We start from the raw sequence: 57,671 nt of genomic DNA on the forward strand, positions 1-57,671 counted from the left end.
AAACCGCCAGTCGGGGTCGTAGGCGGCGATCGGCAGCCCGGTGAACGCCGAGCGGTCGTCGGGCAGCAACGGCGACGACGGATGCCCGGCGAACAGTTCGTCCCGCCCGGAACGCCACAGCTCGTGCCCGCTCTGCGGACTACTCGCGCTCAACTGGCGCACTCCCGCATACAGTCCGATCACGCGACGACGCCAGTCGGCGATCTGCAAGGCTCCGAGCGAAGAACTCATGATCGCTACGCTACCGCCGGCGGCGATGGTGTGCACCGAGTTGGTCGTCGCCGGTCAGATCCGCACTGGCGCAGGTGCACGCTGCCGTGACGTACGGTCTATCGAGCGACGGGCGTGCACAGCGTTCCATCGGTGAGGAATTGATCCAGGTTGGCGAGGGTCAGCTCGGCCATCGCCTGTCGGGTCTCGACGGTCCCACTGGCGAGGTGCGGCAGAAGTACGACGTTGTCGAGCTCAAGGAGCGACTCAGGAACATTGGGCTCGTCCGCGAAGACATCGAGGCCGGCCCCACCAAGCGCGCCGCTAACCAGCGCGGCAACGAGTGCGGTTTCATCGATGACTGTGCCGCGCGCAATGTTCACGAGGTAACCCTGCGGTCCCAGCGCCGCGAGAACTTCGGCTGAGATGAGCTTGACCGAGTCGGCACCGCCGGCCGCCGCGACGATCAGGGCGTCCGAGCCCGCGGCGAGCTCGGTGAGCGAGCCCACGTACCTGTAGTCAACCCCGACCACAGGCTTTCGGTTGTGGTAGGAAATGACACAGTTGAAACCTTCGAGCCGCTGGGCGATAGCCGTACCAATGCGGCCAAGGCCAACGATGCCTACCCGCTTGCCGGATAGTTTGCTGGCGAGCGGAAAATTCCCTGCCTTCCACGCGCCGCGGCGCACGAACCGATCGGCCTCGCTAGTGCGTCGAAAGACGTCCAGGAGCAGCGCCAGGGCGGTGTCGGCGACACAGTCGTTGAGGACGTCGGGGGTATTGCTGATCAGGATGCCGCGGGCCTGGGCCTGGGCGACATCCGTTGTGTCATAGCCGACACCGAAGTTCACGACCGCCCGCAGGTTCGGAAGCCCCGCCATGAGCGCACTGTCGACACCGATTTTTCCCGAGGTCACGGCAATGGTGAATTTGGAGCCGTGGTCGGAGAGAAATGCTTGCCGATCCGAGCCGTCCGGCACCCGCACCGCGTTGTGATCGGCCACAATTGCGTTCTGCACCATGGGCATGAGCGGCCCCACCTGCAGCACTCCGCCGCGAAGGTCGGCGAGGTCGGTCGGTGCCGGAGTATTCGCGGCTTGATGCTCTGCGTTTATGGTCACATTCTGCAGGCTAGGTTGCGCGACCGATACCCGTCCAACACGTAATTCGTATAGATCGATACCCGCCCTGCATGAAACTGGCGCAGGGCGGTCAGTTCCGCGGAATTCCGCGGAACTTCCGGACCTTGCCCGGGCAACATGATGGCGCAAGACCGCCATCCGCCGGTCCCGGACGTTCGCCGCAACGAATTCGTGTCTTGACGATCCACGCGACGCCGCACAAGCTAAGTCCTGTCTACCAGCACAGACCTCATCTTCATCTGTAGACGAGCGCTCAGCACAAGCGCGTGGGCCGGTACCGCACCATGAGGTTGCGGCAAGCTCTGTGCCATATCAACCGGAGGAACCAATGTTGTTTTCTTTTACCCGTAACTCGAGGACACCCCGTGCTGTCGTCACGGGCGCCGCGGTCGCCGCGAGTGCCGTCCTGCTGCTCAGCTCCTGCTCCGTCGCCAACTCCGAATCCACGGACGAAGGCGGGGCTGCCGATACCATTCGCATCGTCCTCACCCAGGAGCCGCCGACCCTGGAGGCCTGCGAGTCCAACCTCACCTCGACCGGAGTCGTCATGCGCTCTAACGTGACCGAACCCCTCGTGGAACGCAACCCCACCACCGGCGACCTCGACCCGCTTCTGGCAACCTCCTGGGAACAGACCAGCGATACCGAGTGGACCTTCACCCTGCGCGACGACGTGACCTTCTCCGACGGCACCCCCTTCAACGCCGAAGCCGCAGCCTTCACCATCGACCGGGCCGTCAACTCCGACCTGGCCTGCAACGTCGAGGGATACGTCTTCGGCGACGACGACCTCGTCGTCAACGCGGTCGACGACACGACCCTCACCGTCACCACCGTCTCACCCGACCCCATCCTCCCGCTGCGACTGTCGTTCATCGAGATCGTCCCCACTTCAACGGATGCCACGGCCAAGGTTCGCGAACCGATCGGTACCGGCCCGTACGCCATCGCCTCATGGGATGCCGGCACCAAGCTCACCCTCGAGCGCAACGACACCTATTGGGGTGACGCCCCCGCCTACGCGAGCGCCGAGTACCAGTGGCGTTCAGAGGGAACCGTTCGCGCGGCCATGATCACGAGCGGCGAGGCCGACCTCGCCATGGGCCTCGGCCCGGACGACGGCGCCGGCGACCTCGGTCTCGACTACCCGAACAACGAGACCGTCGCCCTGCGCATGACGGCCGAGATTGCCCCGCTCAACGACGTCCGTGTTCGTGAGGCTGTCAACTACGCCATCGACAAGTCGGGCATCATCGACTCGCTCTACCAGGGCGCGCACATCGCTGCCGCACAGCTCGTTCCCGAGGGCATCGTCGGCCACAACGCCGACCTCGAGGCGTGGGACTTCGACGTGGAGAAGGCCGCGGCGCTCGTCGCCGAGGCCAAGGCCGACGGCGTACCCGTTGACGAGACGATCACCATCGTCGCCCGCAACGCCCAATTCCCGAAGGTGTCGGAGATGGCCCAGGTGCTGCAGGAGCAGCTCACGCAGGCCGGCCTCACCGTCGAACTCAAGATGGTCGACACCACGCAGCACCTGCAGTACCAGTTGCGTCCGTTCGTCGAGAACGAGGGTGCCATTGCCCTGCTGATCCAGCACGGCAACCAAGCCGGAGACGCCCAGTTCAGCGCCGACCAGTACATGACGACGACCGGTGCGCAGAGCGTGTATGGCACAGCCGAATTCGATGCCCTACTCGAAGCAGCGTCGACCAAGACGGGTGCGGAACGACAGGCCGCATACGAGGACATCTTCGAGTACCAGAACGATGAAATCGTGCAATTCGCCTTCATCTCGCACCAGACCGGAATCATCGGCAAAGCGGCTAATGTCGACTACACGCCGAACTCCTCCTCCGGTGACGAACTCCGCATCGCGGAGATCACGCCCGCGAGCTGACGCATCCGCTGACCGGCAGAAATAGGTAGAAGTCACTCATGCTGACATTCCTCAGGCGCAGAATCCTCTCTAGCGCACTCCCCTTGCTCGTCGTGATCCTGGGCGTCTTCGCCCTGGCCCGGCTGACCGGAAACCCGGCGAGCCTGTACCTACCGCTAAACGCCACCGAGCAGATGCGGGCGGACTTCACGGAGAAGAACGGGCTTGACAACCCGATCTGGGTGCAGATGGCCGAATATTTCGGTGGGGTGCTCCGGCTGGATTTCGGTGAGTCGCTTCGCACGGGAGAGTCCGCAGCCGCCATGGCGCTGCGGGCCTTCCCGGCCACCCTGCAGCTGGCTGGCACGACGATGCTCCTCGCCGTCGTGCTGGCCGTCATCGTCGGCAGTTGGGCCGCCCTCAAGCCCAACGGAATTGCCGACCGTATCTCAAGCTTCATCTCGATGGCCGCCGCGAGTGTTCCCGATTTCTGGCTCGCCATCATGGGTATCTGGGTCTTTGCGATCACTCTCGGCTGGCTGCCCACCTCGGGCGTCGGCGGGCTCGACGCCTGGGTGCTGCCCATTCTCACGTTGCTGCTGCGCCCATTCGGGGTGCTGGTGCAGATCGTGCGCGGCGCCATGGTGTCCTCGCTCTCGGAACCGTACATCAAGCTGGCTCGCAGCAAGGGAGCGAGTGAGTTTCGGGTCGTCACCCGCCATGCCCTGCGCAACGCAGCGGCCCCCGCACTGACCGTCGCCGGCGACCTGGCCGTCGGCCTCGTCAACGGAGCGGTCGTGGTCGAGTCGATCTTCGGCTGGCCCGGCATCGGCAAGCTCATGATCGACTCCATCCTGCAGCGCGACTTCGCGGTGCTCCAGGCGGCCGTTCTGCTCACCGCCATCTCGATCTTCATCCTGAATATTCTGATCGACCTCGGCTACGCCGGGCTCGATGCTCGAGTGCGTCCCACCGGCAAACCGAGGAAGGCGTCCAAAACGGGCAAGGCCACTGCTGCCCCGGCGAAGGAACGGAAACTTCATGTCCAAACCACCCCGTAACGTCACGCAGCTGCCCACGGGCGGCCGCGCCGTCGCCCCTCCCGGCACCGAAGCGATCGCCCTCCCCCGGCCAGACGTCGCCGACAAGAGGATCCGCCTCTTCCACCTCCTGCTCAAAGACCGCTTCGCCTCGGTCGCCGCGCTGATCCTCGTTGTCGTTGGGCTGACCGCCCTCTTCGGGCCGACCCTGATGGGCGACCTCGCAACGCGCCAGGACCTGAGTGCCACGAACCGACCACCCTTCAGCTTTGCGGACGGCTGGGCGTTCATCCTCGGCAGCGATTCACTCGGCCGCAGCATGGTGGCGCGCCTCGTGGTTGCCACTCAAACCACGCTCTCGGTCGCTCTCCCCGCCGTCGGTATCTCTCTCGTCATCGGCTCGCTGTGGGGCGTCTGGGCCGGCTACCACCGCGGCATCCGCGAGACCATCTCGATGCGCATCGCCGATGTCGTCATGAGCTTCCCGTCACTGTTGCTCGCCGTCGTCATCCTTTACGTGTTCTCGCCGAGCGCCGCCAACATCGTGCTGATCCTCGCGGTGACCCGCATCCCGATCTACCTGCGCACCGCCAGGGCCGAATCGGCCGAGCTGCAGAGCCGCACCTTCGTCGACGCCGCCCGAACCTTCGGCACCAAGCCGAACGCGATTATCCGTCGCCACGTGATTCCGGTGGTCCTGCCCACGCTGCTCACCTTGGCCACGCTGGAATTCTGCTACGTGATGCTCGCCGAAAGCTCGCTGAGCTTTCTCGGCATCGGAATCCAGCCGCCGGACGTCAGTTGGGGCCTCATGGTCGCACAGGGCCGTCAATACCTGCAGACGGCCTGGTGGCTATCGTTCTTCCCCGGACTGGCCATCGTGGTGACGACGGTCGCGGCCAACGTGCTCGCCGCCTGGCTGCGCATCGCGACCGACCCGGCCCAGCGCTGGCGGCTCACGCTGCCCCGCAAGCGGATGATTATGCGTATTCCCGCAAAGGAGATTCAGTGATGAGCACCCACACCCAGAGCGTGTCCACGGCGCGCGAGGACCTCACCGAAAATGAGGTCGTGCTCAGGGTTACCGGCCTCGACGTAGATATCCGCACCCCCAAGGGCGTGCTGCGGGCCGTCAACAACGTGAGTTTCGAAGCGCGCGCCGGGCGCACCCTCGCCCTGCTGGGCGAGTCCGGCTGCGGCAAATCGATGACGGCCAAGGCCGTCGCCGGACTGCTCGACCCGGTCGCCGACGTCACCGGCGGCACGGTCGTACTGAATGGCACCGACCTTGCGGCGCTCAGCCCGAAGCAGCGGCTGAAATACGCCGGCCCGGAACTCGGCATCGTCTTTCAGGATGCCCTGACCGCCCTCAACCCGGTCTATACCGTTGGTACGCAGCTCAGCGAGGCATTCCGCATCCACCAGAAACTTTCGGCGAAGGCAGCCAAGGTCAAGGCGATCGAACTCATGCGCCACGTCGGTATTCCCGAACCCGAGTCGCGGGTGGATTCGTTTCCGCACCAGTTCTCTGGCGGCATGCGCCAACGCATCCTGATCGCTATGGCCGTCGCCCTGAACCCCCGGCTCCTGATCGCTGACGAGCCCACGACCGCACTCGACGTAACCGTGCAGGCGCAGATCATGAAGCTGTTGCGCGACCTTCGCACCGAGAGCCACCTGGCCGTCGTGCTGATCACCCACGACCTGGCCCTGGTTGCCGAAGAGGCCGACACCGTGGCCGTCATGTACGCGGGCAATGTCGTGGAGACCGGCCCCGTTCGGGAGGTCTTTGGTTCGCCGAAACACCCATACACGCGCGGACTGCTCGATTCTGTGCCGGCCGATGTTGGTCGCGGTGCCGACCTTAATTCCATTGCCGGGTCGCCGCCCGAGCTGCACCGTATCCCCGAAGGATGCGTCTACCAATCCCGCTGCCCAGTCGTGCAAGATGTGTGCCGCGCCATCCGCCCGGCTCTTGAAGCCGAGGGTGCCGGTCGCACCGTAGCCTGCCACTTCGCACTGACAACCGCGAGCAAGGAGCTGGACCATGTCTGACGCCATTTCAACACCTTCCGCTGTCGCGCCGACCGTGCCACTGCTCGACGTGCGCGGCTTGACCAAAAACTTTCACGTTCCGGGGCGCGGCAACAACGTGCTGTGCGCGCTCGACAGAATCGACCTGCACGTGGGCCGTGGTGAAACACTCGGACTCGTCGGAGAATCGGGTTGCGGAAAGTCGACCCTCGCCCGCACCCTGCTGATGCTCGAGCAGCCCGATGAGGGCACCATCCGGTTCGAGGGAACAGACCCCTTTGGCCTCAAGGGCAAGCAGCTGCTGGCCTGGCGCCGCCGGGTGCAGATGGTCTTCCAGGACCCGTTCGCGTCCCTCAACGCACGCATGACCGCCGGGGAGATCATCTCGGAACCGTGGGCCACCCACACCGATCTGTACCCGACCAAGAAGGCCCGCGCCGCCCGCCTGAACGAACTCATGGAGATCGTGGGACTCCGCGCGAGCGACGCCGGCAAGTCCCCCCAGGAATTCTCCGGCGGCCAGCGCCAACGCATCGGCATCGCCCGCGCTCTGGCCCTCAATCCGGATGTCATCGTGCTCGACGAGCCCGTGTCCGCGCTCGATCTCTCGGTTCAGGCGCAGGTGCTCAACCTGCTCAACGACCTGCAGAAGCGCCTCGGCGTTGCGTACATCTTTATTTCCCACGACCTCTCGGTGGTGCGGCACGTCGCCGACCGGGTCGCCGTCATGTATCTCGGCCGAATCGTGGAGACGGGCACGACCGAGCAGGTCTTTGACCGACCGAGACACCCGTACACCGCCGCACTCATGTCGGCGTCGCCGCACCTCGACGTGACCGGTGCCACGCCGCGGAATCGCATTGTGCTCGAGGGTGAAATGCCGTCGCCGCTTGACCCGCCGTCTGGCTGCCGGTTTCGCACGCGGTGCTGGAAGGCGGAGGATGTCTGCGCCACGACTGCACCGTCTGGCTCGAGCTCCGCAGCCGAGCCCCTGCACGCGGCCGAATGCCATTTTCCGATGACGACGGAAGACCTGAAATCGGCTGGCAGCCCGATCAAGCCCAAGAACGCGGTGAACCTGCTCGCACCGCTGCAGTGAGCGGAATGGAGATCGCGATCATTGCGATCGTGATTGTGGCAGCATCCGCTTTGCAAGCGTCGATCGGTTTTGGCATGGGTATGCTCGCCGCGCCCGTGATCGGTCTCATCGACCCCGCTCTGCTGCCCGGCACGGTGATCATCCTCGCGGTACTCCTCACCGGGATTGTCGCCGTGAAGGAGCGCTCCCACCTCGATCTGAAGGGCGCAGGCTGGGCCCTCGTCGGCCGCATCCCCGGCAGCCTTCTTGGAGCCTGGCTGGTCTTTGTGCTCCCCGCGAGCGGGCTCGCCTGGGCCGTGGCGGTGGTCGTGCTCGGGGGTGTGGTGATGGCCGTGTCCGGCTGGGCGCCGATGCCTGGACGGGGGTCCCTCATCACTGCGGGGGCGGCTTCTGGTGTGATGGGCACCGCGACGTCGATCGGCGGCGCACCCATGGCTCTGATCTGGCAGCGTTCGCGCGGGCCGCAGCTGCGCGGCACGATGAGCGCGTTCTTTCTCGTCGGCTCGTCGATCTCCCTCATCGCGCTGGCCGCGCTCGGCACGGTGACCGGAGCGACCGTCCAGCTTGCCGTGTGGATGATCCCCGCGGTGCTGCTGGGCTACCTGCTGTCCCGGTTTGTGAACCGGTATCTCAATCACGGTCGGTTGCGACTGACCGCGCTGGCGGCATCCGCTCTCGGCGCGGTACTGCTGATCGCGGCGCAGCTGCTATAGCCTCGAACGCGGTCAGTGCACCACGTGAGCGAGCGGCCGACCGTGCGCGAGGCTGTCAACGTTCGCCGCGATGTCGGCCGCGCGCAGCTGAAAGGTACGCAGAGCATGCCCGGAGTAGTGCGGGGTGAGGACGACCGTATCGAAGTCGGCGAAACGGGCAGCGGATGCCGGTGCCGCGCCATCGGCGCTCGGCGCTCCCCACCAGACGTCGAGCGCGGCGCCTCCGATGCGCTTCTCTGTGAGGGCCTCAACGAGTGCGTCTTCGTCGATCAGCGGGCCGCGGGCGACGTTGATGAGGATGCCGGTGGCTCGCATCTGGTGCAGGGCGCGAGCGTCGATGACGCCGCGGGTGGCATCGCTCAGGGGCAGGGTCACGACGACGATATCGGAGCTGCCGAGCAGCTCGGGCAGCTCGTCGAGGCTGCCGACCCAGTCGAGTGTCAGGTCTTCGGGTACAAAGCCGGCGGGATTGTGCCGAACGGCCCGCACGCGCATGCCCAGGCCGGAGGCCAGACGGGCCACCTCCTGCCCGATCCCGCCGAATCCGAGCAACCCCAGGGTGCGGCCGCGCAGGGTGCCGTGGAACGGCTCGGACAAGTCATTGGCGACCGTCCGCCAGGTGCCCACCCGCATTTCCCGGTCGACCGGGATGACCCGCCGGGAGAGCATGAGCGCGGTCATGATGACGTGCTCCGCGATCGCCTCACCGTGGTGGAACGTGTTGGCAACCCGGATTTCCGGCGCGAGCTCGGCCAGGGGAATCTTGTCGAAGCCCGCTCCGGTGACGTGCACGAGCCGCAGTCGGGATGCCGCAGCGGCCATGGTCGACGACATTGAGGAGCAGACCAGCACGTCGGTATCTGGCAGGGCCGCGATGACCTGCTGCTCGCTCCACGTATTCGCGATCGTCCACTCGTTGCCAGCGTCTGCCTGGGTCAGCTCGGCCACAAAGCGGCTCATGATGTTGTCCGTCACGAGCACTCGCAGCGGAGTGAACGATTCGGCGGGGAAGGCGCTCACCAGCGCGGGCTGAGCAGCTCGTAGTCCGGCTGGATGCTCTTCATGTATCCGGTGTCGTCACGATTGAGCAGACCGCACTTCAGATACTGTTCGTGCAGGCGGGCCAGAGCGTCACGATCGAGTTCAACGCCGAGACCTGGCGTCGTGGGCACGGTGACGGCCCCCTTATGGAACGACAGCACGCCGGGCACGATCACGTCCTGGTCGGTGTCCTTCCATGGCCAGTGCGTGTCGCAGGCGTAGTCCAGGTTGGGTGTTGCGGCAGCGAGGTGAACCATGGCCGCGAGACTGATGCCGAGGTGCGAGTTGGAGTGCATCGACAGCCCAAGCCCAAAGGTCTCCGTGATGCCCGCGAGCGCCTGGGACCGCCGCAAGCCACCCCAGAAATGGTGATCAGAAAGGATGACGTCGACGGCGCCTTCGCGCACGGCCGGGGCCACATCGTCGAAACTTACGACGCACATGTTCGTGGCGAGGGGCATCGGTACTCCGCGACGCACCGCGGCCATGCCGGTGATGCTGGGCGTGGGGTCCTCGAGGTATTCCAATACTCCCTCAAGTGCCTGCCCGACCTTGATGGATGACTCAACCGACCAGGCGCCGTTCGGGTCGAGGCGCAGGGGGTGATTCGGGAATGCCTGTCGCAGTCCCCGAACGGCGTCGATCTCCTCCTCGGGGGTGAACACTCCCCCCTTGAGCTTGAGCGCGGTGAAGCCGAAATCGGTGATCATGCGTGCGGCCTGGGCAACGATGCCGGCCGTGTCCAGTGCCGCACCCCACGAATCCTCGTTCTGGCCCGGGTGGCCGGCCCACTTGTAGAACAAGTACCCGCTGAACGCGATTTCGCTGCGTACCGCACCGCCGAGCAGATCGCTCACCGGGCGACCGACAACCTTGCCCTGGATATCCAGGGCGGCGACGTCGAAAGGTGACAGCACCCGGTCCGGCGTGCTGGAGCCAGTGACCATGCCGCTCATGCCGTGGCCGCCGACGGTCGTGTCGGCGTGGAGACCGAGGATGATGCGACGGCGCATCTCGCTGATGTTGAAGATGTCGACGCCGATGAGATCACGGGCGACCAGCTTGAGTCGGGCGATATGCGGGGCGTCTCCGTAGGTCTCGCCGAGCCCGGTGAAACCGGAATCTGTTTCGATCTCGACGATCGCGCGCAGGGCAAACGTTTCATGCACGCCAACCGTGTTCAGCAGGGGCAGGTCGCGAAACGCGATCGGGGTGATCGTGATCTTGGTCACGAGGTGGCGTTCGGATACTTCGATGGGGCTGGTCACTGCGGGGTGCTCCTTCTGGTGGCATTGAACTGGGACCTGGGGATCACGGCCAGGCGGCGTCCTTGATCGGACGAATGATCTTGCAGATCTTCTGAGCGGCCGAGCGCAACGCGGCCACGATGTCGCTCTCGAGTTGCGGGGTGAGTCTCGCGAGGGGAAGCGAAACGCTGATCGCGTCCGAGGTCGGGTGGGCATACGGGAGGGCGACGGCAAAACATTTCAGCCCGAGGGTGTTTTCCTCGTTGTCGATGGCGTAGCCGCGCTGCCGCGTCTGGTCGAGGTCGGTATCGAGCAGAGCTCGCAGGGTGAGGGTGTGCGGAGTCAGGGGTCGGGCATCCGTTGGAATATGAGGGTCGAGATCTGCTCCACTACGCTCGGCCAGCACGGCCTTGCCGAGTGAGGTTGAGTAGGCGGGTAGGCGCCGCCCGATCCGACTGACATGACGTGAGTACCGGCTCGATGCGCGCGTGGCCAGATAGACGATGTCGAAACCGTCGAGCCTCCCGAAGTGGAACGTCTCATCGAACTGTTCGTGGAGCTCGTCGAGATACGTTTGCACGATCGGCAGGTAAGGGTCGGCGTCGAGGTAGCTGGTTCCGGCCAACAGCGCCCGAATCCCGATCATGTACATCGACCCCGAGCTGTCGCTGCGCACCCATCCGTGCTTGGAGAGGGTGCGCAGCAGGGCGTGCAGGCTGCTGCGGGGCACGTTCATCGCCTCGCTGAGTTCACGGATGCTGGTGGGTCGGTTCTGGCGGGCGGCCAGCCGCTCGAGCAGCTCAACCGTGCGTGCCGCAGACTTCACGTCGCGCATCCCCGACTCCGGGGTGAGGTTCGGAGTCAGGGTGGGAGTTGAATCGGCCGGCTCGGTCACATTCGGAACGGCTGAAATCGGCATCGTCAACTCCTTCGTGAGACGCCCTTCCTTGGACGCAATCTGCTGGTGAGCCTAGTCGAGCGGCTGGGTCGCGTCCACGTATATGGATGACGACTTCATCCGTGACATTCAGTCGACCGGTACCGCGCGTTCGGCAAGAACGCGGCGGCCCGCAGCGAGAATGCTGGCGAGTTCGGTGACGTGAACTGCCGAGGCATTGCGCAGTGGCGGGCGCACGCTTCCGGTATCGATGCCGCCCAGCGCAGCACCCGCCTTGACGAGCGCCACGGCGTAGCCGGGACCCTGATCACGCAAAGCAACGAGTGGGTGGAAGAATTCGCGGTTGAGGGCATTCGTCAGCTCGGTGTCACCCGAGATGAGCGAGTCGTAGAACGCGACCGAGAGCTCAGGGGCGAAGGCGAAGGTCGCCGAGGAATACAGCTCAACGCCAATGGCCCGGTAGGCGGCCTGAGATGACTCGGCGGTGGGCAGCCCGTTGAAGAACTGAAATTCCTTGCCGGCGGCCGTGGTCGAATCCTCGACAGCGCGCACGATGCGGGACATGAGATCGAGGTCGCCGACGCCGTCCTTAAAACCGATGACGGTCGGAAAGGTGGAGACTTCCACGGCAGCCGCCACGGTGAACTGGGCGTTTCCGCGATGGTAGACGATGATGGGAAGGTCGGTGGAGTCAGCGACGGCTCGCACGTAGTCGAGGATTCCGGCCATTGGGCTGCCCACGAGGTAGGGCGGCAGCAGCAGCAGGCCGTCGGCGCCGGCATCCTCTGCCCGACGTGCCATGAGCTTGGCCGAGGCGATCGGGCCGCCAGCTCCGGCAAAGACGGGGACGCGGCCTGCCGTGACGGTCACCGTGGTGGCGACGATCTCGGCGAACTCGTCGACGGCGAGGGTGTGGAATTCGCCCGTGCCGCAGGCCACAAAGATTCCGCCAGGACCGTAGCTGATTCCGTGCTCGAGGTGAGCGGTGAGCGCCTCGTGGTTGACGGTGTCATCCTCATGGAATGGCGTAATCGGGAAAAACAATATTCCGTCGAGCACGGCAAGACTCCTTTGGTCGGCTGCACACTGCAGCGGCTATGTCGAAAACGATAAAGAGAAATCGATTCAAGTCCAAGCTAAAATATGCACAGCTTGATACAAGGAGTAGATCGATGTTTTCGCTGGTGCAGTTGGAGTGTTTTATCGCCGTGGCCGAGGAACTGCATTTCGGCGCCGCTGCCGAACGCCTGCGTATCACGCAGCCACCGTTGAGCCGCCAAATTCAGCTGCTCGAGCGTGAGCTCGGCGCGCTGTTGTTCAATCGCACCAGCAGGCGCGTGGAGATGACGGCGGCGGGCGCGTCGCTGTTACCGAGCGCGCGGCGGGTGCTCGACCTGGCAGCCAAGATGGCCGTCGATGTGCGCCGGGTCGCGTCGGGAGCGGCGGGTACCCTCACCGTGGCCTACACGGCCATGGCGGCTCAGAGCGCACTGCCCCTGTTCATTCGGCGCGCCGCCGCGGACATGCCTGACGTAAGCCTCGTGCTGCGCGAGCTCGTGACGACCGATCAGATGGACCAACTCGTGAAGGGAACCGTTGACCTCGGGCTCTTGCGGCCCCTGGTGGCGCGGCCGGGCATCCAGACTCGCGAGATCATGTCTGAGCGGATGGTTGCGGCCATTCCCGCTCCCAGCCGGCTCGCGCAACCGACCGATCCAATCTCGCTGCTCGACTTCGAGCACGAACGTTTGCTGATGTACTCGCCCACCGAGGCTCGGTATTTCCACGACCTGCTGCTGCGCCTGTTCGCCGCGAGCGGCAGCCAGCCGGTTGTGATCCAGTACGCGAGCCAGGTTCCGGCGCTGCTCGCGCTCGTGCAGGCAGGCCTCGGGCTGACTCTCGTGCCAGCATCCGCGCAACGCTTCGCGCCGGAAGGTGTGGTCTTCCGCGACCTCGACTCGAACTCGCCCGCTGACCGGCTCAACATCGTGCACCTCGACGTGGCCTGGAGTGAGGAGAGCACCAACCCGGCCGTGGCAAAAGCTGTTGAAATGCTGACGCGCCCGGAGGCGTCCGCCGTGGTTGCGCTGGGCGACCCTCAGGCCGACGCCGCGGAAGAAACTCCGGGAACCGCCCCGGCACCGTGATCGATGCTTTGCGCGCATCAGTGCATGCAGATTTCAAGTTGAAGCGGCATCGGTTCATTCCTAGGCTTGGTGGCAGTCCGCGTGACCCGCCGCCCGAAGGAGTGCTTACATGACCGTGCCGACCGCAACCACGCAGCCCACCGTTCTCACCGGGTCTTCCCTGATTGGCGGGGTTTCCGTGCGCGGAACCCGCGGCGAAGTCTGCGCGGTAAACCCGGTCACCGGCCACACTCTCACCCCGGCGTACGGCCTTGTCGGCGTTGAGGAGGTCGACCAGGCTGCGGAACTCGCCTGGACGGCGTTTGCCAGCTATCGCAAGACCTCGCCCCATGCGCGGGCGGCCTTTCTCGAGACCATTGCCGACAACATCGCGGCCCTCGGGGCGGCCCTGACCGACCGGGTCATTGCTGAGACCGGCCTTCCCGTTCCCCGCGTGATCGGCGAAACGGGCCGCACCGTCGGCCAGCTGCGCCTCTTCGCCGCGGTGCTGCGCGAAGGCAACTTTCACGGCGCCCGAATCGACCCGGCGCAGCCCGACCGTGCCCCACTGCCGCGCCCAGACATCCGCTTGCGGTCAATCGCCCTCGGACCGGTCGCCGTCTTCGGCGCGAGCAACTTTCCGCTGGCTTTCTCGGTCGCCGGCGGCGATACCGCCTCGGCGCTTGCTGCCGGATGCCCCGTGATCGTCAAGGCGCACAGCGCCCATCCGGGCACGTCCGAACTCATCGGCCGGGCGATCAGCGCGGCGGTCGCGCACCATGAGCTGCCGATCGGGGTGTTCTCGCTGCTGTTCGGTGGCGGGGCTTCGGTCGGCACCGCCCTCGTGACCCACCCGCGCATCAAAGCCGTCGGCTTCACCGGATCCCGCCGTGGCGGGCTAGCGCTCGTGGCAGCGGCCGCCAGCCGCCCCGAACCGATTCCCGTATACGCGGAGATGAGCAGCATCAACCCGGTCTTCGTTCTGCCGGGCGCCCTCGCTCGCAACGCGGCTGGCCTCGGCGAGCAGTGGATCGCATCCGTTGTAACCGGAACCGGCCAGCTCTGTACGAGCCCCGGATTGGTCTTCGTGCCCGAAGGCGCCGACGGGCTTGCGTTCACGGCCGCCGCAGTCGCCGCTGCGGCAAAGGTCAGCGCCGCGCCGATGCTCACTGCGGGCATCAAGGACGCCTTCGATCGCGGCGCCGCGGCGTTCCACGACCATGCCGGCGTTCAGAACCTCGCCGCCGGTACCCCCAACGCCGCTGTGGTCGTGGGCGCCGCGCCGCAGATCTTCGCGACCGACGCCGCGACGTTTCTCGCTGACCCCGCGCTGCAGGAAGAGGTGTTCGGCCCCGCGAGCCTCGTCGTGACCGTGCGCGACACCATCCAGATGGCGCAGATTCTGGCCGGGCTCGAAGGGCAGCTGACCGTGACGCTGCACACCGACGCTGACGAGCCCGGTTCCGCTGATCTGTTGGAGGCGGCCGAGTTGCGCTCCGGACGAGTGCTCTTCAACGGTTGGCCGACCGGCGTCGAGGTCGTCTCCGCGATGGTGCACGGCGGGCCCTTCCCCGCGACGTCGAACGCGCAGGGCACCTCCGTTGGCACCCTGGCGATCGATCGGTTCCTGCGCCCGGTGAGCTACCAAAACGTGCCAGCGGCGCTGCTGCCGGAGGCGTTGCGGGACGACAACCCGCTCGGCATCTTTCGTCAACACAATGGCCAACTCGCGCGCGACTAGAACGGTATCCCTGATGACTTCCAGCCCAACGATCGAGTCGATGCGGGTAGTGCCGGTCGCCGGCCACGACAGTATGTTGCTCAATCTCAGCGGCGCCCACGGCCCCTTCTTCACCCGCAACATCGTGCTTCTGACCGACTCGAACGGTAATACCGGAGTGGGGGAAGTCCCCGGCGGCGAGCCGATTCGACGTACCCTGGAAGACGCGCGGGTGTTCGTGGTCGGATCGCGCCTCGGTGATTATCTGAACACCCTGCGCCGCGTGCGCCTGCAGTTCAAGGACCGCGATTCCGGTGGCCGCGGGGCGCAAACTTTTGACCTCCGCACGACCATCCACGTAGTCACCGCACTCGAAGCGGCCCACCTCGATCTTCTGGGCCAGCACCTCGGCGTGCCCGTTGCGGCTCTGCTCGGCGAGGGCCAGCAACGTGACGCCGTAGACACCCTCGGTTATCTGTTTTTTGTCGGCGACAAAAACCGAACCGACTTGCCGTACGTGCAGACAGACCCGGGAACGGATGCCTGGTCGCAGGTTCGCCACGAGGCCGCCCTCGACCCGGAAGGCATCGTGGGGCAGGCCGAGGCCGCCTTCGAGCGCTACGGATTTCGCGATTTTAAGCTCAAGGGCGGGGTGCTTCCCGCCTGGGACGAAGCCGAGGCGATCAAGGCTCTGGCGACCCGGTTTCCCGAAGCGCGCGTCACCCTGGACCCGAATGGTGGCTGGCTGCTCGAGCAGGCTGTGGCCGTGGGTCGGTCCCTGCGCGACGTGCTCGCCTACGCCGAAGACCCGGTCGGTGCGGAGGGCGTCTATTCCGGACGGGAGATCATGGCGGAGTTCAAACGGGCCACCGGGCTGCCAACGGCGACCAACATGATCGCGACCGACTGGCGTGAACTGGGTCACACCATCCGTTCGAATGCCGTTGATATTCCGCTTGCAGATCCGCATTTCTGGACGATGGCCGGATCCGTGCGCGTTGCGCAGCTGTGCAACGACTGGGGATTGCAGTGGGGATCGCACTCGAACAACCACTTTGACGTGTCGCTGGCCATGTTCACCCACGTCGCTGCCGCGGCGCCCGGCACGCCGACCGCGATCGACACACACTGGATCTGGCAGGACGGGCAGAACCTCACGGCGAATCCTCCGCAGATTCGGGGCGGTCAGATCGCTGTTCCAACCGAGCCTGGACTCGGCGTGACCATCGATGAGGAGCGCCTCTTCGCCGCGCACGAACTTTATCTGAGTCGCGGACTCGGCGGTCGCGACGACTCGGTTGCGATGCAGTACCTCGTCGATGGCTGGGCGTTCGATCCTAAGCGGCCAGCCCTCGACCGGTGAAGTCGCTCACGCGCGCTAGTCAGTTTCAGTAGGGGCTGCACGCTGCGACAGCGGTACAAAGCTGGGGTCGTCGATGCCGACGTCGTGCTGCCAGGTGGGAGCGAGGCGACGGAGCCGCAGCATGCGCCACTGCCAGAACGCCCAGAACGTCGGCCAGAGCGCGAGCGTAGCCGGTCGACCTCGAAAAATGAGCTGGTCGCGGTAGAGCGTCTTGCCGGTGCCAGCCGGATCGGGGGCGATCGCCATGCGGTGGTCCCACAGCGTCACCGCGCTCAGCGCACCGGACACACCACGCCCGGTATCGCGCAGGATGCGCACCCCGTCGGGGCGGTGCGTGGAATTGGCGAGCCGAATGATCTGGGTGCCCATCGGCACGAGGCCGAGCATGGAGAACACGGCGGGGTGTTCACCGGGCTCCCAGCGGGTGGGAAACCCGTCGGCTTCGAGCGATTGAACCGCCATGAACGGGCTGCTCACCTCGCGAAATACGGCGGGGCTGTGGATGGCGTGCCAGGCGGCATCCGGTGTGCAGTTCAGGATCTCTTTGAGCAGTACGCGCATCTGCCCAGTCTGGTTGACGGTGGTCTGCAGTACAACTGAATGCAGTACAAATGAAGGGTGGCAATTCGGTTCTGGCTCGTTGTGGTGCACCGCGAGCACGTGCTCCGCGGTGTCGATCTGGGCATCGCCCGCGCCAACCGCGGCGCCGGTGACCTGATCGCCCAGATGGGTGAAGCCGACGGCATCGTCTATTACTCGCCGAAAACGGCGATCGAAGGGGATCCGCTCAAGGAATTCACCGCGATCGGCCGCATAGCGGATGCCCACGCCTACCAGGTGGGCGACCCCGGCAGCGAGCGTCGGCCGTGGCGACGCCGTGCCGACTACGATCTGGATGCCTGGCCCACGAGCATCCGCCCGCTGCTGTCGGTGTTGCAACTGACCCGCGGCAACCCGGACTGGGGTTTTCAACTGCGCCGCGGCGTGCTCGAGATCTCGCGGCACGACTTTGAGATGATTCGGCAGCAGATGCGCCGACCGTCCGCCGACGACCGGTAGGGCGTTTGATCAGCATTCCGTTATTAGACTCAAGCGCATGAATGGCGATCTCTGGTGGGTACCCTCGGTCATCGTTATCGGCCTCGTTGTGGCCGGAGTCTGGGCGCTGGTGGGCGCCTCGCGCCGGCGCACTCGCGCCCGGCTTGGGCAGCTGAGCGCAGCGGCCACCGAGCTGGAACGCAACGCGTCGTCCAGCCTCGTGCGCGCCGACGACCTGGTGCAGGACGCCACCGACGAACTCAGCTTCGCGATCGCGCAGTTCGGGGAATCGGCGACGCGGGAGTTTGCGACGGCGCTCGCAACGTCCCGGCGACAGCTGAGCGACGCCTTCGCGCTGCAACAGAAACTCGATGACGCGGTGCCGGACAGCGCAGCGGAGCGCACCCGCTGGAACCAGCAGATCGTGCAGCTGGCCGACGAGGCGACCGGTCGGCTGATCAGCCAGGCCCGTGATTTTACGGTCAAGCGCGGCGTCGAGCGAAATGCTCCGCGGCAGCTCGACGAACTGCACCGCCGACTCGACCGGGTGTTTGACCGGGTCGCGAGCGGCGCGAGCACCCTCACCCGGCTCGGCCTGAGCTATTCCCCGTCGGCACTCGCGCCGATAAGCGGCAACGCCGACCGGGCCCGCACGGCTCTGGATGCTGCGCGGGCGAGTGCGGATGCTGCGGCGGCGCGCCTGGCTGCGGCATCCGCTGAGCCGGTCGGCCAGCAGCTGCAGGCCGCCGAGCATGCACTGTTTCAGGCCACGCAGCTGCTCGATGCCATCGAGACCGGCGAAGACCAGCTGCACCGCGGCTTCGCCAACCTGCAGAAGGCACTGGATGCCGCCGACACGGAACTCGCCGAAGCTCGCGCTCTGCGCGATGGCCACGAGGAGTCCGACACGAGCGCGTCGCTCAACCACGTCATCGCCGACGCCGCCTCCGTGCAGGCGGCACTTCGCGAACCCGGGCGACCGAGTGACCCGGCCGCGGATCTCGTGACCCTCGAGGCGGCGATGAACGGGCTGGACAGCATCCGCTCCGAGGCGCGCAACCGGCACTTGCGACTCGACAACGCCCGCACCGCACTGGCCGGGGCTCTGCTCACCGCGCGCAGCCAGATCACGGTCACCCGCGACTTCGTGGCCGCGCATCGCGGACGAGTGCAGGCCGCAGCGCGCACCCGGCTGGCCGAGGCCGAACGGCAGCTGGCGCTCGCCGTGACCGAGGCCGACCCGGTGACGGCGCTCGACACCGCCCGCCGAGCGATGACCCACGCAACGGATGCCGACGCCCTCGCCCGCTACGACACGCACTGACCCATTCGTCAGAACAGCTACGGCCCAGCGGAAGCTGCTGCTCGGCGCCGGATGGCCGGCGTGATCTCGCGCCGTAACCAGGTTATTGCGTGCGCCTGGTCGAACCGGCGCGCACAGAGCCCGCAGGCCAGAGGCCGGGTGGGTTGCCGATACCGAAAATGGGTGTGCCCGGCGGGGCAGGTGCCCACCCAGGGGGCGAGCTCATTGGCGATCTCACCGTCGTGGGTGCGCTTGCCGTCGTAGCCGAGGTCGTGCGCCATCTTCTTCCAGCGTGGGCCGTGCCCGGCCCGCGGGCCGGCCAGAGCGTGCGCGAGCTCGTGCAGCAGAATCTGGTATACGTCGTCGTCGGCGTAGCGTGAGGCGAGGTAGCGCGACACGGTGATGTGCTTCTTGCTGAAATTGCAGAGGCCCGCCCGCTTCTTCGCGTTGTCGAAGCCGAAGGACCAGCTGGGATCGAGGTGCACCGCGATGAGCGCGTCAGCCCAGCGGCGCACCTGGGCGAGGTCGGCCATCAGGGTGCCACCGCCACTTGCAGCAGTTGGTCGTCGTCATCCGCCGGGGAGCCCCGGCCATCCGTGTTGTTACTCACAAACCACAGTGTGCCAGCCGGCCCCGACACCACGTCGCGCAGTCGGCCATATCCGTTGACAAACCACTCGATCGGGTCCGCTGTGGAGGAGTCGTCGCCAGTTGAGGTGCGCACGATCGGGATGCTCCACAGCCGTTGGCCGCGCAGGCTCGCCATGAATATGGTGTCGTTGACGATCGCGATGCCGCTCGGGCTCGCCTGGTCGGTCGTCCACTGCCGTTCCGGGTCGATATAGGCCGGGTCCCCGTCCTGGCCCTCGACCAGCGGCCAGCCGTAATTGCCGCCGGGCGCGATGCGGTTGAGTTCGTCCCAGGTGTTTTGCCCGAACTCGCTCGCCCAGAGCTGACCGCGGGAGTCCCAGGCCAGTCCCTGCGGATTCCGGTGCCCGAACGAGTAGACCAGTGTGCCGAACGGGTTGTTCGCCGGCACCGCTCCGGTCGCGGTCATTCGCAGGATCTTGCCGCCGAGCGAATCGAGCTCCTGCGCGTTGGCAGTGTTTCCGGCGTCGCCGGCGCTCGCATAGAGCAGTCCGTCGGGGCCGAACGCGATGCGTCCGCCGTTGTGGTTGCCGGCGCGCGGGATGGAATCGAGCACGAGCGTGGGCGCGCCGAGGGTGTGGCTGCCGGGGGAGCCGGCCAGGGGCATCCGCTCAATGCGGTTGTCGCTTGCAGTAGAGAAGTAGGCGTAGACCCAGCCGGCGCCGCCGGGGGCTGCCGTGTCGGCCAGAAAAGCCAGGCCGAGCAGACCGCCTTCCCCGCTCGGCTCTGCCGCCGACACGGTGCCGGCCTCGCGCAGGCTGCCGTCGGGCAGCAACTCGCGCACCCTGGTAGTGTCGCGTTCGCTGATGAGCGTGGCACCGCCGGGCAGCCGCAGAATCGACCACGGAACCTGAAGCCCCGAGGCGATGACGACAGGTTCGCCGACCGGATGGACAGGCGCGAGCTGGCTTTCATCCGGTGCGGTTGCAGCCGTCGCCGGTGTCGATGTCGCCGGTGTCGACGTCGTCGGCGAGGCGCGCGGCGGCTCGGCGCTGCAGGCGGCGAGCGTCACCATCGCGAGCGCGGCCGTGACGATCGCACACCGTCGCCGGAAAGTGTGATTTGACACCGGTCACCTCGCCTTCATTGTGAACACAGCATGCCGTACATCGCGCTGGACGGCCAGTACCGGGCAACGAATGCGCATGACTCCTGCAAATTCCGCAGGCGGCAAGCGGGAGCCGCGAAATTCCGAGGATGTTTTGGTCACCGGCAGCAAATTGCAGGAGCTACGCGCAACGATCAGCTCTGGGGCCCGCGGGCCGCAATGTGCGATTCCACGACGGCTACGGCGAGCAGCGAGCTGTCGAGCTCGTCGGCATCGGCCCCGTCTTTCTCCCGCAGGAACACCGCCGCGGTGAAGTCCGCGAGCGCGCCGTCGAGGTTGCCCTGGTCGAAGTACACCTTGCCGCGGTGCTGCCGGGCGTAGGCGGCGAGGCGGGTCCACTCGTGCACCTCGGAGTCGAGGATACAGTGGGTCAGCTCGCTCGCAGCCTCATCGAGCTTGCCCTGAAACTGCAAGACCTGGGCACGACGGATGCGACTGGCCACCGCCTGCTCCCGGTTGCCGGTGAAGCGGGACTGGCGCACGGCCTCGTTCGCGATCTCCCAGGCTTCATCGAGCCGGCCGACCAGGCGCAGCAGGGCGACCTTCTCATTCAGGGCGGCCAGACTGCGCAGGTTGCCGAGTTCGACGAGTCGCTCGCCGGCGGCCAGCAGGTCGACTTTCTCGCGCAGGGTGATGGGATCGTAACCGATGATGAAACTCAGGGAGTGTTCCTGTAATGACGAGGGCGGCCGGGGCCGCGGGAGATTGACGGGTGCCCCCAGAGTACCGCCGCCGATGCGGATCCGGCCGCAGCTGCGGCCGGTGTCGCGCCGTCCGGGTCCAATTGGTGGACGGGTACCCGGCGAGCGTTCACAACTGCGGAGATCTGGGGCTGTTCGCCAATTTGCGGGCTGCGGTGACCCGAATTGTGCAGAATCTCCGCCGTTAGAAACGGGTGTCGCGCTAGTGTCCGATCTGGAAGACCGTGCGGCCGGGTAGCGGCGACTGTGTCGACGTCTCGTCGGTCGCCACGAGCGAACCGGCCATGAACGCCTTCAGCTCAGCACCCTCGATCACCTTGGCCGGGTGTGGTCCGTTCGCGAGCAGCCGCGGAATCCAGTTGAGGTCGATCGGCGTGTGCGCGGCCACGAACACGATGTTGCCGAAGCGACGGCCCTTGAGCACCTGGGTTTCGGCGAATCCGATTACGTGCGGAAATACCGCCGAGAGGGTGGCGGCCTGGCCGCGCGCGAAGGCGAGGCCGGGGCCATCCGCTACGTTGACCGCTAGCACGCCGCGCGAAGACAAGAGCGGAGCGGCGAGGGCGAAGAACTCGCGACTCGTCACGTGCTTCGGGGTGCGTGCCCCGGAGAAGATGTCGACCACCACGAGGTCGACGGCGCCGTGCAGCCCGGCCGGAAGCTTGCCGAGCACCTCGCGGGCGTCGCCGTGGCGCACCCGCAACTGGGCGCGCTTGTCCCAGGGCAAAACCTCCCGCACGAGGTCGATCAGGTCGCTCTCGATCTCCACGACCTGCTGGCGCGAGCCCGGCCGGGTCGCTTCGACGTAGCGGGGCAGCGTGAGGGCGCCGGCCCCGAGGTGCACGGCCGTGATCGGCTCGTGCGGGTCGCCGAGCAGGTCGATGACATGCCCGATGCGCTGGATGTACTCGAAGAACAATTCATCGGGGTGGTCGATGTTCACGTGCGACTGCGGCGTGCCGTCCACCACGAGCTGAAAGCTGCCAGGGGTGAACCGGTCAGGTTCGATCACCGCCGTGTGTCCGCTCAACTTCAACACGACAGACGGATGCCCCGCCGCGTCGTTCTTCTCGTTGCGATGCCCAGTACTCATCGTCCTAGTCTGCGCCCTCGAAACCAGCCCGCGCCGCGCCATCAGGAAAAGTGTTGCTTCGGCACCCGTGAAGCAGCACTTTTCCCGCTCTCGCGGGCAGGACGAGGGCGGGTTATACCTGAGAGTCTGCTCGATCGCAACAATTAAGTAGACACGACGGCACTGGGGGCATATAGTTGATCCTTGCGCTCCCAGACAAACTATGCCTTCATATTGCGGTCGGCTTTGCGTGTTCAAGCCACCTTGAGGCACACCTCTTTTGAGGGTCTGCGGAGTCATCACCAATAACAGTAACTAGACCTGACGGGGTCCACGGAGGTTATTTCCTTGGCTGCTGCGCGCAACGCAACCACCAACTCACCCAAGAACGGCCGCTCCCACGAGCGTCTGTCGTTCGCAAAGATCAGCGACCACTTGAACGTTCCGGATCTGCTTGCTTTGCAGACCGAGAGCTTCGACTGGCTCGTCGGCAACGACATCTGGAAGGCTCGCGTCGCCGAGGCCCAGAAGGCCGGACGCCAGGACCTGCCGAATCGCACCGGACTCGACGAGATCTTCGAGGAGATCTCTCCCATCGAAGACCTCGGCGAAACGATGCAGCTGTCCTTCACCAACCCGGAGCTCGAGCCGGAGAAATACACGATTGACGAGTGTAAGGAAAAGGGTAAAACCTACTCCGCACCCCTCTATGTGAACGCCGAGTTCATGAACCACCTCACCGGTGAGATCAAGACTCAGACCGTGTTCATGGGTGACTTCCCGTTGATGACCCCCAAGGGCACCTTCGTGATCAACGGCACCGAGCGTGTCGTCGTGTCGCAGCTGGTGCGCTCCCCGGGCGTGTACTTCAACCGCGAGCAGGAGAAGACGTCCGACAAGGACATCTACTCCGCCCGTGTCATTCCGAGCCGTGGTGCCTGGCTTGAATTCGAAATCGACAAGCGCGACCAGGTTGGCGTGCGCATCGACCGCAAGCGCAAGCAGTCCGTGACCGTGTTCCTGAAGGCCCTCGGCCTCACCAGCGAGGAAATCCTCGAAGAGTTCAAGGGCTACGCGTCCATCGAGCTCACCCTTGAGAAGGACAACATCCTCACCAAGGAAGAAGCTCTCAAGGACATCTACCGCAAGCTCCGCCCCGGCGAGCAGGTTGCCGCCGAGGCCGCGCGTGCGCTCCTCGACAACTTCTTCTTCAACTCCAAGCGCTACGACCTGGCCAAGGTTGGTCGCTACAAGATCAACCGCAAGCTCGGCCTCGAAGCCCCGCTGAGTGACTCCGTACTGACGCTCCAGGACATCCTGGCCACGATCAAGTACCTCGTCGCCCTGCACGACAACCAGACCACCCTTCCGGGTCTGCGCGACGGCAAGATGACCGACATCAACATCGACATCGACGACATCGACCACTTTGGTAACCGTCGTATCCGTGCCGTTGGCGAGCTCATCCAGAACCAGGTGCGCACCGGCCTGTCCCGCATGGAACGCGTCGTTCGCGAGCGCATGACCACGCAGGACATCGAAGCGATCACCCCGCAGACCCTGATCAACGTGCGCCCTGTCGTCGCCGCGATCAAGGAGTTCTTCGGTACGAGCCAGCTCTCGCAGTTCATGGACCAGAACAACCCGCTCGCCGGATTGACGCACAAGCGTCGCCTGTCAGCGCTCGGCCCTGGTGGTCTGTCCCGTGACCGCGCCGGCGTCGAGGTGCGAGACGTTCACCCCTCGCACTACGGCCGCATGTGCCCCATTGAGACCCCTGAGGGCCCGAACATCGGCCTGATCGGTTCGCTCGCCTCGTTCGCGCAGATCAATGCGTTCGGTTTCATTGAGACGCCGTACCGTCGTGTGCTCAACAACAAGGTCACCGAGACGATCGACTACCTCACCGCGAGCGAAGAGGACGACTTCATCGTCGCCCAGGCCAACGCGCCGCTCACCAAGGACTCGCACTTTGCCGAGGCCCGCGTGCTCGCACGTAAGAAGGGTGGCGAGGTCGACCTCGTTCCCGCTGAAGACATCGGCTACATGGATGTTTCGCCGCGCCAGATGGTGTCGGTCGCGACCAGCCTCATCCCGTTCCTCGAGCACGACGATGCAAACCGCGCGCTCATGGGTGCCAACATGCAGCGTCAGGCGGTGCCGCTGCTGCTTAGCGACAGCCCGCTCGTCGGAACCGGCATGGAGGTCTACACGGCCATCGACGCCGGTGACGTGCTCACAGCGCTGAAGCCCGGTGTGGTCTCCGAGGTGTCGGCGGACGTCGTTACTATCCAGCTCGATGAGGGCGGCACGCAGGACTACTACCTGCGCAAGTTCAGCCGCTCCAACCAGGGCACGAGCTTCAACCACCGCGTGATCGTCAACGCCGGTGAGCGCATCGAAGCCGGCGAGGTTATCGCCGACGGACCCGCCACCGACCAGGGCGAACTCGCCCTCGGAAAGAACCTGCTCGTGGCATTCATGCCGTGGGAAGGCTACAACTTCGAGGACGCGATCATTCTGAGCCAGAACCTGGTAAAAGACGACACCCTGTCCTCGATTCACATCGAAGAGTACGAAGTGGATGCCCGCGACACCAAGCTGGGTAAGGAAGAGATCACTCGCGACCTTCCCAACGTGTCCCCGGACTTCCTCGCCGACCTCGACGAGCGTGGCATCATTCGCATCGGAGCCGAGGTTCGCCCCGGCGACATCCTCGTCGGCAAGGTCACGCCCAAGGGCGAGACCGAGCTCTCTGCTGAGGAGCGCCTGCTGCGCGCCATCTTCAACGAGAAGAGCCGCGAAGTTCGCGACACGAGCTTGAAGGTTCCCCACGGAGAGCGCGGCACCATCATCGGTGTCAAGGTGTTCGACTCGCAGGACGGTGACGACGAGCTCGGAAGCGGCGTCAACCAGCGCGTGGTCGTGTTCATCGCCCAGAAGCGCAAGATCACCGAGGGTGACAAGCTCGCCGGCCGTCACGGCAACAAGGGTGTTATCTCCCGCATCCTGCCGATCGAGGACATGCCGTTCCTCGCCGACGGAACCCCGGTCGACATCATCCTCAACCCGCTCGGTATCCCCGGTCGCATGAACTTCGGCCAGGTGCTTGAAACGCACCTCGGCTGGATTGCGAAGCAGGGTTGGAACGTCGAGGGCAAGCCGAAGTGGGCTGCTCGTCTTCCGGAACACGCCTTCAGCGCCGCCCCCGGCACGAAGGTCGCGACCCCGGTATTCGACGGTGCGCTCGAGATTGAGATCGAGGGTCTTCTGGACTCCACGACCCTGACCCGCGACGGCGAACGCCTCATCGGTTCCACCGGAAAGACTCAGCTCTTCGACGGCCGCTCCGGCGAGCCGTTCCCGATGCCGGTGTCCGTTGGATACATGTACATCCTGAAGCTGCACCACCTCGTCGACGACAAGATCCACGCTCGTTCGACCGGCCCGTACTCCATGATCACGCAGCAGCCGCTGGGTGGTAAGGCGCAGTTCGGTGGACAGCGTTTCGGTGAGATGGAGGTGTGGGCGCTCGAAGCATACGGAGCCGCTTACGCCCTGCAGGAACTCCTGACCATCAAGAGCGACGACATCCTCGGCCGCGTCAAGGTGTACGAAGCCATCGTCAAGGGCGAGAACATCCAGGAACCCGGCATTCCCGAGAGCTTCAAGGTTCTGATCAAGGAAATGCAGTCGCTGTGCTTGAACGTCGAGGTGCTCTCGGCCGATGGCACCGCAGTCAGCCTGCGCGACACGGATGATGAGGTGTTCCGCGCTGCGGAAGAGCTCGGCATCAACATTTCCACCCGGTTTGAGTCGTCGTCCATCGACGACATCTAAGCCCGGTCCAAAGAAACTTCGAAAACTTTCCAAGGAGAGAAATTGCTCGACGTAACAACATTTGACGAGCTTCGTATTGGCCTGGCTACCGCAGACGACATCCGTCGTTGGTCGCACGGTGAGGTCAAGAAGCCCGAAACCATCAACTACCGCACGCTCAAGCCGGAAAAAGACGGCCTGTTCGGCGAGCAGATCTTTGGTCCCTCACGGGACTGGGAATGCTCGTGTGGCAAGTACAAGCGTGTTCGCTTCAAAGGCATCGTCTGCGAGCGTTGCGGTGTAGAGGTCACGAAGTCGTCGGTGCGCCGTGAGCGCATGGGCCACATCGAGCTCGCTGCTCCGGTCACGCACATCTGGTACTTCAAGGGTGTGCCCTCGCGTCTCGGCTACCTGCTGGACATGGCTCCGAAGGACCTCGAAAAGGTCATCTACTTCGCCGCGTACATGGTCATCACGGTGGACGAAGACGGTCGCCACCAGGACATGCCTGGCCTCGAGAACGAGCTTCGCCTCGAACTCAAGACCATCGAGTCCAGCCGCGACTCGCGCATCGCCGATCGCCTGCAGCGCCTTGAAACCGACCTCGCAGCACTGGAGGCCGAAGGCGCCAAGAGCGACCAGAAGAAGCGCACGAAGGACGCCGCCGAGAAGGAAATGGGCCAGGTTCGCAAGTCCCTGGACGAGCAGATCGCGCACCTCGAGCGCGTGTGGGAGGACTTCCGCACCCTCAAGGTCGGCGACCTGAAGCCGGAAGACTCCGTCTTCCACGAGCTCCAGGACCGTTTCGGAATGTACTTCGAGGCCTACATGGGCGCCGAAGCCATCAAGAAGCGCCTTGAGGCTTTCGACCTGGTCACCGAGAGCGAAAACCTGCACCTGCAGATCGCTGAGGGCAAGGGTCAGAAGAAGATCCGTGCCATCAAGCGTCTGCGCGTGGTCAACGCCTTCATCATGACCGGCAACTCGCCGGCCGGAATGGTGCTCGACGTCGTACCCGTGCTCCCGCCGGAACTGCGCCCGATGGTGCAGCTCGACGGTGGGCGTTTCGCCACCAGCGACCTCAACGACCTCTACCGTCGTGTGATCAACCGCAACAACCGCCTGCGTCGTCTGCTTGACCTCGGTGCTCCCGAGATCATCGTGAACAACGAGAAGCGGATGCTGCAGGAGGCCGTCGACGCACTGTTCGACAACGGTCGTCGTGGTCGCCCGGTCACCGGTACCGGTAACCGTGCCCTCAAGTCCCTGAGCGACATGCTCAAGGGAAAGCAGGGTCGTTTCCGTCAGAACCTGCTCGGCAAGCGCGTGGACTACTCTGGCCGTTCGGTCATCGTGGTCGGCCCGCAGCTCAAGCTGCACCAGTGTGGTCTGCCCAAGCAGATGGCACTCGAGCTGTTCAAGCCGTTCGTGATCAAGCGTCTGATCGACCTGAGCCACGCTCAGAACATCAAGGCTGCCAAGCGGATGGTCGAACGCTCACGTCCGCAGGTTTGGGACGTGCTCGAGGAGATCATCCGTGAGCGCCCGGTCATGCTCAACCGTGCACCCACCCTGCACCGCCTCGGCATCCAGGCCTTCGAGCCTCAGCTCGTTGAAGGTAAGGCAATCCAGCTGCACCCGCTCGTCTGCGCGGCGTTCAACGCCGACTTCGACGGTGACCAGATGGCCGTCCACCTTCCGCTCTCGGTTGAGGCCCAGGCCGAGGCACGCATCCTGATGCTCGCCTCGAACAATATCCTCAAGCCGTCTGACGGCCGCCCGGTGACCCTGCCCACCCAGGACATGATCATCGGTCTGCACCACCTCACCACGATGAAGGAAGGTGTGGTCGGAGAAGGCCGCGCATTCTCCACCGTGTCAGAGGCCATTCTCGCGTTCGACCAGAAGTCGCTCGACCTGAACGCCAAGGTGCGCATCCGCTTGACCGACAAGTACTTCACCGAGGGCACGCAGCCCGAAGGCGTCGAGCTGGTCAACGGCCAGGCCGTCGGAACCGTTCTCGTCACCACGAGCCTCGGTCGCGCCATCTTCAACGAGGCGCTCCCGGCCGACTACCCGTACTTCGAAGACGTTGCCAACAAGGTCACCATGTCGACCATCGTCAACGACCTCGCGGAGCGGTACGTCAAGGTGGAGGTTGCTGCAACCCTCGACCGGATCAAGGATGCCGGTTTCTACTGGGCAACCCGAAGCGGTGTGACCGTGGCTCTCAGCGACATTCTCACCCCGCCGAACAAGCCGCAGATCGTTGCCGGCTACGAGAAGCAGGCCGCCAAGGTTCAGGCACAGTTCGAGAAGGGTCTCACGACCGACCTCGAGCGTCGCCAGGAGCTCATTCAGATCTGGACCCGTGCCACGGAAGACGTCGCCGCAGCAATGCAGGCGAACTTCCCGGCCGACAACACGATCAACCGCATGGTCACCTCCGGTGCTCGTGGTAACTGGCTGCAGGTGCGTAACATCGCCGGCATGCGAGGCCTCGTGAACAACCCGAAGGGTGAGATCATCCCTCGCCCGATCATCTCGAGCTACCGCGAAGGACTGTCCGTCGCCGAGTACTTCATTGCTACTCACGGTGCTCGTAAGGGACTGGCCGACACCGCGCTGCGTACCGCTGACTCGGGGTACCTCACCCGTCGTCTGGTGGACGTCTCGCAGGATGTCATCATCCGCGAAGACGACTGTGGAACGACGAAGGGTCTCGAACTGCCCATCGCCGGAACCGATGCAACGACCGGCGCGCTCCTGCGTGACGAAGACGGCGGCCTCCTGGTCGACTTCAACGTCGAGAACGCGGTCTACGCTCGCAGCCTGGCCGCAGCCGCGGTCAACGCTGCCGGTGAGGTCATCGCCGACGCCGGAGACGACGTCGGAGACGTGCTCATCGCCAAGCTCATCGCCGGTGGTGTCGAAACCATCAAGGTGCGTTCCGTACTCACCTGTGAGTCGGCTGTCGGTGTGTGTGCGGTCTGCTACGGCCGGTCGCTCGCCACGGGCCAGCTCGTCGACATCGGTGAGGCCGTCGGTATCATCGCCGCACAGTCCATCGGTGAGCCCGGTACCCAGCTGACCATGCGTACCTTCCACACGGGTGGGTCGGCATCCGCTGACGACATCACCCAGGGTCTGCCGCGTGTTCAGGAGCTGTTCGAAGCGCGTACCCCCAAGGGTGCATCGCCCATCGTCGACTCTGCCGGACGCATCACGATCGAGGATTCGGACAAGGGCCGCAAGGTCATCCTGACCCCCGACAGTGGCGACGAAGCTATCGCCTACCCGGTGCTCAAGCGTTCAACCCTCCTCGTTGAGGATGGCCAGCACGTTGAGCTGGGGCAGCAGATCATCATCGGCGCCGTCGACCCGAAGGAAGTTCTTCGCGTCAAGGGCGTTCGCGCGGTGCAGAAGCACCTCGTCTCCGGTGTGCAGGAGGTCTACCGTTCGCAGGGTGTACCGATTCACGACAAGCACATCGAGGTCATCGTTCGTCAGATGCTTCGCAAGGTGACCGTCGTCGAACACGGTGACACCGGACTGCTTCCGGGCGAGCTCGTTGACCGGTTGAAGTACAACGACCTCAACCGCACCGCGCTCACCGAGGGCAAGAAGACGGCATCCGCTCGCCAAGAAGTCATGGGTATCACCAAGGCATCGCTGGCGACCGAGTCCTGGCTGTCGGCCGCTTCCTTCCAGGAGACCACCCGGGTTCTGACCCAGGCGGCCATGGAAGGCAAGAGCGACCCGCTGATGGGCCTCAAGGAGAACGTCATCATCGGTAAGTTGATCCCCGCTGGCACCGGCCTTCCCCGCTACCGCGACGTCACCGTCGAGGCCACGGAAGAAGCCAAGGCTGAGCGTTACCCGAACCGCATCTTCACCGAAGATGCAACGTTCAATGAGGGTGACCTGAGCTTCGTCGACTTCGACAGCTTCTCGTCGGACGACCTGGCGCCGGGTACGTATAACTAACCCGCAGTTCTAAACGGATGGCCCCTGCTTCGGCAGGGGCCATCCGTCGTTTAAGCACTCGAGCGCGGTGCCGGGCAGCGGATGCCGCGTGTTGGCTTCGCGCGCCCGCCCCGCCGCCCGGGCCCACCGTAGGGAACCGGGCCCATGATCTATCCTGGTCCCACTTTCCGGGCCCGGGCCCGGAAAGTAGACGGAGGGCGAAGGGGAGAGGACGGGAAACGGGGTGAAGAGACGTATACTCGGGTTCTACTGTAATTGTGCCCAGTTTGGGGGAGGCGTGTGTGGCAACCCTGACTGAGATTCTCATTCTGCACGGTCTGCTTCCGATCGAAGCTCTCGACACCCTGTTGGCGGGGGATCCGGCCGATGAGGGCGCCGTTCGGCGGCTTGTCGACAGCGGAATTATCACCGAGCTGCAGTTCGCGAAGGCACGAGCCGCCCAGGCTAATCTTCCCTTTGTCGAACTGCTCGAGTATGCGGTCGAGGCGAGTGCCCTCGCCCTCGTGTCGCCGCTGGTCTGTCGACGACACGAAGTGCTGCCAATCGGAATTGAGGGCGGCCGGCTCGTGCTCGCAATGGTGGATCCCGGTAACGTGTTCGCGCTCGACGATGTTGGTGAGGCCTCTCGCATGCGAGTGTCTGCGGTGGTCGCCGAGCGCAGCGATCTGCTCGCGGCGATCGCTCGGTTCCATCGCGCCGACGACGAGCTCAGCAACCTCACGACCACGCTTGAGGAAGAACACGACTCGATCCTGTCGACGCCTGATCCGAGCGATGAAGCCAGCGACGATGCTGCACCCATCGTGCGCTTCGTGAACCTGCTCGTGAGTCAGGCCATCCAAGACAAGGCCAGCGACATCCATATCGAGCCCGGGGAGGTCAGCCTGAGGGTGCGGTATCGCATCGACGGAGTGCTGCACGAGATGCCGAGCGCACCGAAGAGTATTCAGAACGGCGTCATCAGCCGCCTGAAAATCATGGCCGACATCGACATCGCGGAGCGTCGCAAACCGCAGGACGGCCGTATGTCGGTCAGTCACGGCGGCCGCAAGATTGACCTGCGCGTGGCGACCCTGCCGACCGTGTGGGGCGAGAAGGTCGTGATGCGAATCCTCGACAATTCGACCACGAGCATGGACCTGCGGGACCTGTCACTGCTCGACCACAACTACGACGCCTTCAAGACGGCCTACTCCAAGCCCTACGGCATGATCCTCGTGACCGGGCCGACCGGGTCGGGCAAATCGACGACCCTGTACACCACCCTCTATTCGGTGGCCCGACCGGAGATCAACGTGATCACGGTCGAAGATCCGGTGGAATACCGCATGGTCGGCATCAACCAGGTGCAGGTGAACCCGAAGGCGGGCCTCACCTTCGCGAGCGCACTCCGCAGCATTCTGCGTTGCGACCCCGACGTTGTTCTGCTCGGCGAGATTCGCGACCACGAAACCGCGCAGATTGCCATCGAGGCGGCACTCACCGGGCACCTTGTGCTCTCCACCCTGCACACCAACAACGCACCGAGCGCAATCACCCGCCTCACCGAAATGGGCATTGAACCCTTCCTCGTGGGGAGCGCGCTGGACTGCGTCGTCGCCCAGCGCCTGGCTCGACGCTTGTGCGACCGCTGCAAGATGCCTGACGGGCGCGACCGGGACGAGCTCGCACACCTGCGGTTTCCACTCGAGCCGGATCATTCGCTGCCCCTCATTTTTCAACCAAACGGATGCGCCAGCTGCTCCAATACCGGCTATCGCGGGCGTCTTGCCGTTCATGAGGTGATGACGGTAACCGAGGAGATCGAACGTCTGTGCGTCGCACGTGCGTCCAGCGCCCTGATCAGCCACACGGCTCAGGAGCAAGGCATGATCAGCCTCCGCGACGACGGCTGGGCCAAGGTCGGGCTCGGCCTCACCTCGGTGGACGAAATTCTTCGAGTGGTCGCGTAGGCCGAAAGGACAGTCACGATGAGTCAGGAAATTTACGAGATTCCGGTCACTCCGCCCGGCGTCGCCGCGGAGAGTTGGCCGCTCGATGATCCGAACCTCGACGTCGGGCCTGACCCGGCGCTCGTCGCGGCCCTGCGCGAGGTCGTGCTGCAGGGTGCCTCGGACCTGCACGTCACGGCGGGAGCGCCGCCCTGCATCCGCATCGACGGCGGACTGCGGGCTATCGACGGGGCCGCCGTGTGGAAGCGCGACAAGGTGGCCACGGCGCTGTTCAGTCTGCTCACCCCCGAGCAGCGGCACCTGTTCGAGGACGAACTCGAGCTCGACTTCGCCTATACGACCACCGGAGCGAGGTTCCGGGTGAACTACTTTCAACAGCGCGGAAGTGTGGGCGGTGCCTTTCGCCTGATCCCGGGGGAAATCAAACAGCTGGGCGAGCTCGGTGTGCCGGATGCGGTCGCCCAGTTTGCACAGTTGGCCCGCGGCCTTGTGCTCGTCACCGGCCCTACCGGCTCGGGCAAATCCACGACCCTGGCAGCGCTCATCGACCTGGTCAACCGCACACGGGCCGACCACATCGTCACCGTCGAAGATCCAATCGAGTTTCTGCACCAGCACCACAAATCCTTGATCAATCAGCGTGAGGTCGGAAACGACACCCACAGTTTCGCGGCGGCGCTCAAGCATGTGTTGCGGCAGGACCCCGACGTGATTCTCATCGGTGAACTGCGCGACCTGGAAACCGTGTCGGTGGCCCTCACTGCGGCAGAGACCGGACACCTCGTTTTCGCGACTCTGCACACCCAGGATGCTGCCCAGACCATCGACCGCATCATCGACGTTTTCCCGCCGTACCAGCAGGGGCAGGTGCGCGCCCAACTCGCCGCCACCCTACAGGGCGTGGTCTGCCAGACCTTGGTGAAAAAGGTCGGTGGTGGCCGGGTCGTCGCTACGGAGATCCTCATCGTTACGCCGGCCGTCGCCAATCTCATTCGCGAGGGCAAGACGTACCAGATCGCCTCGGCCATGCAGGCGGGGAAAGCGCTGGGAATGCACACCATGGACCAGCACCTCGCCGAGCTCGTCAACGCCGGTTCGATCACTCGCAAGGCCGCCGAGGATAAAGCTCAGGACCAGGACAGCCTCGCCCAGCTCATTCGCAAGACGGATGTCAGCGATCTCGCGGCCGGCCCATCGGGGTTCGACGGCATCGATTTCGGTGATTCGTACTCCACCAGGGAACCGCAATGACCACCGGCGGGGTCTTTGCCTACAAGGGTCGCACCGCAGTGGGAAAGATCGTCACGGGTCGGCTGGACGCCGCATCTGAGAACGCGGCGATGGTGCGGATGCGCGGTATGGGGCTGGCGCCGATCTCGGTGACCGAGGTCACCGTCGGGACCGGGCTGAAGCGGGAGGTGCGGATCCCCGGTCTCAGCAAGGGCGTCGGGCTGAAAGACCTCGCGATCATGAGTCGCCAGATGGCGACCATGACCAGTGCCGGGTTGTCCCTGCTGCGCACCCTGAACATCCTCGCGGAGCAGACCGAGAACGCTCAGCTCGCGCGCATCCTGGCAACGATTCGATCCGAAGTGGAGACCGGGGCCGCGCTCTCCGAGGCGATGATCAAGCACACGGCAGTATTTCCACCCATCATGGTCAACCTGGTTCGCGCAGGGGAGACCGGCGGATTTCTCGAAAATTCACTCAACTCGGTGGCCGGAAATTTCGAGTCTGAGGTGAAATTGCGCGACACCATCAAGTCTGCTCTCGCGTACCCGGTGGTTGTGTTGATCATGGCGGTGCTGGCGGTGATCGGCATGTTGATCTTCATCGTGCCGGTTTTCGAGAAGATGTTCGCGGGGCTCGGTGGGGAGCTGCCGCTGCCCACCCAGATTCTCGTGGTGCTGTCGAAGATGATGGTCTGGCTCGGGCCGCTGCTGCTCGTGCTTGGCGCTGGGTTCGCGTACTGGTGGCGCGCCAACAAGAATTCCGAGGCGGTGCGCCGGCGGGTTGATCCGTTCAAGCTGCGACTTCCGGTGTTCGGACCGTTGCTCACGAAACTCGCCATTGCGCGTTTCAGCCGAAACTTCTCGACCATGATCGCTGCTGGCGTGCCCATCCTGCAGTCGCTCGCCATCGTCGGTGAGACCAGCGGAAACTGGGTGATTGAATCAGCGCTGCGCAAGGTAGCCGAATCGGTGCGCCAAGGCGGGTCGATCGCCGGGCCACTGGCGCAGGAGCCGATCTTTCCACCCATGGTCGTGCAGATGATCGCCGTCGGCGAAGACGCCGGCGCCCTCGAGCAGATGCTCGCCAAGGTTGCTGACTTCTACGACCAAGAGGTGCAGGCCACCACCGAGCAGCTCACGGCACTCATCGAGCCGCTCATGATCGCGTTCATCGGAGTTGTGATCGGCGGGATGATCGTCGCCCTGTATCTGCCCATGTTCAGCATCTTTGAATACGTGAAATAGCCGGTCAGAGAATGCCAAAACGAGTTTTCAAGTTACCCCCAATTAAGGGGTAGAAAACCGTAAGATCAATCCAAGTGAGATTTTGGCATTTCCCACTTGCCCAATATCCCACAGTAATGCCACGGCAATAAGGAAACCACGCTCATGATCCGACCCATGGTCCACCGCACCTTGCACGCACTCTCCCGCACCCGCACGGCGATTCGAGAACGGCAGCAGGGCTTCACCCTCATCGAGCTGCTCGTGGTCGTGCTCATTATCGGCGTACTCGCCGCCGTAGCGATTCCGATCTTCCTCAACCAGCAGGAGGGTGCCAAGGACAGCGCCGTCAAGGCCCAGATCACCCAGGCGAAGACCGCCGTTGTCGCCGAAATGGTCACCAACACCTTCCCGACGCCCGGCGCTGATGGCAGCTTCACGGCGAGCGCCTATACCAAGAGCGACGAAGTCACGGTAAAGCTCAATGGTTCAGCGACAGCGTTCTGCATCTCGGGCCAGTTCGATGGCTCGGACCGCACCTTCGCCATCGACGATAACGGTGCTGCCCTGCAGGGGACCTGCGTCTCGAACGTCGCGACCCCGTAGCCGGTGCCAGGTGGGGTGTCACACGTGGATCCCCGCCTGCCTCCGTCTGGTGGACCCACCGATCCATATATTTTCAGTGCACTGTTTCGATCGACCGAAGGGGGCGAGCATGCCCGATTCGCCGCGCCGCTCGCATTCGTGCAACGAGGGCGGATTCGGGGTGGTCGAAATTGTCGTGGCCATGTTCCTCATCGGGCTCTTGGCCGTTGCCTTTCTGCCGATTCTCGTGCAGAGTGCGCGCGTCTCCGACACGAACGTGACCATCGCCGAGGCGACTCAGGTCGTTGCCCAGCAACTGCAGCGGGTCGGGGCTGCCGGGTCGAGCTGCTCAGCGGTCAAGGCCGTCACCGCGAGTGTCCCGGCAGCAGTGGAAACGAAACGTGGTGCCCTGCAACCGCACTTGAGGCTCAACCTGCCGTCTTCCGACGTGTGCGCCGAACCGTACCTACGCGTCGTGCAGATGAGGGTGTGGGCATCGTCCGTCGGGTCGAACGACGAGTTGGCCGCTGCGGAAACCCTCATTCTGTTGGATGCGCCGTGACCGACAGTGGGCAATCCCCTGTGACGGACGCAGAATCGGGATTCACCCTGATCGAACTTCTCGTTTATATGAGTTTTGCTGTCGTTGTGCTCGTGATCATCGGCGGCATGCTGATCAGCTCGGTGGGAATCGAACGGGACGTGCGCAGCACGACCGAAGCGACCGACCTCGGACAGCTGATCAGCCGCTCGGTGCAGGTCGGGGTGCGTAACGCCTCGCAGGTCTCTCTACAGAACAGTGATGGTGCTCAACTTCTCGTCGTTCGAACGGCGGGCCGCGGTGCAACGGTGGTGTGGTCGTGTCAAGCGTGGTTCTATACGTCGGATTCTGGCGGTTCTTTGTACACAAAGCGCACAACTCCAGCAAGTCACATCGCTGCGCCGGTTTCGGCCGACCTGGACAGCTGGATCAAGCTCGGCGTCGGTGTGAGCACAACCGGTGCCGCTGTCTTCGCCGGGGTCAACGATCGCATCACCGTTGCCCTGAACCTGGCTGCGGGCGCGCAGGATGATGTAGTCGTCAACACGACGGTCACGCCGCGCACACTTGCGACGGTGGGTGCCCCGTGCCTGTAAATCAGAACGGCGCGAGCGTCGAGCGCGGCAGTGCGCTCATGGCCGTCATCGGCGTTATGGGGGTAATGATTGTCATCACCCTCACCTTGACCACGGCCACGCTGTACTCGCTTGATTTCACCCGCAGCACTCGTGCCTCCGTGCAGTCGGTCGCCGCCGCCGAAAGCGGTGTCAGCGCGGCCGAACTCAGTTTGACCCAGGGCACCTGCCAGCCCAGCTACTCGCGATCCTCGCCGCAATTCACAGCCGACGTGGCGTATTCCCTGAGCTCGACCGACGACGTATGGGTGGCGGGCTGCCCCGCCACCGGCGTCCAGGCTGTGCGTGTGCGCGTTGAGTCAACCGGAAGCTCGCTGACCGGGTCAGCGTTGGATCGAGCTCGGGTCGAGGCGATCTTCGACTATGAGTCAGCCGTGCCCCCGGGCGTGCAGCCGAGTGGCGCGGCCATGTACCTATATGGCGGTGTCGTGTTCATGAACAATGCCGACCTGCTCGTGGCCGAGTCGGGTCGGGCGGCCATCCAGGTAAAGAACGGAAACGTATCGTGCTCCAATAACACCGTGATCGAGGGTGATGTCGTCGTTTCGGCCGGCAACCTCAATATCAGCGGATGCTCCATCGAGGGCAACGCGTGGGCCACCGGCGCCGCGACACTCGGCGCCGTAACGGGCAACCTCACCGCGGCGAGCGTGAACCTGACGGCGGACCAACGAGCTAGCAGGATCGGCGGCGTCTATACGCGCTATACCGTCGGAACACCGATTCCCACAGTGCCGCCCTGGGTCGATCTCAACTACACACCGAGCGACTGGATCGACGCAAGCGGAGTGCCTTATAAGGTCGCGTCAATCGGTGCTGGCTGCACCATCGATGCGACGACCCTATCTGCGGCCGCGAACGGTGGTAAACCCGTCATCATCAACGCCCTGGCTGCGTGCCCTTCTGGTGTCACCGCCGCCGGTACGGTAAAGCTCAGCTCCGATGTCGTGATATTCGCCAACAAATTCACCTTCGTCAACAACGTGCATTTTCAGTCCTCGTCGACGTCTCGACACAAAGTCTGGTTCATCACGCCCGACCTGGTGGCCGACAATCTGCCCACCTGTGGCGCGTCGCAGGGGGACTTCTTGATGAAGAACAGTTTCACGGTAGCGCCCACACTCGACGCCATGACCTACACACCCTGCCGGTTCAACGCGATGAATACTTTTGAGTGGCGCGGCCAGCTCTACGCGAACGGGGCCAACGATTTCAAGAATAATACCCGGTTCGAATCTGCCCCGCTCGGCCTGCCGGGAATCGACCTCGACACGGGCACGGTGACCGTCGCCGGCTCGGCTGGCACTGTTCCGCGCTTGGGAAACATGACGTCAATGAGGGACCTGAGTGATGGATAGCACACCATGACGCGCCACGTCGTCGGCATCGATATCGGCCGTGCATCGTTGCGGGCGGTCGAACTGGCCGATGCCGGCCGGGAGCAGCCGACCATTATGCGCTTCCATGAGGCGGCGCTGCCCGACGGCGCCGTGGGACGCGGCGAGGTACTCGAGCCCAACACGGTCGCCTCACAGCTGAAACGGCTGTGGGCGGGCGGCAAATTCACCACCAAGAATGTTGTCATCGGTATGGGCAACCATCGGGTGGTTGCTCGAGACCTGACTGTTCCGGCGCAGTCGATTCGCAGCATCCGTGAGTCGTTGCCGTTTCAGGTGCAGAACCTGCTCTCCGTTCCGGTGTCGGAGGCCCTGCTCGACTTTTACCCGATCAAGGCCGTGCCCGGTGATGGCCAATCGGGGCCGCAGCTCAACGGACTCCTGATCGCCGCGGTCAAGGAAGTGGTTTTGCGTAACGTCCGGGCGGTGCAGCTGGCCGGACTCAACCCGGTCGCGGTCGATTTGATTCCGTTTGCCCTCAGCCGCGCTATTCGTCGGGGCTGCCCCACCGACGATGTGGTGGCGCAGATCGACGTCGGAGCCGGGACAACGAGCATCGTGATCACTGCGGCCGGAGTGCCCCAGTTCCTGCGGCTCATTCCGGCCGGTGGTGACGACGTCACCCAGGCGCTCACCGCTCGGCTCGACCTGCCCGTCGAACAAGCCGATGCCCTGAAACGCGCCTCCAGCATCGGCTCAAGCGGGCCGTTCCCGGGTGGGTCAGCGGATGCCGCTGAGCTGGCCGATACCGCGGCGACCGCCGCGCTCGTCATCCACGAGGGCGTGAGCGAACTGCTCGCCAGCCTGCGCAACACCGTGAACTACTTCATCCACACCCGGAGCGACCTGCCCGTGACCCGAATCGTTCTGACCGGGGGCGGAGCACGGCTGGGCGGGTTCGCCGCGCAACTCGGCGAGCTCACTCGCCTTCCGGTCGTAGCGCCGAACCCAACCGGCGGTCTCACCGTGGGCCGTGGCCTCGACGCTCTGCGGCTGGCAAATTCCGGTGGGGACTATCTCGTCGCGCTCGGTCTCGCATTGGGACGCACTCCATGAGCGCCCAGAACGCCGATCACGACCCGATCATCGGCGGTGAGCCCCGGGTCGACCTGTTGCCGCCCGAAGTCACGGCGGAACAGAAGGGACGTCGGCTCCGGCGGGCGCTCGCCGTCGCGGTCGTCGCCGTGGTCATCGTGACGGGCTCCGGTATCGCGGCCGCCACCTGGGAAGCCGAACGCAGCCAGGCCAGCCTGGCTGTAGTACAGGCCCGTACGACCGAGCTGCTGGCCGCGCAGGGTGAATACATCGAGGTGCGGCGGGCGCAGGAGGAGGTCGACGCGACCCTCGCGGCTCGCCGTCTGGCGGCATCCGTTGATATTGACTGGACCGCATATCTGCAGCAGATCCGTGCCCGCCTGCCCGGTGACGTTGTGATCGGCGCGGTGACCCTCGACGCGGGTTCGGTCTGGGCTCCATATCTGCAAGCGACGGCGCCGCTGCAGCCGCACCGCGTAGCCGCCATCAACCTCACACTGACCAGTGCGACCCTGCCGAGCATTCCCGACTGGCTCGACGCGATGGCGACCCTGCCCGGGTACGCGGACAGCGCCCCGACCCGGGTGGTGCTGCTCGACTCCGGGGCGTATGAGGTCAGCCTCACCCTGCACATCAACGGCGAGGCGTTCTCGAACCGATTCGCCGACCAGGAGGGTAACGGATGACGACGACGAAGTGGTGGCTGGTGGGCGCGATGCTCGTCATCGTACTCGTCATGCTGGCCGGGTACACGCTCGGCATCTCGCCCAAACTCGACGAGTTGAGCGAGGCCCGCACGACTCGCAGCGCGGCGCTGGCGCAGAATGAGGTGTACGAGCTGCAGCTCGCGGCCCTGCAACGTCAATTCGACGGCCTCGAAACGGTGCAGGACGAACTCGCGGTGCTGCGGGAGGCGATCCCGAGCGGTGCGACGCTGCCCACTCTGATCGGCCAGCTGGATGGCATCGCCGGTCGAACATCCGTCACCCTGACCGAATTCTCCTCGGCCGACGCGATGCCGTATCTGCCGGTCGTCGCGCTGCCCGACACCGCTTCCGGCGTCGATCCCACGACGGCAGCGGATGCTTCGGCCGCGCCGTCCGCCGCGTCGAGTCCACTGGTCACAGCGGAGAACTTCGTCGCCGTGCCGATCACGATCGCCGTCACCGGAAATTTCGACGCCGTGCTGGAATTTCTTGACGGCCTGCAAAACGGCCAGCGCCTGATGACCGTGACGTCGTTCAGCACGAGCGCAGCCAGCGCCGAGGCTCCCGACCGGGTGACCGGCCAGATCGCGGGGATCGTCTACGTTCTGCTGAATGGTGAATGAGACGTTCGGTCGGTCAGCGGTGCGAAACCAAGATGGGCTGCACCGTTGGCGCGGGCACCCTACAGCAGCCGGGCTGCGACCTCGACCAGTACGGCGTCGCCGGCCTGGTGACCGAGGGTGTCGTTGACGGCCTTGAGACCGGTCAAGGTCGAGGCGGGCGTGCTGCTCGGCGCGAAACGGTGACGGAGTGGCATCGGGTTCCTCGATGACACAGAAGATATCCTCGACCGGCTTGTTGAGCACGCTGGCGGGAGCGCCGGTCAGCTCGAACAAACGCCGATTGCCTTCCAGAACGCGGCCGTCGAGGGTCACGATGGCGGTTCCCAACGGGGATGACGCGAACGCCGCTTCGAATCTGGCCTGCATGGCTGTCACTCTCTGTTCAGCCAGCCGCAGGGCCGTGACGTCGGTGACGCTGGCCAGGTGGCCGACCAGAACGCCGTTGTCATAGGTCGGCGCTGAATGTACCTGCACCCAGTTCACCTGGCCGTTCGGTGTGCGAAACCGCAGACTGGTCTGGTACGCCGTGCCGTCGGCCGCGTGCACGGCCCATTCGCTGCCCACCCGCTCGGTGTCATCGGGGTGCATGGCAGCGGCCCATCCGGAGCCCTGAGACTGCTCGAGGGTGAGTCCGCTAAGCGCCAGCCACTGGTCGTTCGAGGTGAGCAGGCCTCCGGTCGAATCCAGCTGCACGATCCCTGGAGATCCATGGTGGCTGCCTCGTTCGTCGACGCGCACGAAGACAAGGCAAGCGTGATGGCGAGCGGGACGCTGATGGCGGCGATTCTCCCGCCGAGACTCAGAAGTGGAGCGGCATTTTGCCGAGTCAATACTCCATGCCGGGCTTGAGACCGTCCTCCATCTCGAAACAGGGCGAGAAGGAGTCGATTTTCAGAGTCTTCCCAGAGTCCCAGACCCCCGCGCTGTAGGAGTCTCCCTGTGTCGCGATCATGTCTACCCGGAGTGTGCCGCCGCGAACGGCTTTTCGTTCCACGGTCACCCCGGGCTTTTGCTCCCACGCGGATGCGATCGCTTCGATGAGCTCCTCGCCATTCACCTCACCGATCAAAGTGAGGGTCGTGAGGCCGGGCCAGGTATATCCGCCCGCCGAACATCCCATGAGGTGTGCCGTCGTGAACTGAGACTGATCGCCCACATTTTGCGCTGGGACAAGGGCCGCAGCCTCGTCCTTCATCGCCATTGCGATGCCCTTAACTGTCTGCAGATCCATCATCGACTCACTTTCCGGGTCCGTCGACGTACACGACGCCAACACTGCTGCCAGCGCGACAATCCCGACGATGGCCGCCCATTTTCCTGTGGGATCCATCCGTAAATCAGCTCCTCAAGATCTACAAGGACCAGTCGATTGTTCACATCCGGAGAGGCCTAGGTTGTTGCTGTCAATCGGAAAGCCCTGCCTCATGGAGGACCCGGACGACTCAATCAATACTTCATGCCAGGCTTCGTGCCGCCCTCCAGCTCGAAACACGGCGAGAAGGAGGTGATTTGAAGTTCGGTGCCAGGAGCCCAAATCGACGCACTATAAAAGTCTCCCTGAACGCCCGTCATGTCTACCCTCGGTGCGCCCTGCCTGGTCTTGCGTCGCTCCACGACCACTCCGTCCTTCTGCTCCCACGCGGAGGCAATAACATCGATCATCGCCTCCGCATCGACATCACCGACCAGAGTGACAGTCGTTCGACCAGGCCAAGCCAACGTGTCATTCGCGCAGCCCAACAAATAGGTCATCTGCAACTGAGACTGGTCGCCCACATTCTCGGAAGGAACGAGTGCAGCGGTCTCGTCCTCTAATGCCATCGCGATGCCCTTCGCTGTCTGGAGATCCATGGTCGTCTCGCTTCCCTGATTTGTCGGCGCACATGAAGTCAGCACGGCTATAAGAATGAGCAATCCAGTAATTGCCGTCGTCTTTCCCTGGCGATTCATCCGTAAATCAGCTCCTGTAGGTCCACAAGAACCTCTTGATTATTCAAATCGTCGGTGGCGACGAGGTTGTGATTGTCCAACGGTACGCTCGGGTTCAATATCAACGCCCCTTCCCTATCCATTGAGATGAAGGGCTTCGGGCCTTGGTAGAAAGGCCCGGCATCGAAGGCGCCGTTGGAGCGCGGGTTGTTCCCGTCTCCGACGACGCCAAGGCCTTGCGCGGATTGCAAAATATCTTCATAGGAGAAGTCGGCGTAGTTAGTGTCGGGATGGGGCTCCCACTCTTCTGGCATCCACGCTCCAGACAACGAGACGACCGAATCGTAGTGGGCTCCGGCGACCTCCGCCGAGGTGATGTTAGCGAGCCCCCAGCTGTGGCCGATAGCTATCGACGCGGTATCAGTGAGCCAGGGATCTAACGCCAGGCCCGTTTCGAAGGCGGCGAGGGTCTTACCCGTCTTGTCTGCGAAGGCTGCGGAATTCGCGTCCGCTACCCCCACCGGTGTCCTTAACGCCGACTCTCCGAAATAGCCAACTTTCTCGCCGAGAGGACCATCCGTGTCTCCCGGAAATAGCCCGTCCTTATAGACGAATGCCACGGTGTCAGGATGACTAACGACGAACCATTGAGACAGTCGTTGAACCGAACCGTCATAGAACATGCCCATCTTGCTCATGGTGCCGGGGACATAGGTGATGCGGTGGCGTGTCCCGTCCGACGGCGTCCCCAGCATTTCCACGATACGCGACGCATCACGGTCGTACAGATACAGCTGGATATCGCCGTCCGCAGCGGCTTGCAAGTAGTCGCGCTCCAACGCAAGCTCCTTCAGGAGCGCCACGGCTTCGAAAGACCCTTCGACAGACTCCAGCGAGGACCCGAGCTTGGCGGATTCGGCGTCGATTTCGGTGATTCTGGTGCTGGCGTTGAGGCGGTTGGCGGCGACGCGGGCGAGGGCTGGTAGTCCGTTCAACGATCCGAGCAGGGCCGGGGCTCCGGCGATGAGGGCGAGCTGAGCGGGTTCGCCCAGCTGCTGCCACCGCTCGGCGACGGTCTCGGGGGTGGCGGTCAGCATCCGCTTCACTAGGTCGGGATTGGTAGCGATCAGAACGGCCAGATCGGCTGCCGACAGCGTATTCATGCGGGCGATCAGATCGTCAACCGACGACCCGGATGCCCCAGACGAGCCAAACCAGGCGGTCGCACCGAGCACCTGATCCGACCCCAGATCGCGCACGCAGACGTCATCGGCGGTGCGGCGCCGGGTCGCCAACTCGTCCTACACCACATCGATGGCGGCGATCGCCGCGTAGGCGACCTCGAACGCTTCCTCCCGGCGAGTCTGAAGAACAGTGGTGGGCATGAAGATGAAGGTGTCACCGGGCAGGGCAAAGTCGGTCCTGCCGAATTGCAGGTCGTAGAGATCAGTGTCGGCGGTAATCCGCCGCGCTTCCAGCAGACGCTGCTCGCCCTGAATCTCATCGACCGTGACGGAATACGTTTGGAGGGCGGCGGACTGGGCGTCCAACCCTCGAATCAGCAGATCGATCTCCGGTACCAGCGCCACGAGCCGGTCAACAAAAGCGTCACGCGAGAGCGCGGTCCACCCGGTCGTTTCGGCGTGGGATTGCGCGCTGGCCAGCGTCGTCTGCAACGTGCGCAGATTCGCCGCCTTGGCGGAGCGAATTCTGGACTCGGACAGGATGCTATCCGGCTCGCCCAGCCCCGGATTCGCGACGGTCCACACGGTCAGTTCAACTTCCGGCCGAGGGCGCTGTCGGTGGCCCGAAACGTCTCGGCCACGGTTGCCGGAAAGGCGCTCAACTCGGTCAGCGTGAGCGCGGCGAGTTCGGCGCGCTCAACCTGTTGCGCTGTGCCATCGCGCAACGCGGCTGCGACAGCGTCGCTCTGCAATCCGCCCTGTGGCCACCGAAAAGTCCAGTCCGAAAAGCTCAACTGCCCGGCCACCCCCGACAACGTCGACGACAGATCGTCGAGCACCGAATCAGTCACGCGTAAAGCCGACATCAGCATCCCCCGGCCAGATTCGACATGCCCCTTGTTGAACCGTACTGGTTCGAGCTTAGCGGCGGAAGGTGCTGACCTCGGTGGCCGGGGATTTGCTGACGCCTTGCCGTGCAGGCAGACCCGATTGCTGGATCGCCTTCCGCTTGGCGTTCCCACCGTAGAGGTCTGTCACGCGGGGTACGCTCGAAGCACGGGTTTGTCGCCGATGCGCCTGAACTCGATCTGGGGGCGCACGTGCGGTTGAAAGTTACGTTGGCTCGGTCCAACGGTCAGAACGATGACATCGTCGTCACAACGGATGCCGCGGCCAGCATTTCCGACCTGGCCGGCACGATTTATCGAGTCGATCCGCGCTCGCCGCTGATACCGGGAACCACCGCGCGGCCGCTTACCCTGCGCACGGTCGCTCCCGGCGGTACTGATTGGTTACTGCTACCGCCAGACGCCCTGATCGGTGAGGACTGGGTCGGCTCCGGCGCGAGCGTGGCCCTGGCAGACTCGGACATGTTCTACCTCTCCCAGGAGCACGGTGCCGCTCCGACTCTTGCCGTGATCCACGTGCTGACTGGCCCGGATGCCGGAGCTCAGATCGCTCTTGGGCGCGGAACGACCATCATCGGTCGTGGCGCCGACTGTGACGTCGTGCTCAGCGACAAGCTCGTTTCGAAACGCCACGTGCGTCTCGAAGTCGCTGCGAGTATTGACCTGGTCGACCTCGGTTCGGCCAACGGCGTCGTCATCGACGGCGGTCTGGTGACGCGTCTGCGCATCGACCAGAGTGAGATCGTGCAGATCGGCGACACTGCGCTGCGCATTACCGTCGTGGAGACCGTGGCCGCGACCGGCGACGAACACCGCGACGGTCCGGTGTATTTCAACCGGTCGCCGCGCGTGGAGGGACGATACGCCGGGCAGGAGTTCGCGGCGCCCGAGGTGCCGACCGAGAAAGACGACCAGCCGTTCCCATGGCTGGCCATGGTGGCACCGGTGTTGCTGGGCGTGAGCATGTGGCTCATCTTCGACAGGCCGGCGGCCCTGTTGTTCGTGTTGATGAGCCCGATGATGCTCATCGGCAACTTCTTCATGAACCGCTCCAAAGACAAGCGACTTCTCAAGCGATCGATCGGCCGGTTCGACACTCGCCTGGCGGCATTGAGCGCCCAGCTGCTCACCGAACGCACGCTGGAACAGCAGGCGCGGCTTGGAGAATCGCCATCGACCAATGAAGCGCTCACCCAGTCGCTCGAGCGGGCTGCGCTCATGTGGACGCGCCGACCCGAGCACTGGTCCTTTCTCAACGTGCGGCTCGGCCTCGGCACGATGCGCTCCCGCAACACGATCGACGCTTCCCTGCGCGGCGAGCTGCTGCCGGAGTTTCAGGAGCGTCTCGACGCCGTCATCACTGAACACGCCACGGTCGATCAGGTGCCGCTCATCGACAACCTGTTCGATGCCGGTGCGCTGGGTATCGCGGGCAGCGCGAGCGCCTGTGTGGGTACCGTCAACTCCCTGCTCGTGCAGCTCACCGCCTTGCATTCTCCGGCAGAATTGGCCGTCGCCTCGCTCGTCACTCCACAATGGTCGAGCGAGTTGGAGTGGCTCAAATGGCTGCCGCACACCTCGTCGCCGCAGAGCCCTCTCGCTGGCGGCCACCTGGCCGACAGCGCGTCGAGTGCCGCATCCCTTCTCGCTGCCCTTGAAGAGGTCATTGCGCAACGGAATAAGTCCACGAAGTCCGCGCGGCGCGGTGCCATGGAGCAGGAGCGTGCCGCCCTCGAACGGGGCGAGGAGGTCGGGTCGAGCAACACCGGCGAGGGCACGAAATCGCCCATCCCGGCGATCATCGTGGTCATCTCCGACGATGTCGCCGTTGATCGGTCACGGCTCGTTCAACTCGCTGAGAACGGCGCCGATGCCGGTGTCTACCCGGTCTGGATCGCTCGCACCGTGGCCGCGCTGCCCGCCGCCTGTCGGACGGCCGTCGAAATCGATGAGAGTACCGGGCTCGGCACGGTCTCGTTCGTGCGACTCGGTGAGACCATAACGGATGTCGCGGTCGAGTCGGTCGATTCGGCTACGGCCCTGCACTTCGCTCGCCGCCTCGCCCCGGTCATCGATGCCGGCGCCCTGATCGCGGATTCGAGCGACCTGCCGCGGTCGGTGTCGATGGTCACGCTGCTCGGCCATGACCTGGTCGAGGCGCACGACGCTGTGATCGACCGGTGGCGCCAGAACGCTTCGATGCACGATCGCACGCCCGGTGCGGTTTCGCGCTCCAAACGCGCCGGAACCCTGCGCGCCATTGTCGGTTCCACCGGGGTGCAGGCGATGCACCTCGACCTGCGCACACAGGGGCCGCACGCCCTCGTCGGAGGCACCACCGGAGCGGGCAAGAGCGAGTTTCTTCAGGCCTGGGTGCTCGGCATGGCCGCCGAATACAGCCCCGACCGGGTGTCCTTTCTTTTCGTCGATTACAAGGGTGGTTCAGCCTTCGCGGACTGCGTGTCGCTTCCGCACTGTGTGGGTCTCGTCACCGACCTGAGTCCGCACCTGGTTCGGCGGGCGCTCACCAGCCTGCGGGCTGAACTGCGCTACCGCGAGCACCTGCTCAATTCCAAGAAGGCCAAGGACCTCATCGAACTTGAGAAGCGCGGCGATCCGGACAGCCCGCCAGCGCTCGTGCTCGTCATCGATGAATTCGCGGCCCTTGTGAGTGAGGTGCCGGAATTCGTTGACGGCGTCGTGGACATCGCCCAGCGCGGTCGCTCCCTCGGCATCCACTTGATCATGGCCACGCAGCGACCCGCTGGTGTCATCAAGGACAACCTGCGGGCGAATACCAACCTGCGCGTGGCGTTACGCATGGCCGACGAATCCGACAGCAACGACGTTGTCGGGGTCAAGGATGCCGCCCACTTCGACCCGGGGCTGCCCGGCCGTGGCATCGCCAAAACCGGTCCGGGGCGGCTGCAGCAGTTCCAATCCGGTTATGCCGGCGGTTGGACCTCGCGTGAACCCGAAAATGCCGAAATCGGCATTGCCGAGTTGCGTTTCGGTGGGGAAACCGCGTGGGAACCGCCGAGCGACCCGCTCGCCGGGCAGGAGCGCGAGCTCGGCCCGACTGACCAGCAGAAGCTCGTTGCTGCATTGGTCGGTGCCGCCGGTGCGGCGCTGATTCCGCCGCCACGGCGCCCCTGGCTCGACGAACTGCCGCTGCTCTGCGACCTGGGGAGTATCCTGCAACGAACGGATGCCGCCCTCGCGCTCGGTCTGGCCGACGCACCGACCGAGCAGCAGCAGCGCCCGGTCTGTTTTCTGCCCGATGTCGATGGGCACATCGGCATTTACGGCACCGGTGGATCTGGCAAAAGTGTTGCGTTGCGCACCCTTGCGATCGCGGCTGGCAGCACGAGCAACGGCGGGCCCGTTGCGGTGTACGGCCTCGACTTTGCCGCCGGCAGCCTGCGCATGCTGGAACCGCTGCCGCACGTGGGCAGCATCATCGGCGGCGATGACACCGAGCGCATCATTCGATTGTTCCGGCTGCTCAAAGCCGAGCTGGAATCGCGCGGCGACCGGTTTGCCGAGGCCGCCGCGTCGACCATCGCCGAATACCGCACGTTGGCCAACCGCCCGAACGAGCCGCGCATTCTGCTGCTCATCGACGGGTTCGGGGCGTTTCGCGAAGATTGGGAAGTGGCCAGTGGCCGCTCGAATTGGTACGACGTTTTCCGCAGCATTCTCGCTGATGGTCGTCAGCTGGGCATTCACGTCGCGTTCACGGCCGACCGTTCCGGCTCGGTGCCGAGCTCGGTGCGGTCGAGTGTGCAGCGCCGGGTGGTGCTGCGGCTCGCTGACGATACCGGTTACAGCCTTCTCGACGTGCCCAGCGACATCCTCAACGCCAAATCGGCGCCCGGCCGCGCCATTTTCGACGGTTTGGAGACGCAGATCGCGGTCTGGGGCGGTTCCGCCGTCGCCGCAGAGCAGGCCGCCGCGGTGCGGGTGCTGGCCGACACGTTGCGGGCGCAGGGCATTCAGGCCGCCCTGCCGATCGGAAGCCTGTCGCGAGACTATCCGGCGAGCGAACTGCCTGACCGAGTCAAGACCCGCCCCGCCCTGGGGCTCAGCGACGAGACGCTCTCCCCGGTCGGCTTCGAGCCGCGCGGCACGCTGCTCTTGTCTGGGCCGCCGGCCAGCGGACGCAGCAACGCCCTGCGCGCACTCATGCATTCCTTTGAACGCTTCGACCCCACGGTCGCCCGGTACTACCTTGGCAACGCACGGTCCGGCCTGGCCGGCCTGCCCGGCTGGGTGGCAACCGCGACGACCGTCGCCGAGGCCGTTGACCTGGGAAAAGAACTCACCCTGGCGGTGAGCGGTGACCTGCCCACACCAAGAATCGCGATCGTCATTGAGAACCTCGCCGATTTTCTGCAGACTCCGGCCGATGCGGTGCTGGTCGAGCTCATCAAGCAGGTCAAGCGCAGCGACCATTTTCTGGTCGCTGACGGTGAGACCGCGTCGTGGAACTCGTCCTGGCCGCTGTTCGCCGAGATGAAGAACACGAGGCGAGGTCTGCTCTTGCAGCCCGACACCATCGAGGGTGACATTCTGCTGAAGACTCCGCTGCCGCGCTTGAACCGCGCCGAGTTTCCGCCAGGTCGCGGAATGATGGTGGCCGGCGGCAAGGTTGTGCGGGTGCAGCTTCCACTCGTGGAGTAGCTGTGACTAGACCGATCGTTCACCCCATTCGACCCGACGGGGTATTGCCGCTAAGTTGGGACCATACGCAGCCCGTTCGGGCTCACACCTTTTGGGGGACATCATGGCCAATCTCAACGTGACCTATTCCGACATGACGGATGCCGCTGGTCGCCTGACCTCGGGCAAGGACGACGTCATCACCAAGCTCGGCGAGCTGCAGACGCTGGTGAACAACCTGGTCGGCTCCGGCTTCGTGACCGACTCCGCATCCGGCGCCTTCCAGACCGCCTATGACGCTTTCACCCAGGGCACGACCCTTGCGGTCAACGGCCTTGATGGCATGAGCCAGTTCCTCTCCGCCGCTGCCGACGCACTCAGCAACGCGGACACCGAGCTCGGCAACGCAATCCGCGGCTAAGTATCCGTCGTAGTACAGTTTTGAAAGAGAACTACGTCTGATTTGCTGGTTGATACAACCCTGCTCCGAGACATGGCAAGTGACGTCTCGCTGATTCGAACCGAGTTCGATACGGCCAAGACGACGAGTGAGAATCTAGCGGATGCCGTGGGTCACGCCGGTCTCGCCGACCGCGTGACCGCGTTCGCCAGCAACTGGGATCACCGCCGCAGCGAACTCGTGGAGCAGCTCCAGACGCTGGGTGACAACCTGCTTGGGCAAGGTTGCAGGGAAACTGATCAGCCGGCAGGTGACGGCCGTGCACAGTGGCACCGCGGACGCCGCGGCCAACGCGCTCATGAAGAGCAAGGCCGGCCAGGCAATATCCGGGTACACCAAGGCCGTTGCGAAAGCCGAGATTGATCAGATCGTGGCGAGCACTGCGCCGCGACTGCTCGCTCCTCCGGTGGTCGAATCACGTTCGGTGCCCCGCGCTCTCGCAGAGTGGTACGCAGTGTCCCACCTCGAGTTGAAGTCCGGGCTCGTCTCCGAAAAGGTTATCGCCGCCTCCCAGCCCGGAAAAATGTGGACACTCAGCGGCGCGTGGGCCGTCAACGAATTGGGGGCTCCCGTCGGCGAAAGGGTCGTCAAGGTCGTCGCCGAGCCAAGGTACGTCGAAAAATTCACGGTTCGGAATGAGAATTGGTGATGAGTCTCGCGCTGATCGAAGAAAAAGCACGTGACCGACTGATCGCCGTGCGCAGTTCGTATGCCCTCGTGGTGACGCTGTTCGTGATGGTCGCTGTCATTCCGCTCGGACTTGTCTTCAACGTGATCATGGTGATCGTGCTGAAGATTCCCGGCAACACGGGGCCTGGGACATCGAGCCACGTGGGTCGACTCGCGGGAACCCTTCCGTACCCGATACCGGCCTGGACGGCCCTGCTGTGTGCGCTGTCCTTTGCAGCGCTTCTCGTGATCTGCTGGAAGCGGAGCCGGCACCAGACGGTTTCCGCCCCCGGTGCCAAGCTCACATTGCAGATCTCTCCGATGTTCATCGCCCTGCTATCGATCATCGGCTCCTTCGGGTCGGCAACGTGCGCGATGATCTATCAATCCGCCGACGGATCGTTCACTTGGTGGTGGGTCAATGTCGTGGTCTTCGCCGCGGTGACGGTGGTCGCTTTCTGGCACGGTAATCGTCGGCCGCGTAAGAAGAAGAAGAATCGTGGCGCCCCACGAAAGCCGCAGAATGCCTGACCTCGTCGACTATCTTCTGGTGCTTCCGCCGGGATGGGCCAGAATTCCCCTGGACGAACGTGCGAGCGCCGCGAGCAGCGCGATAGTGAATCGCGCTGTTGCCAACGCCCCGATCAGCGCCCAAGCGCAGGTGCGTCGGTTCGTGACCAAACAGTTGCGTGACGTCACGCAGGGCGCACAGACGATTTCGGGAACCGACCTGTACCTTCCGACGGAACTCATCGACGGTGCGCCGGTACCGCTGTCGATCAGCTCCTCAGCTCCTCAGCTCACCGCTGGCGAGAACTCGGCGGCAGACGCCCTTCTGGCCTTCGCGGCTCGTGGCGGCGCGACGGCGGTCGAGGTGGGCGGTCGACTCGCCGTACGCCAGGCCGGTGACGTACCCGTCGTCATCGCTGCCAACGGTGAGCTGCAGATTCCCGCATCGCGGCGCATCAGCTACGCCATCGTTCCCCCGACCGGGGATCGGCTACTGGTCGTGACGGGGAGCATGCTGCGGATGGACACACCGGACGTCGACGATTTGCTGGATGCAGTCGAGCAATTGTTCGACGCGATGGCGCTAACGATCAGGTTCGCCCCGACAGCTGCGCGAGCCGCAGCGGCAGGAGTGTCATGAGCATCTTCGTCGACCATCCGGATGACTGGATCGGGGTGCCGACTTTCGGCGTGGCCGAACGCTGGCAGCGCCCGGAGGACTGGGCCCGAGAACTGGTCGACGCGATCGCTGACGGCGAGAACGTCTCCCGTGAACAACGCGACCGCATCGAGGACGTCTTCGCGATGCTTGCCCAACCCGTGGAGGAGCGCGGGGCCTCAGCATCGTTCCTTCGCCTCGGCGACTGGGACGGCCCGCTCGTTCTGGCGGACCTTCGGGTCGAGTCTCGCCGGTCGGCGGGAACTATCTCGGTGGAGGACTATGCCGGCGCGGCGGACCCCGACGCCATCGATCCGCCCGTGCTCGAGCCGTTCGTCACCACGAGCGGTCTGGTGGGAGTTCGGTGCACGCGGTATCTGACCCCGGACAGGTCTGTTCCGGGCGTCGTCGCGACCCGGGACTACGCCTGGGAGGTCGATGAGACCCTGGTGGCGTTGCGCACAGCGACCTACGACCTGATCGAATTCGAAAAGTCTCTGCCGCAGGTCGAGGCCCTCGCTAAGACCGTCTACTCCCAGTGACGCGCGACCTGGCGCAAGCCGATTCCGCGCAAGAAGCACACCAAGCGCGAACCGCGCGCGAAGCCCGTGAGGCGCACGGCCACTGAGCAAGGCACCCCCATTTTGGGGGTGTACCATTTGCCCCAGTGTGTGTCGGGGTCGAGTGTCAGAGTTAAGATTGAACCTGAGACCAGCTGCGTCTTTGCGAGTGAACACAAAGACACCACATAGGAACAATGCAGGTCGGGGGAGCAATGGGTAGACGGCTTCCCTCTGCTCCGCCCATTTTGTCGGGCTACACCTATGTACGCCCCCTCGGGACCGGTGGATTTGCCGACGTTTTTCTGTTCGAACAGAACATGCCCCGCCGTTCCGTGGCGGTCAAAGTGCTGCTTCAGGACATCGTCGACGCCGACGTACTGCGCTCCTTCAATGCCGAAGCAGACGTCATGGCCAGGCTCAGCTCGCATCCGTCTATTCTCACCGTGTACAACGCGAGCGTCTCGGCCGATGGCCGCCCGTACCTGGTGATGGAATTCTGCCCCGGCTCCTATTCGTCTCGGGAGCGCGCCCAGCCGTTGCCCGTAGCCACCGTGCTCAACATAGCCGTGCGCATCGCCTGCGCCCTCGAGACAGCGCATCGTTCCAAGGTGCTGCACCGCGACATCAAGCCGTCGAATATTCTCACCACGACCTTCGGCGGACCGGTACTCGGCGACTTCGGCATCGCCGCGTCGCTGGCCGGCGGTGCCCGCGACGAGCTGTTCGCCATGTCGCTGCCGTGGAGCGCCCCGGAGGTCGTCGACGAACGCACCACCGGTACGATAGCCACCGAGGTCTGGTCGTTCGGTGCCACGATCTATTCGCTTCTGGCCGAACGGGCGCCGTTCGAACTGCCCGCTGGCTCTAGTGGGTCGCGGGTTCAGCTGAAACAGCGCATTGGCCGTGCGAAATACACCAGCATTGGCCGAGCGGATGTTCCCGCCTCCTTCGAAAGCGCCCTCGCCCGCATGATGAGTCGCGACCCGGCGGCCCGCCAGGGGAGCATGCTCGAGTGTGCCCACGACCTGCAACGGGTGGAACGCGACCTCGGACTGCCCCTCACCGCGCTGGAGGTGGCCGACGAAGCGTGGGCATCCGCTGGTGCCCCGGTGGATTTTGACAACCACGAATCGCGTGGCGCCGTCATCTCCGATGTCATCATTCCCACGCTCCGCCCCGGGCCGAGGCGCGGCAATCGCCCCCCGGTCTCGCAAACCCGCGAGGGCACCCTGCCGGGTGATCGTGACACCGGGCGCAGCCGATTCACCCCGCTCACGCTGAGCCTGCTGCTGACGAGCGCCGTCGTCGTCGGGATCGGCGCCACCGTGGGCGTGCTCGTGATCACCGGGGTGCTCTGATGGCCGGAAAACGGGCTCGCCGCCGCCTGCCCGTGCTGTCAAAGGCCCGCCTCGGTGTCATCCGTATTGCCGCGGTCGCCGCAATCGGCGCGCTGCTGGCCACCGTTGCGATCGTCGTCGATGGTTTCGACGTGAAGCAGACGCCGGTGAATGCGAGTTCGATCTGGGCTTTGCAGAGCGGCGACGGCAACCGGTACGCTCGCGTCAACACCGACCTCGGCGAACTCGACACCGTGAAAACCGTGCCGGCGCCGAGCGAATTGGTGCAAACCGATTCCACCGTGCTGCTCTACGCGCAGAACAACGAAAAGGTCGTTGACGTGAGCCTCGCGGCGCCCATCGATCTCGGTGACGATGCCGGCGACTATGACAGCACACCGGCCGGCACCCGAACCGTCGTGTCGTCGGGCTCGTGGGTCGGTTATCTCACGAGCGCAGGAACGGTCTTCGCCGGCACCGTCGGGGCCGTGGAAGCACCCCGCGCGGTCAATCCTTACGCCGACGACGAGGTGGCCGAGGGCGATACCCCGCGGGTCTACCGCTCCGACGCCATCGCGATCACGCCGGACGGGGTGCTCTACAGCTACTCTAGCGAGGCCCAAAGCGTGCTGCGCTATTCCATCGCTGACGACAAGATGCGCAATAGTGACGACGTGACCGACGGTCCGGCCGAGCCCGGAAGTCAGCTGAGTGTCGTCGGCGAGCGCTGGGCGTTGCTCAGCGCGGCCGGTGACGAACTGTGGCTGGCCGGCCAAAACGCACCGATCCCGACCAACCTGAGCGAACTGGCCGTGCTGCAACGACCGAGCAGCACCGCCGACGACGTCCTCGTCGCCGACCAGACCGGCCTGGTCTCCTTCGCGCTCGCCGACGGGGCGCGCACCGAACTGGTCGGCGACTCCGAGACCGTGCTCGGCGCCCCCGCCGCGCCGACCCCTTTTAAAGGAGAACGCTACGCCGCCTGGCTGCCCGCCTCGGGCACCGGCGGCACCCTGTTCAGCGAGAGCGCCGGCGAATCCGCCCTCAGCTATGGCGCAGCAACTCCGACCGGCGACGCCGCCCCCGCCTTTCGCGCCAACGAATCGCTCATCATTCTCAACGACACCCAGAGCGGATGGGTGTGGACCATTCCGGACGGCGCCCTGGTCGCCAGTTCCCAGGACTGGACCCTAGCAGCCGCCGAAGAACCCCAGCGCCAGGACGACGTGGAGGAAGCCTCAGAGGTCGTCGAACCCAAGGCTCCCATTGCCGTACCGGATGCCTTCGGCGTGCGCATCGACCAGCTCGTCACCCTGCCGGTTCTGCTCAACGATCATGACGCCAACGACGATGTACTGAGCGTCGTGCCCGCCTCGGTCACCGGCCTCGACCCCGATTTCGGCACAGTTACCGTCACCGATCAGAACCAGGCTCTCGCCGTGCAGGTGGCCCCCGGCGCTCGCGGCTCCGCCACGTTCAACTACGCCATCACCGACGGTTCGCGCGCCGACGGCCTCGACTCCGCGTCGACCACGGTCACACTCACCGTGCACGGCGACGAGATCAATTCGGCCCCGGTCTGGTGCGGCACCGACGGGTGCCTGCAGGACTGGCCGAGCCCCGAGGTGCAGCCGGGCGGTACGGTGACCGTTCCGGTGCTGCCCGGCTGGGTCGATCCCGACGGCGATCCGATCTTCGTCGCATCCGCTCTGAACACCACCGCTATCGGCTCGGTCAGCGTGACGCCGGCCGGCGTGCTCGTCTACAAGCACCCGAACGCGGCCGAACAGGCCGCCCAGTCAGCCACGATTCTGGTGAGCGTCTCCGACATTCACGGTGCTTCGACCGAGAAGGTGCTCACGATCGTGGTCACGCCGACCCCGCGGCTCACCGTTGAACCCTTCGCACTGCTCGCCTCGGTGAACGAGCGCCTCACGGTGAACCCCGCCGAGTACATTTCGGGCGCCGCCGGGCTCTACCGCATCACGTCGGCGACGACCCCGTCGAGCGCCGAGGGCGGGGCCGTGAGCATCACCGCGAACGGTACCGCCTTCGACTTCTCCGCGACCGTCGTCGGTAACTACACGGTCAGCCTCACCATCGCCGACGACGTGAGCGAGGTCGTCTCGCTCGCGCGCATTTCGGTGGTGTCAGCGGATGCCCAGGCCCTCTCTACCTCCCCGGTGACGGTTTTCGTGCGGCCAAAGGCCGACACCAGCGTTGACGTTTTCACCGCCGTCTCCAACCCGGCCGGTCGGGTGCTGCTGCTTGGCGAAGCCATCCCCGAGACCGTTTTCGGCGCCTCGCTCAGCGTCGATGTCGTCGGGCAGAACATTCTGCGCGTGCGCGGCTCCACCGCCGATGAGCGGCCGGGCAAGCTCGGCACCGTGCGCTACACCGTGTCGGACGGCACCGAAAACCCGCTCTACACCGTGCGCGGTGAGGCCACCGTCTACCTGCTTCCAGCATCCGTTCCGCAGACGCCGATCGCCATGAACGACAGTGTCTCGGTGCGCGTTGGCGCGCAGATCGACATTCCGGTGCTCGCCAACGATGTGGCGCCCGACGGCAACATCGTGATGCTCAACGCCGAATCGGTGCAGAACCGCAGTGACCGTGGCCTCGCCTTCGCAGCCGGCGCCGAGCTGCGCTACCTCGCTCCCGAGGAACCCGGCAGCTACGAGCTGGCCTACAGCGTGTACACCGCTGGCTCGCCCGAACTCATCGACTCGGCCGTGGTCTCGGTCGAGGTACTCGCCGACGGTGAGAACACGGCGCCCCAGCCGCATACCCTCTACGGTCGGGTGCTGTCGGGGGAGACCATTGAGATTCCGTTTGACAGCTTCGGTACCGACCCCGACGGTGACACCGTCGTTCTCGACCGGGTACTCACCCAGCCGGCGCGCGGCACGGCGTCCCTGAATGCCACCGGCGATGCCATCGTCTACTCCAGCCCCCGCGACTATCACGGCGCCATCGAATTTCAGTACCGCGTACGCGACACTGCCGGAACCACCGGCGTGGCTCTCGTGCGCATCGGCGTGCTCGACCAGCGCTCCAACCCGAGCCCGATCACCTTCAGCGACTACGTCGAGGTGCAGGCAGGGCCCGACAACCAAGTCGTCGTTTTCCCCGCCGCCAACGACATCGAACCCGGCGGCGGCAGCCTGACCCTGAGCCTGGTCACCCCCGACGCGGCGGTTGGCACCGATGAGTATGACGCCCTGACTGAGCGCATCGACTCCGTCTCCGACGAACGAGTGGTGTTCACGGCCGGCGAAGAGCCTGGCCTGCACACCTTTGTCTACTCGGTGACCAACGCCAACGACGATGTCGGCCAAGGACTCATCGTGGTCAAGGTGGTGCGCACCTCGGTTCCCGACTACCCGGTGGTGATCGATACCACCCTGACCCTCGACGAACGTGACGGGTTCCCTACGGGCATCGACGTGGTCACCGACAAGGTCTCCTGGAACTCCGGGGATGTCTCCGATCTCACGCTGACCCTGTGGGGTAACCACCCGGGTCTCGAGGTGTCGGGCTGGAAGATTCGCGGCGACGTTCCCGATGAGGGGCTGCTCGCCCCGTTCGCCCTGACCGGACCGAATTTTCAGGGCATCGAAGTGACCACCTACGGGTTCCTGCGCATTCCGGCAAAGGATGCCATCATCATCGCGCTCAAAAAGGGTAACGTCGACCAGAACGTGCGGGAAGACGCCTCGGTCACCTTTGACCTGAAGAGCCTCGTGTCGATTCCCGCCGGGACCACGCTGGAACTGCAGCGCACCGGCATCCGTTCGTCGGGGGAGCGCGGCAACGCGACCTGCACCTTCGACTCCGGCACGGCGGTCACCTACACGGCCGGCTCCGATGCGCCCTGGACCGACTCCTGCACGGTGCCGGCCCGCATTGACGGACAAGAGGACTACACGCAGCTGGTCGTGCCCATCGTGGTCGAGCCGCTCGACCCCCAGCCGGAACTGCGCCCGGCGGCGCTGACCGAGAGCCCGGGAGCCGACGCCGTACGCTACGACCTCAGCCACATGGTCGAGTGGCAGGGCAAGGGCGACGTACCGGCGCTGACCTTCGCGATCGAGTTCTCCTCCGACCAGTTCACGGTCACTCAGGACGGCCCGATTCTCACGATCGGTGTCGCCGACAATGCCGTGGCCGGCCGCGAGGCAGCGGTCACGGTGAGCCTGTCGAGCCACCGCGAGGCGATTCCGGCGGTGCTCTCACTCAAGGTGGGCCCGGCACCGAGCGAACTGCCCAAGGGCGGCACCGTCGCGACGACCTGCACCCAGTCGTCGGGCTCCAGCTGCTCGATTGCGGTCGTCGGTACGCCCGGCGAGGTCAACCTGTACCGCGGCACGCCGCTCGAACTGGTCTCGGTCACCACCCCGAGCACCTGCGTCGGCGTGTCGTTCGAGGTCGAGAATTCCAAGAATGTTCGCGCCAGCTGGTCGGGGGACACCGCAGGCGGCGTGTGCGAGGCGAGTTTTGTGGTGCGCGACGCGCAGGGCAAGCTCAGCGCCGGCACCCGCAACGGGTCGATCACCGTGGACCTGCAGGGCTACCCGAAGGCGCCGAACGCCGTGGCCCAGATCGCCTACGACGACCTGTCGGTGACTCTCTCGGTGAGCCCCGGCGGCGCTAACGCGGCCTACCCGGC

Annotated in this window: 50 protein-coding genes and 1 pseudogene (2 of these 51 running past the window's edge); 32 read left to right on the forward strand and 19 right to left on the reverse strand. The window is 64.8% G+C overall.

Annotated features, from left to right (window positions below):
* Both CJ028_RS10865 and CJ028_RS10870 read right to left on the reverse strand, forming a co-directional pair.
* Window positions 1-231: the beginning of a DUF1684 domain-containing protein gene (locus CJ028_RS10865; RefSeq protein WP_105035317.1), read on the reverse strand. 408 nt of this gene lie to the left of the window's left edge; the window shows 231 of its 639 coding nt (coding positions 1-231); the start codon lies at window positions 229-231; its stop codon lies off the left edge, out of view.
* A gap of 98 nt (window positions 232-329) precedes the next feature.
* On the reverse strand, window positions 330-1,331 hold the full coding sequence (locus tag CJ028_RS10870) for a 2-hydroxyacid dehydrogenase (RefSeq protein WP_240607199.1): 1,002 nt from the start codon (window positions 1,329-1,331) through the stop codon (window positions 330-332).
* A gap of 349 nt (window positions 1,332-1,680) precedes the next feature.
* Between CJ028_RS10870 and CJ028_RS10875 the strand changes: the two genes are divergently transcribed.
* From CJ028_RS10875 to CJ028_RS10900, 6 genes are read left to right on the forward strand one after another with little or no spacing between them, the layout of a single operon-like run.
* Window positions 1,681-3,252, forward strand: coding sequence for an ABC transporter substrate-binding protein (locus CJ028_RS10875; protein WP_105035273.1), 1,572 nt, complete (start codon window positions 1,681-1,683; stop codon window positions 3,250-3,252).
* A gap of 38 nt (window positions 3,253-3,290) precedes the next feature.
* On the forward strand, window positions 3,291-4,292 hold the full coding sequence (locus tag CJ028_RS10880; RefSeq protein ID WP_105035274.1) for an ABC transporter permease: 1,002 nt from the start codon (window positions 3,291-3,293) through the stop codon (window positions 4,290-4,292).
* Window positions 4,273-5,283, forward strand: a complete 1,011-nt coding sequence (locus CJ028_RS10885; protein ID WP_105035275.1) for an ABC transporter permease — start codon at window positions 4,273-4,275, stop codon at window positions 5,281-5,283. The genes CJ028_RS10880 and CJ028_RS10885 overlap by 20 nt, the downstream gene beginning before the upstream one ends.
* Window positions 5,283-6,326 carry an ABC transporter ATP-binding protein gene (locus CJ028_RS10890; RefSeq protein ID WP_105035276.1) on the forward strand — a complete coding sequence of 348 codons (1,044 nt, stop codon included), beginning with the start codon at window positions 5,283-5,285 and terminating at the stop codon, window positions 6,324-6,326. Before CJ028_RS10885 ends, CJ028_RS10890 begins: the two co-directional genes overlap by 1 nt.
* Complete coding sequence (locus CJ028_RS10895) at window positions 6,319-7,404, forward strand: ABC transporter ATP-binding protein (RefSeq protein ID WP_105035277.1); 1,086 nt, start codon at window positions 6,319-6,321, stop codon at window positions 7,402-7,404. The genes CJ028_RS10890 and CJ028_RS10895 overlap by 8 nt, the downstream gene beginning before the upstream one ends.
* A gap of 5 nt (window positions 7,405-7,409) precedes the next feature.
* A complete protein-coding gene (locus tag CJ028_RS10900) occupies window positions 7,410-8,117 on the forward strand; it encodes a sulfite exporter TauE/SafE family protein (RefSeq protein ID WP_105035278.1) in 708 nt (235 codons plus the stop codon).
* A 12-nt stretch (window positions 8,118-8,129) separates the two neighbouring features.
* Here CJ028_RS10900 and CJ028_RS10905 read toward each other — a convergent pair whose 3' ends face one another.
* The 4 genes from CJ028_RS10905 to CJ028_RS10920 all read right to left on the reverse strand — a co-directional run bounded on the left by CJ028_RS10905 (window position 8,130) and on the right by CJ028_RS10920 (window position 12,362).
* Window positions 8,130-9,137 carry a 2-hydroxyacid dehydrogenase gene (locus CJ028_RS10905; protein WP_240607200.1) on the reverse strand — a complete coding sequence of 336 codons (1,008 nt, stop codon included), beginning with the start codon at window positions 9,135-9,137 and terminating at the stop codon, window positions 8,130-8,132.
* On the reverse strand, window positions 9,134-10,426 hold the full coding sequence (locus tag CJ028_RS10910) for a glucarate dehydratase family protein (RefSeq protein WP_205684005.1): 1,293 nt from the start codon (window positions 10,424-10,426) through the stop codon (window positions 9,134-9,136). The genes CJ028_RS10905 and CJ028_RS10910 overlap by 4 nt, the downstream gene beginning before the upstream one ends.
* Window positions 10,427-10,469: 43 nt before the next feature.
* The gene (locus tag CJ028_RS10915) at window positions 10,470-11,324 is read right to left on the reverse strand and encodes an IclR family transcriptional regulator (protein WP_240607201.1); all 855 of its coding nucleotides are present in this window, start codon (window positions 11,322-11,324) and stop codon (window positions 10,470-10,472) included.
* 108 nt (window positions 11,325-11,432) lie between these two features.
* On the reverse strand, window positions 11,433-12,362 hold the full coding sequence (locus CJ028_RS10920; protein WP_105035279.1) for a 5-dehydro-4-deoxyglucarate dehydratase: 930 nt from the start codon (window positions 12,360-12,362) through the stop codon (window positions 11,433-11,435).
* 113 nt (window positions 12,363-12,475) lie between these two features.
* Here CJ028_RS10920 and CJ028_RS10925 point away from each other — a divergent pair, with 113 nt between their 5' ends.
* The 3 genes from CJ028_RS10925 (at window position 12,476) to CJ028_RS10935 (ending at window position 16,512) form a co-directional block, all read left to right on the forward strand.
* Entirely contained in the window at window positions 12,476-13,450 is a 975-nt protein-coding gene (locus CJ028_RS10925) for a LysR family transcriptional regulator (protein ID WP_105035280.1), read from the forward strand.
* A gap of 109 nt (window positions 13,451-13,559) precedes the next feature.
* Window positions 13,560-15,170 (forward strand): aldehyde dehydrogenase (NADP(+)), encoded by a 1,611-nt coding sequence (locus tag CJ028_RS10930; RefSeq protein WP_105035281.1) that lies wholly within the window; start codon window positions 13,560-13,562, stop codon window positions 15,168-15,170.
* A 13-nt stretch (window positions 15,171-15,183) separates the two neighbouring features.
* Window positions 15,184-16,512 carry an enolase C-terminal domain-like protein gene (locus tag CJ028_RS10935; protein ID WP_198415779.1) on the forward strand — a complete coding sequence of 443 codons (1,329 nt, stop codon included), beginning with the start codon at window positions 15,184-15,186 and terminating at the stop codon, window positions 16,510-16,512.
* A 15-nt stretch (window positions 16,513-16,527) separates the two neighbouring features.
* On the opposite strand, the gene CJ028_RS10940 is transcribed toward CJ028_RS10935, so the two are convergent.
* Window positions 16,528-17,073, reverse strand: coding sequence for a hypothetical protein (locus CJ028_RS10940; RefSeq protein WP_205684006.1), 546 nt, complete (start codon window positions 17,071-17,073; stop codon window positions 16,528-16,530).
* A 57-nt stretch (window positions 17,074-17,130) separates the two neighbouring features.
* Between CJ028_RS10940 and CJ028_RS10945 the strand changes: the two genes are divergently transcribed.
* Together CJ028_RS10945 and CJ028_RS10950 are read left to right on the forward strand one after the other, a co-directional pair.
* A complete protein-coding gene (locus CJ028_RS10945) occupies window positions 17,131-17,571 on the forward strand; it encodes an EVE domain-containing protein (RefSeq protein ID WP_240607202.1) in 441 nt (146 codons plus the stop codon).
* A gap of 37 nt (window positions 17,572-17,608) precedes the next feature.
* Window positions 17,609-18,874, forward strand: coding sequence for a coiled-coil domain-containing protein (locus tag CJ028_RS10950; RefSeq protein WP_105035283.1), 1,266 nt, complete (start codon window positions 17,609-17,611; stop codon window positions 18,872-18,874).
* A gap of 17 nt (window positions 18,875-18,891) precedes the next feature.
* On the opposite strand, the gene CJ028_RS10955 is transcribed toward CJ028_RS10950, so the two are convergent.
* The 3 genes from CJ028_RS10955 to CJ028_RS21395 all read right to left on the reverse strand — a co-directional run bounded on the left by CJ028_RS10955 (window position 18,892) and on the right by CJ028_RS21395 (window position 20,956).
* Window positions 18,892-19,386, reverse strand: a complete 495-nt coding sequence (locus CJ028_RS10955) for a SprT-like domain-containing protein (protein ID WP_105035284.1) — start codon at window positions 19,384-19,386, stop codon at window positions 18,892-18,894.
* Window positions 19,386-20,570 carry a PQQ-dependent sugar dehydrogenase gene (locus CJ028_RS10960; RefSeq protein ID WP_240607203.1) on the reverse strand — a complete coding sequence of 395 codons (1,185 nt, stop codon included), beginning with the start codon at window positions 20,568-20,570 and terminating at the stop codon, window positions 19,386-19,388. The genes CJ028_RS10955 and CJ028_RS10960 overlap by 1 nt, the downstream gene beginning before the upstream one ends.
* Before the next feature lie 173 nt (window positions 20,571-20,743).
* Window positions 20,744-20,956, reverse strand: coding sequence for a hypothetical protein (locus CJ028_RS21395; protein WP_240607204.1), 213 nt, complete (start codon window positions 20,954-20,956; stop codon window positions 20,744-20,746).
* Window positions 20,957-20,974: 18 nt separating this feature from the next.
* On the opposite strand from CJ028_RS21395, the gene CJ028_RS21400 reads away from it, so the two are divergent.
* Window positions 20,975-21,286 carry a hypothetical protein gene (locus CJ028_RS21400; protein ID WP_240607205.1) on the forward strand — a complete coding sequence of 104 codons (312 nt, stop codon included), beginning with the start codon at window positions 20,975-20,977 and terminating at the stop codon, window positions 21,284-21,286.
* A 226-nt stretch (window positions 21,287-21,512) separates the two neighbouring features.
* Here CJ028_RS21400 and CJ028_RS10970 read toward each other — a convergent pair whose 3' ends face one another.
* Window positions 21,513-22,403 carry a spermidine synthase gene (locus tag CJ028_RS10970; RefSeq protein WP_105035286.1) on the reverse strand — a complete coding sequence of 297 codons (891 nt, stop codon included), beginning with the start codon at window positions 22,401-22,403 and terminating at the stop codon, window positions 21,513-21,515.
* Window positions 22,404-22,730: 327 nt separating this feature from the next.
* Between CJ028_RS10970 and rpoB the strand changes: the two genes are divergently transcribed.
* The 12 genes from rpoB (at window position 22,731) to CJ028_RS11030 (ending at window position 40,119) form a co-directional block, all read left to right on the forward strand.
* Complete coding sequence (gene rpoB / locus CJ028_RS10975) at window positions 22,731-26,222, forward strand: DNA-directed RNA polymerase subunit beta (protein WP_105035287.1); 3,492 nt, start codon at window positions 22,731-22,733, stop codon at window positions 26,220-26,222.
* Window positions 26,223-26,264: 42 nt separating this feature from the next.
* Window positions 26,265-30,188, forward strand: coding sequence for a DNA-directed RNA polymerase subunit beta' (locus CJ028_RS10980; RefSeq protein ID WP_105035288.1), 3,924 nt, complete (start codon window positions 26,265-26,267; stop codon window positions 30,186-30,188).
* Window positions 30,189-30,469: 281 nt separating this feature from the next.
* Window positions 30,470-32,140, forward strand: coding sequence for a GspE/PulE family protein (locus CJ028_RS10985; RefSeq protein ID WP_105035289.1), 1,671 nt, complete (start codon window positions 30,470-30,472; stop codon window positions 32,138-32,140).
* 18 nt (window positions 32,141-32,158) lie between these two features.
* The gene (locus CJ028_RS10990) at window positions 32,159-33,391 is read left to right on the forward strand and encodes a type IV pilus twitching motility protein PilT (protein ID WP_105035290.1); all 1,233 of its coding nucleotides are present in this window, start codon (window positions 32,159-32,161) and stop codon (window positions 33,389-33,391) included.
* Window positions 33,388-34,617, forward strand: coding sequence for a type II secretion system F family protein (locus tag CJ028_RS10995; protein WP_161498961.1), 1,230 nt, complete (start codon window positions 33,388-33,390; stop codon window positions 34,615-34,617). The genes CJ028_RS10990 and CJ028_RS10995 overlap by 4 nt, the downstream gene beginning before the upstream one ends.
* Window positions 34,618-34,761: 144 nt before the next feature.
* The gene (locus tag CJ028_RS21725) at window positions 34,762-35,202 is read left to right on the forward strand and encodes a type IV pilin protein (RefSeq protein ID WP_276309380.1); all 441 of its coding nucleotides are present in this window, start codon (window positions 34,762-34,764) and stop codon (window positions 35,200-35,202) included.
* A 109-nt stretch (window positions 35,203-35,311) separates the two neighbouring features.
* The gene (locus CJ028_RS11005) at window positions 35,312-35,743 is read left to right on the forward strand and encodes a type IV pilus modification PilV family protein (RefSeq protein WP_105035291.1); all 432 of its coding nucleotides are present in this window, start codon (window positions 35,312-35,314) and stop codon (window positions 35,741-35,743) included.
* 20 nt (window positions 35,744-35,763) lie between these two features.
* Window positions 35,764-36,318, forward strand: a complete 555-nt coding sequence (locus CJ028_RS11010) for a hypothetical protein (RefSeq protein WP_105035292.1) — start codon at window positions 35,764-35,766, stop codon at window positions 36,316-36,318.
* The gene (locus tag CJ028_RS11015) at window positions 36,309-37,715 is read left to right on the forward strand and encodes a hypothetical protein (RefSeq protein WP_129590467.1); all 1,407 of its coding nucleotides are present in this window, start codon (window positions 36,309-36,311) and stop codon (window positions 37,713-37,715) included. The genes CJ028_RS11010 and CJ028_RS11015 overlap by 10 nt, the downstream gene beginning before the upstream one ends.
* 6 nt (window positions 37,716-37,721) lie before the next feature.
* On the forward strand, window positions 37,722-38,810 hold the full coding sequence (pilM, locus tag CJ028_RS11020; protein WP_105035294.1) for a type IV pilus assembly protein PilM: 1,089 nt from the start codon (window positions 37,722-37,724) through the stop codon (window positions 38,808-38,810).
* Entirely contained in the window at window positions 38,807-39,475 is a 669-nt protein-coding gene (locus tag CJ028_RS11025; protein WP_105035295.1) for a hypothetical protein, read from the forward strand. Before pilM ends, CJ028_RS11025 begins: the two co-directional genes overlap by 4 nt.
* Window positions 39,472-40,119, forward strand: a complete 648-nt coding sequence (locus CJ028_RS11030; RefSeq protein WP_105035296.1) for a type IV pilus inner membrane component PilO — start codon at window positions 39,472-39,474, stop codon at window positions 40,117-40,119. The genes CJ028_RS11025 and CJ028_RS11030 overlap by 4 nt, the downstream gene beginning before the upstream one ends.
* A 59-nt stretch (window positions 40,120-40,178) precedes the next feature.
* Here the strand turns inward: CJ028_RS11030 and CJ028_RS11035 are convergent, their stop codons facing one another.
* The 7 genes and pseudogenes from CJ028_RS11035 to CJ028_RS11070 form a co-directional block, all read right to left on the reverse strand.
* Window positions 40,179-40,313, reverse strand: coding sequence for a diguanylate cyclase domain-containing protein (locus CJ028_RS11035; protein ID WP_105035297.1), 135 nt, complete (start codon window positions 40,311-40,313; stop codon window positions 40,179-40,181).
* A gap of 58 nt (window positions 40,314-40,371) precedes the next feature.
* Window positions 40,372-40,857, reverse strand: a pseudogene (locus tag CJ028_RS21975) (PAS domain-containing protein); the annotation flags it as partial.
* A gap of 88 nt (window positions 40,858-40,945) precedes the next feature.
* Complete coding sequence (locus CJ028_RS11050) at window positions 40,946-41,449, reverse strand: hypothetical protein (protein ID WP_105035298.1); 504 nt, start codon at window positions 41,447-41,449, stop codon at window positions 40,946-40,948.
* Between the two features lie 116 nt (window positions 41,450-41,565).
* Complete coding sequence (locus tag CJ028_RS11055; protein ID WP_092341663.1) at window positions 41,566-42,069, reverse strand: hypothetical protein; 504 nt, start codon at window positions 42,067-42,069, stop codon at window positions 41,566-41,568.
* Window positions 42,066-43,211, reverse strand: a complete 1,146-nt coding sequence (locus tag CJ028_RS11060; protein ID WP_129590468.1) for a hypothetical protein — start codon at window positions 43,209-43,211, stop codon at window positions 42,066-42,068. Before CJ028_RS11060 ends, CJ028_RS11055 begins: the two co-directional genes overlap by 4 nt.
* A gap of 138 nt (window positions 43,212-43,349) precedes the next feature.
* On the reverse strand, window positions 43,350-43,817 hold the full coding sequence (locus tag CJ028_RS11065) for a hypothetical protein (RefSeq protein ID WP_105035300.1): 468 nt from the start codon (window positions 43,815-43,817) through the stop codon (window positions 43,350-43,352).
* A 2-nt stretch (window positions 43,818-43,819) separates the two neighbouring features.
* The gene (locus CJ028_RS11070; protein ID WP_129590469.1) at window positions 43,820-44,083 is read right to left on the reverse strand and encodes a hypothetical protein; all 264 of its coding nucleotides are present in this window, start codon (window positions 44,081-44,083) and stop codon (window positions 43,820-43,822) included.
* 267 nt (window positions 44,084-44,350) lie between these two features.
* Here CJ028_RS11070 and CJ028_RS11075 point away from each other — a divergent pair, with 267 nt between their 5' ends.
* Together CJ028_RS11075 and CJ028_RS11080 are read left to right on the forward strand one after the other, a co-directional pair.
* Window positions 44,351-48,823 (forward strand): type VII secretion EssC family protein, encoded by a 4,473-nt coding sequence (locus CJ028_RS11075; RefSeq protein ID WP_240607206.1) that lies wholly within the window; start codon window positions 44,351-44,353, stop codon window positions 48,821-48,823.
* A gap of 103 nt (window positions 48,824-48,926) precedes the next feature.
* Window positions 48,927-49,223: a WXG100 family type VII secretion target gene (locus CJ028_RS11080; RefSeq protein WP_092341660.1), complete on the forward strand. Its 297-nt coding sequence runs from the start codon at window positions 48,927-48,929 to the stop codon at window positions 49,221-49,223.
* A gap of 135 nt (window positions 49,224-49,358) precedes the next feature.
* Here CJ028_RS11080 and CJ028_RS21730 read toward each other — a convergent pair whose 3' ends face one another.
* Complete coding sequence (locus CJ028_RS21730) at window positions 49,359-49,484, reverse strand: hypothetical protein (RefSeq protein WP_276309381.1); 126 nt, start codon at window positions 49,482-49,484, stop codon at window positions 49,359-49,361.
* 37 nt (window positions 49,485-49,521) lie between these two features.
* On the opposite strand from CJ028_RS21730, the gene CJ028_RS11085 reads away from it, so the two are divergent.
* The 6 genes from CJ028_RS11085 to CJ028_RS11110 form a co-directional block, all read left to right on the forward strand.
* Window positions 49,522-49,911 (forward strand): hypothetical protein, encoded by a 390-nt coding sequence (locus CJ028_RS11085; RefSeq protein WP_129590470.1) that lies wholly within the window; start codon window positions 49,522-49,524, stop codon window positions 49,909-49,911.
* Window positions 49,911-50,462 (forward strand): hypothetical protein, encoded by a 552-nt coding sequence (locus tag CJ028_RS11090; protein WP_105035304.1) that lies wholly within the window; start codon window positions 49,911-49,913, stop codon window positions 50,460-50,462. The genes CJ028_RS11085 and CJ028_RS11090 overlap by 1 nt, the downstream gene beginning before the upstream one ends.
* Window positions 50,455-51,081 (forward strand): hypothetical protein, encoded by a 627-nt coding sequence (locus tag CJ028_RS11095; RefSeq protein WP_105035305.1) that lies wholly within the window; start codon window positions 50,455-50,457, stop codon window positions 51,079-51,081. Before CJ028_RS11090 ends, CJ028_RS11095 begins: the two co-directional genes overlap by 8 nt.
* Window positions 51,078-51,641, forward strand: a complete 564-nt coding sequence (locus CJ028_RS11100; RefSeq protein ID WP_105035306.1) for a hypothetical protein — start codon at window positions 51,078-51,080, stop codon at window positions 51,639-51,641. Before CJ028_RS11095 ends, CJ028_RS11100 begins: the two co-directional genes overlap by 4 nt.
* 233 nt (window positions 51,642-51,874) lie before the next feature.
* Window positions 51,875-53,020 carry a serine/threonine-protein kinase gene (locus CJ028_RS11105; RefSeq protein WP_105035307.1) on the forward strand — a complete coding sequence of 382 codons (1,146 nt, stop codon included), beginning with the start codon at window positions 51,875-51,877 and terminating at the stop codon, window positions 53,018-53,020.
* A protein-coding gene (locus tag CJ028_RS11110) for an Ig-like domain-containing protein (RefSeq protein ID WP_105035308.1) crosses the window boundary here: on the forward strand, window positions 53,020-57,671 show its 5' portion. The gene runs 1,351 nt beyond the window's last position; the window shows 4,652 of its 6,003 coding nt (coding positions 1-4,652); the start codon lies at window positions 53,020-53,022; the stop codon falls past the right edge of the window. The genes CJ028_RS11105 and CJ028_RS11110 overlap by 1 nt, the downstream gene beginning before the upstream one ends.

Source organism: Cryobacterium aureum, assembly GCF_002954245.1.
Lineage (GTDB): Bacteria > Actinomycetota > Actinomycetes > Actinomycetales > Microbacteriaceae > Cryobacterium > Cryobacterium aureum.

Excerpts from the sequence above, each read along its gene's own strand:
- CJ028_RS10875 (WP_105035273.1), top strand. The coding sequence starts at position 1,681 with ATGTTGTTTTCTTTTACCCGTAACTCGAGGACACCCCGTGCTGTCGTC.
- CJ028_RS10880 (WP_105035274.1), top strand. The coding sequence starts at position 3,291 with ATGCTGACATTCCTCAGGCGCAGAATCCTCTCTAGCGCACTCCCCTTG.
- CJ028_RS10885 (WP_105035275.1), top strand. The coding sequence starts at position 4,273 with ATGTCCAAACCACCCCGTAACGTCACGCAGCTGCCCACGGGCGGCCGC.
- CJ028_RS10890 (WP_105035276.1), top strand. The coding sequence starts at position 5,283 with ATGAGCACCCACACCCAGAGCGTGTCCACGGCGCGCGAGGACCTCACC.
- CJ028_RS10895 (WP_105035277.1), top strand. The coding sequence starts at position 6,319 with ATGTCTGACGCCATTTCAACACCTTCCGCTGTCGCGCCGACCGTGCCA.
- CJ028_RS10900 (WP_105035278.1), top strand. The coding sequence starts at position 7,410 with ATGGAGATCGCGATCATTGCGATCGTGATTGTGGCAGCATCCGCTTTG.
- CJ028_RS10915 (WP_240607201.1), bottom strand. The coding sequence starts at position 11,324 with ATGCCGATTTCAGCCGTTCCGAATGTGACCGAGCCGGCCGATTCAACT.
- CJ028_RS10925 (WP_105035280.1), top strand. The coding sequence starts at position 12,476 with ATGTTTTCGCTGGTGCAGTTGGAGTGTTTTATCGCCGTGGCCGAGGAA.
- CJ028_RS10930 (WP_105035281.1), top strand. The coding sequence starts at position 13,560 with ATGACCGTGCCGACCGCAACCACGCAGCCCACCGTTCTCACCGGGTCT.
- CJ028_RS10935 (WP_198415779.1), top strand. The coding sequence starts at position 15,184 with ATGACTTCCAGCCCAACGATCGAGTCGATGCGGGTAGTGCCGGTCGCC.
- CJ028_RS10940 (WP_205684006.1), bottom strand. The coding sequence starts at position 17,073 with ATGCGCGTACTGCTCAAAGAGATCCTGAACTGCACACCGGATGCCGCC.
- CJ028_RS10950 (WP_105035283.1), top strand. The coding sequence starts at position 17,609 with ATGAATGGCGATCTCTGGTGGGTACCCTCGGTCATCGTTATCGGCCTC.
- CJ028_RS10955 (WP_105035284.1), bottom strand. The coding sequence starts at position 19,386 with ATGGCCGACCTCGCCCAGGTGCGCCGCTGGGCTGACGCGCTCATCGCG.
- CJ028_RS10970 (WP_105035286.1), bottom strand. The coding sequence starts at position 22,403 with ATGAGTACTGGGCATCGCAACGAGAAGAACGACGCGGCGGGGCATCCG.
- CJ028_RS10990 (WP_105035290.1), top strand. The coding sequence starts at position 32,159 with ATGAGTCAGGAAATTTACGAGATTCCGGTCACTCCGCCCGGCGTCGCC.
- CJ028_RS10995 (WP_161498961.1), top strand. The coding sequence starts at position 33,388 with ATGACCACCGGCGGGGTCTTTGCCTACAAGGGTCGCACCGCAGTGGGA.
- CJ028_RS21725 (WP_276309380.1), top strand. The coding sequence starts at position 34,762 with ATGATCCGACCCATGGTCCACCGCACCTTGCACGCACTCTCCCGCACC.
- CJ028_RS11005 (WP_105035291.1), top strand. The coding sequence starts at position 35,312 with ATGCCCGATTCGCCGCGCCGCTCGCATTCGTGCAACGAGGGCGGATTC.
- pilM (WP_105035294.1), top strand. The coding sequence starts at position 37,722 with ATGACGCGCCACGTCGTCGGCATCGATATCGGCCGTGCATCGTTGCGG.
- CJ028_RS11025 (WP_105035295.1), top strand. The coding sequence starts at position 38,807 with ATGAGCGCCCAGAACGCCGATCACGACCCGATCATCGGCGGTGAGCCC.
- CJ028_RS11030 (WP_105035296.1), top strand. The coding sequence starts at position 39,472 with ATGACGACGACGAAGTGGTGGCTGGTGGGCGCGATGCTCGTCATCGTA.
- CJ028_RS11035 (WP_105035297.1), bottom strand. The coding sequence starts at position 40,313 with ATGCCACTCCGTCACCGTTTCGCGCCGAGCAGCACGCCCGCCTCGACC.
- CJ028_RS11050 (WP_105035298.1), bottom strand. The coding sequence starts at position 41,449 with ATGGATCCCACAGGAAAATGGGCGGCCATCGTCGGGATTGTCGCGCTG.
- CJ028_RS11055 (WP_092341663.1), bottom strand. The coding sequence starts at position 42,069 with ATGAATCGCCAGGGAAAGACGACGGCAATTACTGGATTGCTCATTCTT.
- CJ028_RS11060 (WP_129590468.1), bottom strand. The coding sequence starts at position 43,211 with ATGAATACGCTGTCGGCAGCCGATCTGGCCGTTCTGATCGCTACCAAT.
- CJ028_RS11080 (WP_092341660.1), top strand. The coding sequence starts at position 48,927 with ATGGCCAATCTCAACGTGACCTATTCCGACATGACGGATGCCGCTGGT.
- CJ028_RS11090 (WP_105035304.1), top strand. The coding sequence starts at position 49,911 with ATGAGTCTCGCGCTGATCGAAGAAAAAGCACGTGACCGACTGATCGCC.
- CJ028_RS11095 (WP_105035305.1), top strand. The coding sequence starts at position 50,455 with ATGCCTGACCTCGTCGACTATCTTCTGGTGCTTCCGCCGGGATGGGCC.
- CJ028_RS11100 (WP_105035306.1), top strand. The coding sequence starts at position 51,078 with ATGAGCATCTTCGTCGACCATCCGGATGACTGGATCGGGGTGCCGACT.
- CJ028_RS11105 (WP_105035307.1), top strand. The coding sequence starts at position 51,875 with ATGGGTAGACGGCTTCCCTCTGCTCCGCCCATTTTGTCGGGCTACACC.